Origin of the sequence: Paenibacillus tundrae, from assembly GCF_030812775.1 — a bacterium.
GTDB lineage: Bacteria > Bacillota > Bacilli > Paenibacillales > Paenibacillaceae > Paenibacillus > Paenibacillus tundrae_A.
Genome location: NZ_JAUSTI010000008.1, coordinates 230,686 through 288,356 on the forward strand (window position 1 = coordinate 230,686; position 57,671 = coordinate 288,356).

The following is a 57,671-nucleotide window of genomic DNA, read 5'->3' on the forward strand; positions in this document are numbered from 1 at the left end:
TCCACCACGCGCCTCTGCTTTATCTGCCCGCAGCTTGTCCAGTTGTGCGATATTCGCCCCATGCACTTCAGCCAATGCGCGGATCACTTCCAGCATGTCAGCCAGCTCTTCCAGTGCTTCCTGATCGCTTGCTGCACTCATGTATTCTTCCGATTCTTCGCTAAGCTTCGTTCTTAATTCTTGCTTATATTCCTCCGGGTCCAGAATACGTGTGCGGCATTCCTTCCCACTGGATGTGATAATATGCGGAATCTTGTCTCGCACCAATTTGTTGTATGTAGGCATGTGGTATAACATCCTTTCTGCTGTGAGAGCCTTCAAGCCTCGCGCCAGAATCTCCCTTTTTGCCATTATACCATTTGCCTTGGAGAGGAATGGAGTGATTTTTGTAAAGTGGTGGATTAAAGTAGACATAAAGAAGAACCTATTTCCTTCTCACTGGACTTAAATAGGCTCTTATTTCTTAAGTTGATGTTGTTAGATTAATCTTGTAGTACCTCGATAATTTTTAATATTTCGCCCTTTAATGATTCATCACTTTGTTTATAAGCCTCATCTAACAACCCTATAAAAAGTTCTTTACGACTTGCAACTGTCAACCATTTGTCCAACTCAACATCTTTTAGCCCTGGCGGCATATCTTCAAAGTCACTCCACCATTCGCTTATTGCTTTTAATAACCACTCACTTTCGGTGGAAAGTTTAGTTGTATTTTGATCTATAATTTTGAAAAGACTCTGTATTACCATACCTAATTGAGCATCCTGTATATAACGTGTACGCTGAGCATAACGAATCGCACTTTGTGCCAAGAAAATCCCTCCTACTCCAAAAAAATAATCTTAATTTTAGAATCGCAAGAATTAATGGTTTTTGTTTGGAATCAAGAAAAGAGTCATTTAACGATATACCCAATCCCCTGTCTTACACCCGATTACAATAAAAGATGTCATAATTAAATCCCGGACGCATGCTGCATCCGGGCAATATGTTTATCTGCCAAGTTATCCGTGATGAATATTGTTTTTATTCATTCCTGAATCGATTGAATCGCATATTCAATATCCTGCTCCATATCCAAGTTAGGGTACTTCTCTTGCAGTTGAAGGAGACAATCTATAAATGCTCGACTTTGTAACTCAGAAGATACATCCTCAAAAATCTCACTAAGCCAATATAAATCTTTTTCTTCACATTGATTGAAAAATGCAATCGTCCTTTGCTCATGTACCTTCAAAATATCTACCATCTCTTTCCAAATTATCTGAATCTCAGGATCATCGGGATGTAGTTTTGTTCTCTTTTCTACTAATAAAATCAACTTTTCACTATAGTCTACCATGTTTTAATCTCCTCACGGTTGTCTTGAGTTATCTGGAGTAATCGTCCCGATCTGACAATGAGCCCAATTCGTGCAGTTAGGTCATTCCGAATACTTTCCAACTACTGCCTGCCCTGCTCAATCTGTTTAGAAACATGCAGTAATTGCTCTGGTGCTACTTTAATTGTACTCATATCATTTCCCGTCATCAAAAATAGGATTTTACTATGTTAGCAGAAGTTTTTGCTATATACATCCGCCCATGTCCCTGGATTTCTTTTCCTGCAAAAAACTTTTATTACATCACATATAATCCTCTGGTCTCGTCCATTATTCAGATAAGCGAAACATTATATATCAAGCCTACATTACTTCAATCGGTTGTTTAGCTCCTCCACTATTTCTTCCGTTCGTCGTAGAAGCTTCTCAATGTTTTTTATATTCAATGACTGATTCTGCGGGCACTCCTCTAATGTGGACATATGTTGCATCGTACCGATGAATAATGCGATATCTAGTCCTGATTCTGTGTCCGTATGCACTAAAGGTAAAATTTCATTCATCGTAAGTTCCTTAAGTAGATGCACGGTTTGATACTTATGGATATATAATGCCTTAACCATTGAAATCAGCGCCCAATCACAGAGAATTAGACAGGTCGTGAACTGATTGTGATTACGCATGATAACAGCAAGCCTCAGGTGATGCTGAGCAAGTTGGTGATAATCCACAGTGGTAGTATGTAACGTATGATACTCCGGGATACCTTGTGATTTCGACAGGATGAAGCTATCACTGTCTTGAGAACGTGCAGTAAAATCTACTTGGTGATTACAATGTGCTTCGGTGGTGAACCAATTTCTTGCCATTGTCATCCCTCCAAAGAGTTAATACCAGTATTATACAATAAAATGATACTTATAGTAATCAAATAAATTATTTGTATTCTTTGTTTGGTGTTTACCTTGAGAAAACTTGTCTACACTTTTGAACATAGAGAGGTGAATACCATGAACGAAGACAGAGAAGTTTTGAAGTTGGTTGGAGCCAGAATTCGCGCATTACGCAAAGAAAGAGGGTATTCACAAGAATCCCTCGGAGAAAAAGGCGGATTTCATTTTTCATACATAGGACAGATCGAACGTGGAGAAAAGAATGTTTCTTTGGTGAACTTAGCAAAGATCGCTGAGTCACTAGATGTTAATTTGATTCAATTATTTGCTTATGTAGAAGAAGAGTTTGAAGTAACTGAAGATGAGAAACAAATCAAAGAAATTGTACAACTGCTAAGAGATTCTTCTCCTGATAATATTCGTGTTGCCAAAAATGTTATTAAAGGAATATTGATGTGAAAACGGAAAACCCTACCCTTCTATTTTATGGAAGGATAGGGTTTCTCTCTACTTTGCATAGTCCCTGGTGGACATCATCTTGAATTTGCTCTGCTACATAAATAATTCATCAATTCTTTATCCCGACAGTAAACATAACAACCTTTCATCCCCCGAGACATCAAGATTTTATAAATATTTTTGATAAGTTTTGTTAGTTCCTCATTCTTAAATTTAAGCCCTCGTTTTCCCATTCTATCTTTGTACTCATCATAATCTGAATAAAGTTCCATTTTCTCCGAATCGAATTTAAGATCATTCCCTATGATAACGCCAACATAATCAAACTCAAGACCTTGAGACGTATGAACGCACCCAACCTGATCTATACCACTCTCATGAATGGCCCAGGTGCTTGATATAGAACGTGCATTCCAAGGCATAGCAAAACGATGTTCTTCAATAGTTACATCCGGAATTTCCCCATTGCGATTACCTTCTTTATCAGCTGTCCAATTCCAAGCAAAACCTGCCAACATCCTCGCCTTATACCCCTGATCGCTTTTACCTTTTATTAGATCGTATACTTCGTTAGGCGTGTCTACTAATTTGAATTCAAAAGAATCTTGATCCCAACCATCAAAATTAGCGGTGGGACGAATCTGTAAAGCATCATCAACCCAATTCAAAAATCCTTCTGCTCCAGAACAACGGAACTGTGCTGCTAGTGAATATTCATGCACTTCCGAATTATATAGGGCAGCTAAACGTTTAATCTCGTCTATAGAACCTATATCTTCAGGACGAATACGCTGAAAATCATCTATGAAAAACACATTCACTTTAGATGCTTTTATGATATCCTCGATCTGATTCTCCCCAAGATATTGATATGCTCCTTTACCTTTTAAGCGATGCGCCTCATCCACAACAAGTACGTCGTACATATCAGCTGGCTCTTTGTAAAACTGACTTGATCCCGTAAACAACATCTTTGTCCTAGTTTTGTTTCTAGCTTGTCGCTGAGTCAAGGTCTCTACCATAACCGTCCGGAATGAAGCATTCGGGGCAATGAATTTAACATTCAACTTATTTTTAAGTAATCCACCAAGGGCATTCATAGATATTACTGATTTACCTGTTCCAGGCCCACCTTGCACAATGATTGTGCGTTTTACATCTGTTTGCTTGGCAAGGCTCATAATGGCCTCGTATGCAACCTTCTGCTCATCAAGTAAAACAAAATCAGAGTTCCCTTGAAATAATCCATCAATATGATCAATTAGCTTCTTGGAAGGACGAATTTTACCATTCTCAATTAAATAAAGTAAATTAACTCCATTCCCTTGACCTACATGCCTTTTTAGGAAATCTTGAAGTTTAGATGCATCATCGGCTAGAAACAAAGGAGCTTCACGGATGATATCCTGATATTGATTATATTGAAGGGGATCCGGCTGTACTGTCCTGTAGTTATGTAGATATGCACATGTGTATCCGTTAATATCTTTGGAATATATGGCCTCATTCATATCACTCAAATACTGTTTGTATGACCATGCTTGATATGAAGGATGCGGTGTCTCTCTTGTTCTACCTCCAATAAAGGCCCTTACAACATCCTCGCGATCCATAGCCTCTACTGCATCCCATTGTTTTAACTCAACGATTACAAAGTTATCATTCTTTTGTTCATCCTGACCTGCAATGATAAAATCTATACGTTTACTTGTAGAAGGAATGTTGTACTCAATTAATATCCCGCAGTCATCTGCTACCTTCGAATTACGGATAATTTTCTCCATAAACTGCATAGAGTTGTTCCAAGCACGTACTTCCCCTTGATTAGGTCTTTTCCCCATCCCTTTAATAAAAGCTTCTTCAATCTGAACTGTGATCTGGTTGTTATCCACAGATTCTCTAAAAGCTAATGCGTTGCTGCTGTAGATGATCATGATGCACCGCCTGAATTAAATTAGTTTTTCAGTATCTCTTTTAAATATAGTACTCTATTGAGTCTTCTTTGTTTTTTAGTATTTTTAAAAGATGTATTTTTTCAGAGAGTATCTGTGAACGTTCTTCTGTACGAAAGATTGTTGCATCATGTATATACTCACTATTCCCAAGTAAAAAATGCTCTTTATCAATAAGATGATAAATAAACCATTTCATGTCTTCATATTCTTGATCTAAAACGTAAAAACACTCATAATCGTACTTACTAAATTTTTCACGGAGTTGAGAGAATGTCATTATTATCAGTAATACAAACATTGAACTCGCAAATAATAATGACAGTAGACACAGAGTTATATTAATTAATAATTCTCCTGGCTTGTCTGTAGCTAACACTAAACTACCTTCTGACACACTACTGGCTATAAAGCTTGGCATCACAGAGAAAAAACATAATGTTTGTAGCAAAAGTAGACTAACTGTAAAATTAAGATTTTTGGATCTTGAAAACCTTTTATCAAAAACACTCTTTTTGGTTAAGGTAATATATAAAACAACTAAATATAAAAAAGTTCCAATGACTGAGATAACAAATACGAGATATCCTTTCAAATCAATAACCATGTATATAAGAGTAAGAAAAGTAGAAGCAATTAAACCTAGTATCACATATACAATGTAATTAGATATTTTTATCAAAGTCCTCTTTTCTTTTGAAGAAATTAACCTTTCGATCTTGGATGAAGTTAACGATGTTATTATGTGATTTTTCTTAAAGAAAGTTAACATAAAGCTAAAAAGAGTAACAATCCCGCCCACTCCGCCTAATTTAGATAAAAATTGTCCATCCAAAATTCTATCCCACATGATCTTGCCTCCATACATAATCTAATACTGCTAGTTTTCAAACAATACACTTATTCGCCACCACCACCATCTTCGCAGGCATCTCTTCCCGCAGTCGCCATACATACGCCAGTGGCGGCGACGATCAGGTTGCGCGTTCATCCGTACAGCGTACAGCTACTCCAGCACTTCTTTTTTGATAATCATAAGGCTGAATGTCGAGGTGAAAGAGTTTGGATTGATCTTTTTTTTATTCAGAGCCGCATGTCGGCTCTTCCAACCTATTCAACCCGGTGCTGACCAGTGGTATAGAGTGGAACCTCAAGGTGACGGAGAAGGATTCACTCGACGTGCTGCGCAAGATTGAAGCGACCTTCGAGAGTTACTGGAATGACCGCGAATTCACGCGATTTGTGACTAAGGATGAAGGCCATGAAGCACAGTTGAAGCTTTGTACTGAACGGGTGTCATGTAACTTAGTTAACCATGAACCCGGTGTTTGTTGAACTAGTTCACATAATCATATCATTCGAGCTTTAGATGGTGAAGACTTTAGAACGTCATTTGGTTAATAAATTCAGTTTTCATCTCTTGTCATACTCTCTTAATTCTCTTATTACTGTATCTGCAAGAGCTGTTTCTAAATGAAAGCATGCCTTTCTATCTATTTCATAGGCGTCTCTTTCGCACTGGGTAAGTTTTCCTAAAAAAAGAAACCTTGAACAGCCGAAGCTGATCAAGGTACGGAAAACAAAAATCTTCCTATTTTTAAAGAGGAAGCTTCTCAGCTATCCTTTTCATTAGATCACATAGAACATAGAAACTCCATTCATAAGTAACATGTTTATTATTAACTTTTGAGAGACTACAAACTTCTGTAACGTTGATACCAAGAGATTTTCATGTGAATCTTCTTGGATCGAATTAATTCTTAAGATATACTGACCCCAAATTATTATTTTCCTTTATAATATTCCAAATGAACCACTACTTCAGTGTTGTTTTTGGGGATTAATATAACTCCAGTCATTTTAATAATGATCTCTAGTATTTTTAAGATCTTCTAAGGTATAGAACCAATCATCTTCAATCCACACCTTCGCAGTCATGTACTCCTCTAAGAAAGCTAAGAGAAAAGTAAATAATATATCTTCATTTTCTTTAAAATCATTTATAACTATTGTTTTGAAGTATTCTTTTTCGGGATCCTCCCAATCAAAATTTATAAGTTTAAACGGGTAAGGTTCATCTGCTACCCCTAAACAGATTTGTCTCTCATAACTTTCTTCCAATGGGATATCACTAATACAAAACTCACAATATTTTACGTTTCCAGTTTCATCGACCTTATTTAATTCTCTACTATAGAATAGATCTTCCTTCTCAAATAACTTCTCTAAGCGTGGGATTAACTCATTAATTTTTTGGAGTTTCTCCACTATTGAATAGAATAACAGCCGAAGTTCCCATTATTTCAATATTCCTCCTAGTTCATCTAACGAATTGACTACGGTAACTCCTGAATCTTTAAGATGATTTATGTTCTCTGAAACATATTTATTTTTCATATCAATGGGCTTTTCAAAATACACGACTATCTCTTTCATATCATATTAAAAAATTTAGGGTATTTCCAAACATCCATTCTCCATCACCTTTAACTCTGTTGTTGGGAAGATTTGCTACATACTCACCTGACTTTTTAATATCTTCTGCTGACCAATCCTTGGGAAACCAAGCTAGCCCCCCTAATTCTGTGTCCGTATAGACAGAACATAAACTAATTGTGATTACGCATGATAATTGCGCTTCAATTGATGCTGAGCAAATTAGTGATCAACACCATATTTTGCAGTTATTGCTTATTCCTAGAATTCGGAGTCATTGGCGACAGTTGGTATGAATGGCGACAAGAATGGGTCACTTTTCTCTTCAACATTCCCTCTCGCAAGAACGTATACATTAAATGCATTAAAGTGCTTTGGGTGCTCATCATTGAAAACATAGAGCATCCCATATGAGCCGGGTGCCATAACTCCTATAGTCTTCATTATTTCCACTGGGCTAAATTTAGATGAAGGCTCACGATTCCACAATCCTGTCATCCAAAGATGAAATTGTCCATTTATCGCCTTTATATCTAGCACATCTACATTCGGTTGCAACTCTTCAATGTACTTTTTAAGTTTATGAAGAGTATCCATTTCTCTTTCATGACTTATATTATCACCAGTACTTGCTAAGATTACCGCCCAACCATGGTATTGATACATACTCTCTCTCACTCCTCAATATATTAACTAAAAAGGCGATAATCAATAATAACCTCAACATTGTATCTCTTCTTATATTCTATGTTTTCATAGGTGTCTCTTTCCCCAAAAGTTTTCAGGAGCCTACTCTGTAGAATAGAATGAAGCAATTCGCGATTCAAGCTGGGAGAGAATTTCACCTATTGAAATCCCACAAAATCCGCATAAAGAACCTAAAGGCCGAGATGTTCAAAGTATAAATATTACCCATCCAGAATAATATTCTTCAATACTATAAAGCAAAAGGTCAAATTATCCTTAGATAAGGACAATTTGACCTTGGTAAATAACAAACCCTTCTTCAACATGTACTTTGAGAACGCCTGACTTTACTTGATCGAGATGCCACCACCAGCTGTTTATAGGATAATCTCTATTCTGATCCCCAGCAGAAATCAACAATTTCTCATCATCTATATCCAATAATCTTAAAATCAACTTATCTATATCAATTATTTTTGCATTGAACAATGCTGTGTTATTTATAGATTTTACTAATACTTGTAATTGCTCTCTCATCTTAAAAAGATTTCTAAACAAATCAATATACTGTAGCTCCTCTCCATCCCATCCTCCCTCTTCCTCAACACATTCAATTCCCCCAGTAACCTCATTATTTAAACACTCAATGATACTTTCAACTATTGCATTATTAGCAAACCTGGAATCATAAAATTGCTGAGTGTTCATGAATTGAAGATTTGCAATCTCTTCATTTGCAAAGAAGCCACTAGCTCCATGATATAAAAACACATTTTTATTGGTATCAAGGATAGTGTATATTTCTTTACAAAAAGATAATGCGAAGAAGACAGCATTCCGATCCCTACTGGGTTGTATAAAAAATGCCGTTTTTACATTAGTAGTTTGCTCTACATCTTTTACCATATCCTTAGAAATATCACACCAAATATCCCTTATCTCATCATGATGTTTAAGAATATAATATTTCACCCATATCCAACTATTGGATCGTTCCATGGCCCAAGAAGATATTTGATTTTTGGCATTAAACTCTAATAATATATTCTCCAGCTTTTCAGTACTTAGTTCTTCTTCCATGTACATTACAATATTTGTTTGCGACATTGTTATTTTTCTCCTTTTAGTGTGGTAATTAGTTCCTCTGGAGATGTTATAACTCGAACACCAATTGAACTTATATTGTCTGCTTTTATAGCATCTATACCGTTAGGAGCATAAAGGATTATTTCCTTACGTTCAGGATTTATAAATGGTTGTCTTACATCACCTTCAAAGTACTTGTTAAAATCACTTACTGATTTTGATTTACCGCCAGTAGCATTAAAACATTCAATAATATACCTTGATGTTCCCAGATCAATTTCGCCTATTCTACCACCTAATTCTTTTACATTATAAGCTTTACCAGCTTCAGAGATTTTTATTTTATTTTCAAGTAATAACTTAGCAGTATCAGCTTCTAATTTAAAACCTTCCTTACCAGGTTTTGATCCTTCTTTTAAATTTTTCAGAATTTTTTTCAGAGTTTCCTCATTTGCAAGTCCAGAACTTATAAGTTCATCTGAATTCACTCCAATATACTCAGAAATCTTTTTCTGCTGAATTTCAGTGAGACCTAGCTGTTTGCTAGACTTAAGGTTACCTCCTAACTCTGCCTTCCCTCCACCAGATCCGCCCAGATCGCTATGCTTACTCTCAGCTTTACGAAGGGCTTTACCAAATATAAAATAAGCTACAACCTGGCCTGTCATTGATCCACTATAGTAACGTACACCTTCCTCGTCCATCTGTTTCTTCTGTTCAGCCACAATTTGCTCCACTTCAGATCTTGCTGTTCCATTTCCCCAAGCGGCATCCCATGCAAACTTGATACCTCGGCCAGCATCAACAACCTTACCAATTGTCATGGCATAGGCTATATCGGACACTGTACCCGAAGGATTATTAATAAATGCCTTAGTCGTATGACCTAAACCGATTAATTGTTCTCCAAAGAACTTATCTAGGAAACCTTTACGAAAATTATGCTCTAGCCCTGGAAGACGCACAAAAGAATTACCGCTCTCGTCGGTTGTTCTGAATAACATTGATGTAGAGGTAAGATCCTTCTGCATTTCTTCCAAGTGCTTTAAAGTCGCAGGAAAAACTTCCTTCATTTGAATGAACTCCGCAAAGAAATTCTCCCTTGTCACCCCAGACCATTCCATCTGCAAATAGTAGATGGACTTCTCAAGCTCCCTTACCATGCGTTCTAATTCCTGCCTTTTCTGCTGAACGAGTTGGGCTTTCTTATCCAGCAGATCTGGATGAACTTCAATTAGTTGCATCGATACTCTCACCACCAGCCCGAATATAGTACACCCTAAATTTTAACAATTCAGAAAAAGGATTAGAATCAAACAGAAGATTCATATTCTAGGTCGTAATGTAAAAGAATAAACAACTTATTTCCCACTAATCTATTTGCGTAATTATGCATCATTTATAGTCACACTTAATAAAATCATTTACTCCCAGCCTAAACGATCTCATCCGATAGTGTGCCATTAGCTATTATCCTGTCAAAATCAGCTCATTGTTCGTAATAGAATCTTCAAAACGGCCAGATCTTGTCTTACATTAGAGATGAGGTACTCTTCGTACATTCTTTGTCTTGATAGAGACAGTAGAATAGCAAAACAAGCAATGCAGAGACGAAGCATTGAACGAATATCAATATTTTATTATGTATTCTATATATCTTCTTTTCATATTTAGAGTCGACCTACCAAGGCCAATAATTCTTAGAGTAAATAGTTTCACTTCAATACAGAAAAGGAGGTCTACTTATGCTAATCAGATTATTTTACTTTCTCATGATATCCTCTGCCCTTTTAAGTATCACCGGCTGTACATCAGAGACGAGCGCTACTCAAGAAATGGCTCGAACGATAATGAAAGAGGATCAGAGCAGCGACATATTCATAATTGATTCGATCCTGTATAGGAAAGTCGAGATAGTTAATGAAGAACAATTTAACTCTGTAAATACCGCACCCTATGGAAGTATTACTTCCAGTTATGAGAAGAACAAAACCTTCCAGTCAGGAACAGCGTCTGTATTGCCCACAGGTACCCAAATATATCGTTCTATCGAACAACCCGCGTATGTCTATTCAAATGATAGAGGCACGTATACGTTGTACAAGTCTGTTCCTGAGGGTTGATCCATGCATCTCCACCACATGCTCGTCCAATGGCTTATCACTGACGCATGTCACTGACAAAATAGAATTATTAATTCTCTAGTTCATATGTATTATTTTAACAAAATATAATGATAACGGTAGTTTCTCCGTGCTTCATATGTTACCCTGATTGAAATCCATTGGATACGATAGACAGCTTAACATCATAAATTATGCAGAGGTACATACCTATGAAAAATGATTGGCTTTTCGTTAAAATTATTGTCATGATCTTGGTGGTTAGTAGAGGATATAACGACCTAATGCATTTAATTAAAGATGATTATTTCTCCTTCTACAATCAGCAATTAAGCACATTATGGTACCTTCCTTCAGTCATTCTTGCCGCAGCAGCAGTGTTAACTGGGGCTCTGTTCATTTTGGGAAAATGTGCTCAAGTGGGTCTAGCTTTTGGCATCTGTCTCATAGCCGATAGTCTCTTTGTTGTCATACAATCCTTACTAGCATTCATCCCAGATCTCTCTAAAACATGGTACTTCTTAATTGTGTTCTTGTTGATCGGCCTACTCGAGTTCGCCACAGGTAAGAAAATCATATCCGAAAATAAAACAACCTTTAATAAGAGAGTACACTGATAGATACATTGCCCTGTTGCTCTCTTACAAGCCCCTCCTCTACTCCCAACCCCAGTTCAACTTACAAATCTGTTCAACACCTAACATTTACACATTAACGGAGAGGACAGAAATAACCGGAGGAAGCGAAGCGGTCGCCTGAAAGCTTTCTGAAAGAAAGCTACATCGGAAGCTTATGCTTATCCCCGGATTTCACCCTTTGTAAAAGGAAATCAAAGAAATCTGGGGATAACAGCGATCTGTAGGTTGTTCTGTCATCGGAGTGACCCGTGTAAACCTCCCCTGTTGACCTTAGTTTTTCAGTTGAACCACCAAACGAATGTTCTACCATTTCATTGACTATCCCGATTCGCTCCAATATAATAACCCTATTAAAGTTAAATATTTTTTTAACTCTATTGGAGGGTTATCGATTGTATACACTCAGCAAAGAAAAAGTAAGACAACATATGAATAAACACGGCATTAGCACGCAGAAGGAATTAGCCGACCAATTAGGCATCAGCAAGAATCAGCTTTCGATGCTGCTTTCGCCGAACTTTAACCCGATCAAAACGAACGCGATGCGTTTATGTGAAGTATTGGATGTGGAACTCGAAGAGATTCTAATGTCCGAACAGATTGAATTCCCCTTTGAAGCGGATACGCTAGTAGAACAATCCCATGATGAGGATTTAGAAGTGAATGTGGATGACTTTGAAGGTCAAGATTTCATTGATATCCATAACATTACTGCTAATCGAAAATACTCTGCCATCGAACTATTCGCAGGTGCCGGCGGGCTGGCACTGGGGCTGGAACAGGCGGGTTTTGAGTCCAAAGGGCTCGTGGAGTTTGATAAATACGCTTGTAAGACGCTGAGAAAGAATCGACCCGACTGGAATGTCATTGAAAAGGATATCATCGAGGTTACAGAGCAAGGGATTAAGAACTTTGTAAAAGACATTGGGATCGGAGAACTCGATCTTTTATCTGGAGGCTACCCTTGTCAGGCGTTCAGTTATGCAGGTAAGAAAATGGGCTTATCCGATGCGCGCGGTACGATGTTCTATTATTATGCGCAGCTCCTCAAGCAGCTTCTGCCCAAGACCTTCTTAGCGGAAAACGTACGTGGACTCATTAGTCATGATGAAGGTAGAACGTTCGCACTGATGCTCAAAGTATTCTCCGAGATCGGCTACACGGTAACATGGAAAGTCTTACGTGCGCTAGATTATGATGTCGCTCAGAAAAGAGAACGCATTGTCATGATCGGCATTCGGAATGATCTCGTTGAACAATATGATCTGAAATATGAACTTCCTCAGCCTTACGGTTACCAGTTGACCTTGAAAGATGTGCTGCAGAACGTCCCTGAATCTGAAGGTGCAAAGTACCCTGAATCCAAACGCACCGTGCTTGATCTCGTGCCTCCTGGTGGATACTGGAGAGATCTACCTGACAACATTGCGATGCAGTATATGGGCAAAAGCTATTATTCCGGCGGAGGCAGAACGGGCATGGCTCGCAGATTATCTTGGGATGAGCCTTCACTGACGCTAACGTGTTCTCCAGCTCAGAAGCAGACCGAGCGCTGTCATCCTGACGAAACTAGACCGTTCAACGTTAGAGAATATGCTAGAATCCAGAGCTTCCCTGATGACTGGGTATTCGATTGCTCCATGAACAATGCCTATAAACAGATCGGTAACGCTGTTCCTGTTAACATGGCGAAGGCAGTAGGCTTGTCCATTGTTAATGTATTGAATCAGATGCAATAATATAATAGAGAAGAGGATGCGACTAGTATCCTCTTCCTATAAATTCACTATAGAAATACTACCTTTAAGATCTCACAATAAACAGATATTTATTTAAGTAATATATAAAAACCTCCATAATTTCTATTAAATTTACAAAATATCTCAAATATGCAATACTATATTTTGTAATCTAATTACATAATTTAGTTTTTTATCCAAGGAGGAAGAATGATGAAGAAAAAGTTAACTGTCTTGGCTTCAGCTGTTCTACTTGCAGCAGTCGCAGTACAAGGAGCATCTGCACAATCTGAAGAAGTTACAACACCTCCAGCCATTGAGATCGAACAAACGGGGGATATCAATCTTGGGGGTGTGAAAGAAGTCACTCCATTCAAAATCGGAAACAACTGGAGCGGAAACGTAAATGGTAGTAAAATTACCTCTACTCAATTTTATGTGCCTGGTGGTTTCGGGCATGTAAAACTGTATTTTAATAATAAAGGAACTAGCGATACTATAATCTCTGTAACTCATTCTAGTGGTAAGGTATATTTTACTGAGACTGTTAAAGCAGGTAAGTCGTTTACTTGGAGAAGTATTTATGATTATTCCCAAGGCGTACGAGGCGGTGACTTTATTGTTAGTTACCGCTCCTCTTCCAGTAATGTAAATGTTGACTTTGCTGGATTCGCTTCTGACAATGAGGAAGAAGTTAAAGGATAAAAAAATAAACCACAATATACGACCTTAACTTATGGACGTCGTATATTGTGGTTTTTAATAAATTAGAACAACTATATAGTATATGTTTTGCGATATTAAAGTTATTTATACGAACCAGTTTAATGAAATTTTAGTTATATTAATAACACATGTATAGATCATTACCATTAAATCTGTATATACCTATTTACATATACTACCTCTAACAAGTTATATCCTTGATTGATTCCCATACCTTATTTATTATCAATATGGAGTTTATATCTCAGTTAAAACCTTCTTCGGTTTCAATGTCTCTTCAATCTCCTTCGCCAAGGAGCGAATCACATCTTCTATTAATTCAGAGCTATCGACTTCAGAAGCTACATCCCCTATGGCATCGGTAATTCTCTGGTAGAAGTCTACTTCACCCGTTAACCGATACCAGAATTCCTCCCCAATAATGACCGGGTACTCAGCATCAATAACTTTGTAATGATTACTTAGATCCTCTCGAGTACCGTAGAATACACCAACGATTAAATCCTCTGTACCTACACTCAATTTATTGGTTCGAGCAAGGTTCTTAACAGCTTTGAAATGACCTTTGATCGTCTCGATATCATCTTTATTGATCGTATTGGGTCCGGCTTTGATCTGGCAGTATTTCTTCCGTCCATCCACCTTATCTATGAATTCAATATCGATGCCCGATGTCGTCGATGCGAATCCTTCCAACACCTCACTACAGAACTTCTGAAGCCGATCTCCAAAGATGGTATTAATGGATGTCCCCAACACACGAGGATATACTAAGGCTCTGGCGATACTCTCCGGATCATCCTTCCCTGTTAGAAAGCTCGCTTTATACTTATCTAGAAAAGGATTCAGATTGAATTCTTTTAATCTCCGAAGTTTCTCCGTATTCTTTTGATGACTAGGTACAATCTCTGCTTTGAAAAAGTCCTTCGCCTTCGTAATAATCTCCCTCAACGTGTCATCGTGTAGTTTCAGTTCACTCATCTGCTAGATTGCCTCCCTGATCTCCGAAGTTCATATAGCATCATCCTACCATTTCCTTCCGTACCGGTCACTATGCATTTTATGCATTACTTACTCCACTTACGTTAGGATCCACGATAACATCTGTCTGATTGCCTTTGTGAACTAATTGCTGGTACAACCCTCCAGCCGCCAGAAGCTGCTCATGACTTCCACGATCCACAATTCTTCCCTGATCTAATACGATAATTTCATCTGCATTCTGAATCGTGGACAACCGATGAGCAATGATGATTGTCGTGCGCCCTACCATTAATCTCTCCAACGCCTCCTGTACTAAGCTTTCCGACTTCCGATCTAGAGCAGCCGTTGCTTCATCTAATAGAAGGATTGGAGCGTTCCGGAGAAGTGCTCTGGCGATGGCAATTCTCTGCTTCTGTCCTCCTGATAAAAAGGTTCCCCCCTCACCGATGTCTGTCTCGAATCCATCTGGTAGTTCCAATATAAAATCAAGCGCATTGGCATCCTGTGCCGCCGACCTGATCTCGTCCTCCGTGGCATTCAGATTGCCATTTGCAATATTCTCGCGGACCGTGCCACTGTATAGGACGTTATCCTGAGGAACAAGAGCAAAGTAACTTCGCAATTCCTCCAGTTTCATTGACTGCGTATCCGTATGATTGATTCGAATCTGTCCTTCATTCTGCTGGAATAGCCCTAATAACAACTTAAAGATCGTCGACTTTCCTCCGCCACTAGAGCCTACAATTGCAATCACCTGTCCTGGCCGTACCGCGAATGAAATCTGATGTAATACGGGATGACTCGGGTTATAGGCAAATGTGATATGATCTACCTCCAAATACGCAGGCTGCTGATTAATCGTCTGCTCAGGCAACTCTGTATACTCATGCTTCTGATCCATTAATTTGAAAATACGATCTGCCGCTCCAAGGGCTTGTTGTAAATCTCCCCAGAGTGAAGCCATACCTGTGAATGGCCAAGTCAGGTGATTCAGGAGCTGGATAAATGCGATTAATCCGCCAATCGTCATTGAGCCATTCGACACAAAGAGAGCACCCAGAACGAATGTAATGATAAAAGAAAAATGTCCTACCGCGATAGCTGTAGCGGATAACGAAGCATGAATACGCCCGCCTTCAACCTCCAAGCGACTGATGTCCTCACTGCTCGTATGGAATCTGCCGAACAGTTTTTTCTCTAAGCCGAAGGTTTTGAATACAATACTTGAGCCAAAGATCTCCTGCAGAAGAGATGTCATTTTCCCGACACCGGTCTGGAGTTCCTGTGAATTTCTCCTGAGGGATTTCCCATATAATGCACCGATTAGTACGGTCATGGGCCCGATGATTACACAGATTAAGGCTAGTTGCCACTGGATCGTTAACAGATAGACAAAGGCTAAGATGGCAAGTAACGGACTGCGAATCAGATCAATAATCGTGTCTGTGCATGCACGGCCAATGGCTTGGTTATCACTGGTCATACGGCTCAGCAGCTCACCTGAATGATTCTCGTTATAGTGTGATTCAGGCAAACGGAGTAGTTTTTTCAATGTATCCAGACGAATACGGTTACGGATCTTGGAGGATACTCTGGTCTTGAAGTATGTATCGACATAGCTGTTAATCACATTGAGCAGAAGAATAATGACCCCGGTTAAGGCCAGAGACTTCCATAAAACTTGACCATCCGCAATGGCTGCATTCGTCACTTGATTGAGATACCAAGCCATACCTAGATCCAATCCTATACCCAAAATCATCGTGAAAAATAAAATAACGTAGCTACTCTTGTACTGTAGAGAATAACTCATCAAACGCCAAATCGTGTGTTTTGGTTTCATATGATCCACCTTTCTCATTTTGGTTTATAACCAGTTGAGAATCCATATAGATTCCAATTGGAATCCGTGGGGAATCTCAATGGAGTATATCTTATTACACAATTCCAAATATTTCAATATGCATTATTTCACGTTTCCTTGACAACATAGCTAAATTGAATGAATATGAAGATAACGACACCTTGATTAATACACATAAAATGTACATGCACACATAACGAAGAGAGCCGACAAATATTGGAGAATCAAATGTTCTCTTAATGGAGATGATAGAATGGCAGATTTAGAGAAAGTCAGCATTAACCTCGGGCCTGTTGACTTGGGGCAGATCGACCTTCTGGTAGATCAAGGGTATTATACGAATCGTACCGATCTGATTCGCATCGCAATTCGTAACCAATTAGATAGTCATGCAGCAGATCTGAAGCAGTTCAGAGAAGAGTATTATTACGTGATGGGAATTATGGATTTTGATCGCGAACGGTTGGAAGATGTTTTGCGGAATGGTGCCAAGCTTAGTATCAAAGTCATTGGAGGTCTGATTGTTTCGAAGGACGTATCGCTAGAATTAGCCCAAGCTGCATTTGGTAAAGTGAAAATCTACGGGATCATCCGCGCTCCCGAGAACATCAAGAAATTTTTGCGCCAGTTGCATGAGGAAGGTAAGGCATAATAACAAAAAAAGAGCCGTTAACGCACCAGCTATCATCTAGCAAGTGGTTATACGGCTTATCGGCTTTACAGCTTCTTATTTTCCCTCAAAGTACTGAACAATTTCATCAGAAGTTTTTGCTTTCAGCACGATTTCATTTTTCTCAAATACTAGTATGGCTGGATAGGTGTCGAGATCAAATGTTTTCGCATAATCAAACTTCTGCTCCCCACTGACATCATAGAAGTTAATATGTTGTATTGGTTTGTCTGCTCTTACGTTTGTATTAATATGTTGTATTTTCTTCAGTAGATCCTCGACAAACTCGCGGTCTGAATCTTGGTTAGAGAACACGATGATGGAGATATCATTCGTTTGACCAGTTACCAAATAATCGATAGCCTTCTCTTTGTTATTCTGACCACAACCGGAAACTAGAAGCATTAGCGCCACAACAAGTACAATCCATTTTTTCATATTACATGTCCTCTCTCGGAAAGCAATGAAACCCCCGCCTGATTAACGAGGGACTGCATTTTCTTTCTTTCATTTGTCTTTTTCGTTTTGAACATATTCAAGAATTTCTTTCGGTTCATGGAATTGAGCCAGAAGCTCTTCATTCTGAAAAAGAATGATACTAGGGTATGTTTTCAGATCAAAAATGTTCTCATATTTGTATGGGTTGTATTCCTTAACATTAATCAAATTCACATTCATAATTGGATCTTTTATTCGTATATGGTTATTAATGTAGTCTATATTGGTCTGTAAATCTCTAACGAATGAATCTTCCAATTTTTGATCATTGAATACAACAATGGAAATCTCATCGCTCTCTCTCGGAGTGCCCAACAAATATGCAATGGCCTTCTCCCTATTATTCTCACCACAACCGGAGATTAGAGTAATTAACACGCCGAGTACGATTAAGCTCCCGAGCTTTCTCATTCCATCTTCCCCCTTCAACAGATGGAATATCCTTCCTGATTATAATATATGTTACTATTACACTATTATGGAATAAATCACTTTACAGGAGAATCCATTATGCTAAATAAAAAAAGTATACTTATCGCCTTAATTTTAGGCCTCATCATCCTGATCCTACCTATCGTTTTATACATTTTCTTCACTTCATCGAGTTCATAAATGCACGAAGCGCAGAGACTAATCGCCGCCTCCACCCGAATCACTACCTCCACTGTCACTCCCAGAGCTATCGTTATCATATGAAGATGTATAGGTACCACTGCTGCTTGAACCACTCGTTTTGTGATAGTTAGCTTTTCTATTTCTTTTTTGAGTACCATGTTCGATTAAACCAACATTGTAGTTCAGACGTTCGTATGGATATTCGGCAGCAAACAATGGGCGATATTCGCCCCGAAGAGATAGAACCAGCAGGAGCAACGGCGTTGCCGATATGGTCTTAGATACCGCTGGTTTAGCTGATTTCTTCTGCTCCTTCTGTAGCATCTGTCTAATCTCCGGTTCGAATTGATTCTGGAGATGAGTCCAATCCGTTTTTCGACTACACCGTGAGCCGATTCGAAGGACAAGAGCCGTCTGCAACACTCGTTCCAGCGACTCGGCTTCTTCTCCTAACCGTTCTGTCGGTATGCCTTTTTTATACTTCCTACGCCAGCGGTGCAGTGACCTTGACCATTCACGACCCATAGGGGCAATCTCCCGTCCGGGGAGGAACAAACGAACGAATAACATGACTATGATTGCGGTCAGCACGTCAGATCGAAATGCAAATTCAACGCCCTCCATCAACACAGTCGTCATGAATAAACTAAATACCGCAAGCTGGAACACCCAACGTACATATACACGCCGCCAACTCAACAGCCATAACAGCAGTGCTAGGCTTAATCCAATAATATCAATTATACCTAACCCATCCATTTGACCTAATGCAACGACGAGTATAAAGAGAACCGGGTAAAGAAGCCCTACCAGTAATCGAAGTAATAATGGCGTTCGAACGATGCCTTCCCATCCTCTTGATTCACGAATCTGTGCCACCCACTGCCGTAGCCTTTTGCTGTCCAGCTTCTCTCTCTCACGGTAATAATACAAGTTTTCGGCATTTTTACTTTCCTGTGAGCTGGGACCGGCTAACGCATCTAGACGGAACTTCTGTGCTCCATAACCGTGCTCTCCAATAAACCATTGAATTAATTCACTTTCGTCCGGCATGATCTGACCGATCTGCCTCGTCTTTTGAAATTCCAACGTCATATTAGGCGCATATTGGTCATCTTGATATCTTCCTTTGGTTGGTATAACCCGGAGAGATAATATCCCTGAACGAGTCAGAGCAAATAATGAAGCAAGGGTGTCCCGTAGCCGCATTTTACCTTTATTGAATACATAAGCAAGAAAAAGCGGGTCTGCCTGTTCGATTTCTTCATCTGTATAACTGCCCTTTGACATACGATTTCGAATGGAGAGCAGTATTTGCAATACCAACACAGCTAGAATCACCCATATGAGCTGTGCCCCACTACGTTGAATCCAACCGACTTCAAATATTCTTTCCACCGCATATACCTCCTTCTAGCCTCCATACCACTTAACACGCTATACTCCGGTGAATGTGACTCATTAAACCTCAATCATTGCTGACTTCAAATTCATATAAAATTGCTGGGCATCTGCATAATCCGGTAAACCAGCCACTTGCCCATCCCCAAGCTCAAGAATAATCCATGAACCGTCCGTGAGTTTGGCGAAATCCATTGTAAAAAAACGACTTTGAATCGTGCTCGCTATGCCCATGAACGACTCTAATTGAGCGACAAAGTCCTGATCCTCTCCTTCATCCCAATAGTTCGATACATACAGTGGCTTACCATCTAGTACAAAGACTCGCATTTCTTGAGACAAGGGCATACCACTTTGTGGATGATTCGATAGAAATGCCAGCTGGGCGTATTCTCTGAACACGAGCCCTTCATTTAAGTCCGAGCCTTGTCGTTCAAGGAAGGTCTGAACCACTTTCTGCACGTGTGCCTGATCGGATGCATCTGGGATATAACACGCTTCATGCCATTCATGCTTTCTCGATTTCACATAATCCTTGACCATAATAGGTGCTGCGCCAAACGTCTTGACTGCGTCCCTAAGCCAGTCTGCCGACTTGTGCATCTCAGACTGATGAATCCAAACGGAACGTGGGGTGTATGGCTTAATCAGATCGTAAGAATCAGGCAGATAATGACCATGCTGATATTGCTCAGGTGTATTAATGAGATACAGATTGATTGAGGTAAGCGCATTGTACAGCGTCTCATATTCACTTGGCTTCATCATCCATCCACGGTATACCGTCAGGGTTGGCTCTATCGCGGCGGCAAGATGCTGAATTGCACGTCTTGGTTTGCCATCAATGAGCAATGACTCTAGGTGAATTAACCCTACATCCAGACCTAGTTGCTTCGCATATGTATACTCTTCCTCATAACTCTCATCCACTTTCCGCTCATCTAGCGGAGAACTGCAATATATTATTTTCACCTCAGCTGATCTCCTTTCAAACATGTAACGCCAATATATTCCTATTATTTTAACATATCTGTTTCTGCTGCAAACAGCTTCGGTAAAACAGCCCCATCAACAAAGTAACCCAGCATCATGATCGATACTAGGCTAATTGCTATTTATATTTATCTAATCATTTAATCCTTTACCTTCAAGGATTGGCTTCACATACTTCTCAACTCTTGAAGCTCTCGTCTTCGATTGTTTGGCGTCCGAGAAATAAAAGAGGTAGGCTCTTTGCCTTCCGGGCGTCAGAGCTTCGAACGCAGTTCTGAGCTCAGGCATTTCATCGAACTTTTGTGCCAGTTCCTCTGGAAGAGTATACTCTGTAGTCTGCTTCATTTCCACCTTCTGGCCAGACTTTTCAATCTCAACGGCTTCAAGAATATATGCTTTGATCTGCTGTTCCATCTCATTAATTTGCTCAACATTGGTAAATCGAATCTGGCGGGCAGCCTGTACATTATTCGTCTGTTGCACTAAGATTCCATCTGTATCCTTCAACAGGGCTCCCTTATGGAACAAAAGCGCACAATATTCCTTGAAACCATGGATCAATACCACGTTTTTGTTCTGAACCGTGTAGCATGGATGCATCCATTTATAGTCCTCGGTCAACCCACAGTCCAAAATTATCTCCCGAAGCCGCACCGATTCTTCCTTCCACGTCTTGGCTTTACTTAAATACTCATCAACCTTCGGATTAAGTCTGTTGTCAGTCATCAGGACTACCCCTCTTCATCATCATAAGGTACGTTTTCCTTACTTTATCATGAGTTCAAAAAAACACAAAGAATCCCCTTCAAGCGATTGTCCTATACTTAAAGGAGGCCGTTTAAAGGGGATTACTCTATTACTTTACTTTCGAAGGACGTTAACCAAAGTCACAATGGTTACCGGGTTCTTCATCACTCAAAACGGAACCAGCCAAAGTCAAACTGACTGCCCGGCAGGAAGATAAAGGTCACCTTTTGCACACCTGTCACCTGTTCAAGTTCAAATACCCGTTCCTCGTATCCTTCTGACTGTGTGAACTCGACAAGTTGATTGCTCTGTCCATCTGCTCCTGAGAAACGAATATGAATCGTGTTTTTGTCGATAGGTGAACGACCGCAGATTACAAGTTTGGATGTACCTGCTGCCGTAAAATCCATATGATCGAACTCCAACGAGACATTGTTTCCGATTCCTTCAACCGATTCACCTTGAATGGTAAACGTATCTCCATACAGATGGTCACACGATGCAGCCGCATTCTGCTCAAAGGCTCGGCTTTGGCGTTCAAAGGAAAAGCCCTTGATGTGAATTTTCTGCTTCAGTACAAAACAAATGGATGTAATTCCACGCAACCGCTTGGACAACGTATACGTGTCTTCCTGATACACATTCCATCGGGATTCCTTCTGATATACCACATCGGCAATCAATGTGCTTCCCTCTTCACCAGGCATACCTTCCCAGATCTGCATGGGATACTCTTCATTCGATAGAGCAAAGATCGGAATCGTAATGGTATCCGAACCATATGCACCGAAGTCGATATTGCGGAAGCCCACATGTGTCTCCCCATCTCGGCTCGTCGCTACACCACGTTCGTTCCCATTGCCCACGTCGCCCTTCGAATAGTCATAGAGCCCACCGGAGATAAAGGCATATGGGTCATGATATGCCGTTCCCAGTCCGGTGGCTGTGAATTCAAGCTGGGAGATCAGTTTAATCTTGTCCGTGCCGTTCTTACTCGTGGCGCGAAGGCGGAATGCACCATCTCCCATTGCAGTAACCTTCACTTGACCTGCTTCAGCCGAATTCTCAGCCAAGTCCGAATCGAGCAACTCTACTTTGGAAATGTTCGACTCAATGCCCGCATCATTCACCACAGACCATTCGATATCTCGGTACGATGTATTCTCTGGGTACAGCTTCGCATGAACCACCATCTCTGGGGTAGAAGGGTTTAACAGCTGTCCTGCCGGGCTAATGATCTCGATTTTGCGCAAAGGAATCTCGTGTACCTGTCCGGTATGAATAGCCCGTTCCTCATTACGATCGAATACAGCTTGTACTTTCGTATCTTGAGCATTGCTTTCCGGAACACTATTCTCAGAAGCATCGGTACCTTCATCCACTTCTATAGCTTGGAATTCTGCCGTTGCGCCTGCTAAGCCTTCCGAGGACACCTCGATCTTCACTGTTCCCGGTTCATTCGTTGCGCCAATGATTGCCATTAGTTTGCCACTGAACAACCTGCGGCTTGTCCCCTTGTAAGGATCATAATCCGTACTATCTCCGTTATCCAGCCCTAACAGACGTCCTGCACCCGTCACACTCACCTGCACACGATTGTTGGCATTCTGCACCAGGTTGCCATCCTCATCCTCTACATTGATCTCGACAAAAATAAGATCCTTCCCATTCGCAGTTAATTGCTCACGGTCTGCATGAAGACGAACAGCCTGTGCATCCTTGTAAGATCGCTGAACATCGGTTGCAATCACATTGCCGACTTCATCGTACGCAATCGCCTTCAGCTCACCAGCGACATAAGGCACTTTCCACCAGCCAACAAGCTGTTTTCCATGAGCATGGTCAATGTTATACGTGCCGATCGTATCACCATTCAGCTGCAGTTCAATCTTTGGCGCGTTACTGCACACGCGTACATCAATGACCTGACCAGGGCTGAAATCCCAATAAGGGAACAGGTGAACCATTGGAGCCTTTTTGTAATCCGTCCAAGCGGATTGGTAGATATAATAGGAGTCTTTCGGGAATGTTGCCGTATCAATCTGTCCAAAATAAGAATTCTTCGTATGATACGGTGTTGGCTCACCGATATAATCGAATCCTGTCCATAGGAACTGTCCAAGCGAATAAGGGGTATCCCGTTCTGCCAAAATACACGCCTCTGCCGACTTCGCTCCCCAGCTTGTTGTACTGTTTCCCAGCGCGGAGCACTGCTCATCATCATCAGCCAGAATGGATTGCTCGAATGGGAAATGATAGATTCCCCGGCTCTGCACCACAGATGCCGTTTCACTACCATAGATAATCCAGTCCGGGTGCTCTTCATGGTGCTTATCATAATATTTTTCCGCGTAATTATATCCCGCAAGCTTCACGATATCCGCACATTTCTGTGCATTTTCCCAAGGCATATAGTTCGAACCAATCGTAACACGCGCATTATGCTTTGGATCGAATTCCAGCACATAATCCATCAGCATCCGGGTGACTTCCTGTCCCCGTTCATCTGCATGCGTATCATAGATCTCATTACCAATACTCCACATCATCAAGCTTGGATGGTTGCGGTCACGCATAACCCAGCTCTTCACGTCGGTATGCGCCCACTCCGGGAAGAATCTCGCATAATCGTAAGGGGTCTTGGAACGCTCCCACATGTCAAAAGCTTCTGAAACAACCAGCATGCCCATCTCATCGGCAAGCTCCATGAACTCTTTGGCAGGCATATTATGAGCGGTTCGAATGGCATTAACGCCCATACCCTGCAATAACTCGAACCTTCTACGCAGAGCGACCAGATTGAATGCTGCACCCAAAGCTCCCAGATCATGGTGTTCACAGACACCGTTCATTTTCATCTTGACCCCATTCAGTAAGAAGCCTTCCTGCGGATCGAACCTAACTTCTCGGAAACCAACGTTCTGGGTGAGACGCTCTATCGTCTCATAACCTCCGTTACCCTGATTCTGAGCCTGAGCATCATTCTGATTTTCAGTCTGAGCTTGAGTCTGTGTATGAGTGTGATCCTCGTTGTGCTCCACTGACGCCACCTGTAAATCGGTCACCAATTGATAGAGATGCGGTTCTTCCGTGCCCCACAGATTCGGGTTCTCTACTACAAATTGCTGGCGGTTCGTAACAATACTAGCTTTACTAGAATGACGATCGTTGCTAGCGTTGGCAATATGTCCAACCTCAGCTTGCTGAGCATCCAGCGTTACTGCCTTCGTTGTGGTTGCTACAACCCTACCATCATAGAGCAGTGTGTGCACAAGCTGTGCGTCCCGATCAATAACGACATCCGTATCCACCTCAACCTGCCAGCCATCAGACTGCTTCTGCATGGATACATAGGTACCATTGGTGACGATATGATTGTGATCCCTCGTTTTCAGCCATACATTACGATAGATTCCTGCGCCGGAGTACCACCTGCTGTTAGGGCTTTGATGCACCACCTTGACGATGATTTCATTATTCCCCTCGACCAAGGCCTCTGTGATCTCGTGTTCAAACGCAGAATATCCATACTTCCATTCCCCAACTAACTGCCCATTCACATACACGGATGAATCCATATACACCCCGTCAAAACACAACAGTCTTTGCTTATGATCCTTCGTAACCTGGAACGACTTGCGATACCAGCCAATACTATCCTCATACAGATCCAATGTGTTATAAATTAACCAATCATGCGGAAGCTCCACAGGTTCGAACGTTAATCCCCCAGGCTCCGTAACATCCAGTCCAGTTTTGGCAAATACCCATCCATCATTAAACAGTTTCCTCTGATTCATCGCTCTTTCACTTCCTGTCTCAATATGATTGCGTTTACATAAAAGAATGGAGCCGCACCGATAACCTTTTCGATTATCGTTACATCAACCTATCTACTCTACCCGATTATACCATCTGATCCATCTAGTGACTGCATCGGATTGAATATAAAACGAACAATTTATACACACCCGCATAACCGCAAAAAAAAAGGCAACCTGGCATAGCCAGATCACCCCAACACCCTTACCTCATCCAATGTAAAAAGGATTATGCCCCGCGCCTTTGCCCGATGGCATTGCCCCAGGCACCCCATCCGCTTCTAACAGCGGACGGACAACTAACTTCGCGGGCCATTCCTGCCTTTGGAATATCAGGCGGAATAGCTCGGCCCGGTCAGCCTCCGGAAGCTGCACACGGTGCAACGCTTCCTTCCACATCTGCTCCGTAATGTCCCATAACTTCGCTTCAGGCAGATCATAGACAGCAACGAGTGCCTCAATAATGGCCGCCAGATTGACCTGTGTGCCTAAAGATTGCACATAAAAGATAAGCTTCTCAAGCGTCTCATTATACAGACTATTAGAGTATCCCGGTCTAATCCAATACGCTGGATCAGCAATGCCATGCTTGTCCAAGTAAGGCTGGTGCAATCGCACGGAATCGTGGTCGCGGAACAACAGCCCCTTCACCTGCTGATGACGCAAGACCACACAGCAGTTCTGTCCATGAATTTCAGGGACAACACCTACCTTGAACAAACGCATGACTACATCGTAAAATAATCCAGCCAGTTTGGTGTAAAATGAGATTACATCATCCTTCGATAACTCCTCACCTAATAGCTCGGATAGCAGATGTCGACCATTCAATTCCACCCCAAGGGCAGCCATCGGGATGACTTTCACCCCTTCCTGTAGAAGCTCTGGCGGATAGATCCGTATTTGAGCCGCAAGATGGCGAGGATGATCATCGAATAAGCCCATCGTTTCGGGCATGTAGCCCCACCAATTCTGTTCTTGGCATAAGAACACTTTCCCGGCAAGGGAATCATCACAAGCGACCGCCTGCCGAAGCATCCGTTCTCCAGCTAAACCATTCAATAGCTTAACGACCGGAAGATAACGTGCCGCACCAAGAGACAAAACGCTGACAGGAAGCTTCAACATATAAGTTGACGGTGTCACAGAAGACATCGAGCGGAGAGAAGATGTCGCCTGAACCTCACCCACTTCTACATCAAGCACTAGGATCGTACGATCCTTGAATTCCGCTGCATAACGCGTAAGAATGATATGTTCCAATTGCCAAGGGTGAACCGGCATAGGCATATAGGTTTTCAGATTAATTCCATTACGCCGGAATGCTTCCTCCACCATCTTTCGCTGGGGCTTATCCAATATATCTAGTGTTGAAAGTCCCTTGTTATCTTCACATCCTTGTTGCACGACATCCTTACGCACTGCAACCCAGCGCAGAGGTATCTTCTCTCCGAATTCTGCTGCATAACGACGAACATCCTTTTCCGTGAAACCAATCTTGGCTTTGGATGTTGGATGGAAAGGCCGATCCCGTAATGCCGCAATTCGTTCTCCCTTAATGAACCACTCGTAGGCATTGGAAGGCTTCACGTTATTCAGTTGTTCCACTTGTTCTAGTCCCAAGGCCAACTGCTCGGTCGCCGTCTCGATGCTATCCACAAATTCGGCTACACCCGGATGCGCATAAGCTTCGTCTGAAAGTGCGAGCCGCAGTACGGCATGTCCAATGGCTACCGGTGTAGAGAGCGTGATCCATTCACCTTCTGCATTTTGGGCATATACAGGGGAACCTTGCACCCATTGTCTTCCCTGCCTAATACTGGACTGAACCATGAACACGATTCCTTCCAGATGAACTAGAAACTTAGGAACTTGACCAGCTCCTGTACTTCTAGCATCCTCCGACTGTAATCCAGCATGAGACAATTTTCCCGTTTCTCGAAGTGGCTGTTCATCATTCAAAGCCCGTCGCTCTTCGAACGTTTGCTGTCTTTCCAATGCCCCTTCTTGTGCAAACATACGCTTGTTTTCCAATGTGCATTCTTGTCTGCCCACCGTTTGATCCTTCTGCCAGCCTGCCCGCTGCCCGTACTGATACGGTTCCATCATTCGGCGGATTTTCTCCGGGGCAGCAGACAATTCAATCAAGGTATTACCGGGAAGCGGCAGTAACCCCTCTGCCAGAAATGTATTGATCAGATCCTCCATGATCTGGTGCTCAGCGGCTTGCAGACTGGAAAGCTTCATCACTGTTGACATGGTCGTTTCCCTCCGTCAAATAATGGAATGCCGGGTGCGGATGCCCCAGAAAATCATGGTGCGAGATCGTCCAGCAATATGCTCCAGATTTCTCAAAAACAACGATATCTCCGACGCGGAGCAGCTCAACCTCAGCATTCGAATGCATCCGGTCTTTCGGTGTGCACAGCTCGCCTACAATATGCACCTCACTCTGCTTCACTTCTGGTCTTGCGTATGAATGCGCCCAGTGCTCTGTAGCCATAACGTGAAAAGGATGATTATGCCCCCATGAGGCAGGCAGCCGATTATGGTGTGTTCCCCCTCTAATCACGGCAAACTGCTCTCCATGAGAAACTTTAATGTCCGTAACCTCGGTTGCATAATAACCATGATCTGCGACGAGAATCCGTCCCGGTTCGAAGTATAGCTGGACACCGTCAAGTTGTTTCCTTGCCTCGCTCTGTTTCAGTAGAGAAGTGAATAACGGCCAGTCAAACCCCGGGCTTCCGTCATACGTCACACCGAATCCGCCGCCTGCGTTAACGACGTCAACCTGTATACCGTAAGCGTCTTGCCATGCCTTGACTTTGTTTAAATACAGATCGATCATCTCGGCATGTAATCTCGCATCGGTATTGTTGGATAACGAGTGAAAGTGAAACCCGCGCAGGTGTACGGCTCCCGCACCTTCCTCACGTATGATCTGTATCGCTTGCTCAACCCACTCCTCATCTAATCCAAACGGGCTTGGCCCACCGCCCATCACAATCTTAGTTCTTGGCAGTGTGCTACTTCTCAGGTTGATTCGCAGCAGAATACTGGCGACCTGCTTTTTTCGCTTGGCGATAGCAATCAGTCTTCGCAGCTCTAGCAAACTCTCCACATGTAACAAGGTGACCCGATGTTCCAGCGCTTGTTCTAACTCAGCTTCTTTTTTGCCTGGTCCGCCAAAAAGAATGGGAACCTGGACGCTAATACGTCTTACCTTGAGCAATTCACCAATCGACGCAACCTCAAATCCCTTAACCCATGGTAGAAGCGCTTCAATGATTCGGGGATCAGGGTTCGCTTTGATCGCGTAGAACAAAGAGGTATGTTGTGGCATGTGCTGTAACATCTGGCGTACCTGTTCTTGGATTCCCGCGAGGTCGTAGAGATACGCGCATACAGGCTCTTCACTGCCCTCTTGGATCTGACGGATCACGGTTTCTACCTTGGATATCATACCTGTGCACCTACACTTCCATAGTCATTCCTTTTCCGCACATATGCACGAAAAGCTGTATTCCGGTCATCCCCTAACACAAAAATATGTACCCCTCGCTCTGTCCATAGCGTCATATCCTTGATACCTCTCGTCACGGTTGCATACGGGACATTGTACTGCCGCGCCTGATCATGTAAGGTCGTCAGTGCAGAACGAACATCTGCATGATCCGTCTGCCAAGGTACACCAAGAGATTGTGATAGATCTGCGGCTCCCTCTAGCACAAAACTGACCTGTGGGTGAGACAAAATGTTATCGCTCTGCTGTATACCCTGCACACTCTCAATCATCGGAATCACCATGATCTGCTCATTCGCCTGTTTAATATAGTCAGTAAGTGGATATTTACCGAATACACCAGCGCGACCACTATTCAGACTGCGCATCCCCAGTGGATGATAGTAGGTGTGATGAACCGCTTCTTCCACCTGATCCCGTCCTTCCACGTGAGGGATCACAATGCCTTGTGCCCCGCAGTCCAGCACTTTCAAAATCTCTGCCCGCTCTACCTTCGAGATACGTACGAGCGGTGTCATGCCACATAGATCAGCAGCCCGAATCATCTCTTCCAACGATTCCATATTCGTGGTTGCATGCTCTAGATCAATGATCACAAAATCATATTCTGCATGTCCGATCATCTCGATGATGACCGGATGTGGAATCGATACAAACAAGCCGAACACAGGGCGCCCTCGAGATATTTTTTCCTTCAGCGTATTCGTTCTCATGCCAATGTATCCTTCGCCCGTTTCAACGGATTGCTGACCTTGCGGAAATACAGTTCTCCATCACCATAGAGACGCCGCTTTGTCATCTCTTCGATTAACGCATCCTCGCCAAATAGGTCAAACCACGCAAAGCGCTCGCTATATTCCGGATGCTGCTGCTGATAATCCACAATGATACCCGCACTCAGTTGCCAGAAATCTTCCTCGGATAATCCGAAGCGCTCCAGTGCCAGAGCAATATCGGTCATACAGATAAAGAAGAAGGCATCATACGTATAATCACGAACCTCGGATACATCCTCAGTATAGATGAAGGAATACCGATTGAACTTACGGTGAGTCTCGGGTACAGGATGCAGCTCTGGTGCACGCTCCGGGTGGAGCAATTTATCGGGTACATAACGAACCCCATCATGCAGATCCTTCACAATCATTCGTTTCGGTAGGTCATTCTCCAGCACCAAAATAATATTCTGGGCATGTGACTCCAGTGCAATGCCATGAGCATAAAGCAAATGTATGATCGGCAGTGTAATCGTGCGAACAAGTGCCTCGCTCCACTTTGCAATACCATGACGTTCAATTGCAGCCTGAATGAAAGGTACACTGTTTGGTTGTACCAGCATTAATGCATTTAGTGGCCAAGCCGTCTCACCTGGCTGTAGATGAGTGGTTACATTCTCCCGCCAGATTGCACCGAATGTTCCGTACGCACGGCGATATTGGATGACAGATAGTTGCTCATATCTGAAGGACAATCCCATGACCTCTTTCAGTATGGCAAACTGCTCCTGCTGCAGCAGCTCATCCTCCTGAATGAGTTGTTCCAACCAATCGCTGATCAGCGGGGCATTCTGGGTGGTATGCTGAGCCAAAATACGTGTACTCGATGTATTCGTAATACTAAGTGCTAGTTTGATATAAGGAGCACTAGCATTAACCCGATTGGAGAGAGAACGGATCGACTGCTGGGCGCGATATGAAGATGAAGATGTCCCGAGGAAAATAATGTCCTTCTCCATTAATTGAACAGCGAATACTGACTGTAATTGGTGCTCCCATTGCCAAGGATGAACCGGGATGAACACATAAGGGTTACCATAAGCGTCAACGTGGGCAACGCCAGCTCCATCATTGTTACTGTTACTGTTACTGCCATTACCATTACCATTAACATTGCCACTGTCACCGCCACTACTGCTACTGCTATTATCACTGTCTCCACTACTACTATTGGTATTGTCACTATTACTGGTATTGTCAGCGATACCATCCTCAGCATCCACATCGCTAAGCTCTAGGCCAGCTTCTCCCTGCAAAATGCGGCTGAACCGACGTCTATCCGCTTTCGTCAAATGTTGTCCCACAAGATCATCTGATGTACAACCTTTGGAGAGAGCCGTCTGCACCAACGTCTGTTTAACCGCGAGCCAATAGAGCGGCACATCCATGTTGAATTCGGGGCCAAAGGCCAGGTTGTCTTTTAGCGTGAATCCTAACCTCGACTTATAGCTCGGATGATATAGATGACCGTCAGTCATATGGCTTTCGAGTGCATCATAATGATGATCCGCGATTGGAATCGACTCTGCCAATACAGCTCGGCACTGACTATCCTTCGCCAGCGTCTCCAGCAGTTCTTGAATGAAGGAATCGACATGAGCTCCTGTAAGTTTGTTCAACACCATTTCTTCCAGAAATCGATTCAGATCAGTCATAGGTACGCCTTCTCTTTGGATCGACCCTTTAACTACCTTCACTCTACCGAACGAGTACTTCTGTTGTGCTTCACAGGTGTATTGAACAGGTTTCCCTTGTCCGTCGATTCCGGTAGTTCCCCACTCTCTTCCTTGCTTCCTACAATCAATAATATCTTCGAACCATAAAGCCTCCAGTGCCTGACGCATAATGCGTTCCTGCACATCCTTGTGTACTTCCGTTTTGTCCTTGAGTTCAGTCTCGAATCGTATGGCTCCCACTTACTTCACTCCTATTCGGTTCATTACATTCTGAACGGCCACATAATCCGGTGTTTGACTGATTCCTCGAAGACAGCTCACCAGATTCTGCTTCGCCATAAATACATCTGCCTTGAGCAAATGCCGAACATAGGCATTCCTTGTATTCTTCAGTTCCTGCTCAAGCAGCTCACGCACCATCTCCCAGAAATGCTCTTCCTGTACACTCACATCCCTAGCAAGTGCATGTATAAGTGAACCCAGATGATTGATCATAAAATAATAAGATGTCCTTGCCCACGCCTTCTCCCGTGGATAAAAAAGCAGCTCAGAACGGTCACGTTCAGCCGAATTCACATGCTCGATATCCACGCTAACCCCTTCCAGATCACGCACAATAAAGGCAACAGGCCAACCGTCCTTTAGGGTTACCAGCGTATTTTGTAAATGGGCTTCAAAATGAATGCCTCGCTCCCCACCTGCACGCACCAGTGGCAACAAGGATAAACGCAAGTAACGGGATAACCACTGCTCCGCCTCAGTACGTCCACCGCCGAGCATACGCATCAACCGCGATGGCATTCCTGGCAGAGGAGCTTCTACTAGACTAGAAACAACGAACGTACACGAAGGATCGAATTCAATCGGGCGATAAGCTACCGTAAACAAACTGGTCAACCCTTCGTCCTCGAAGTGACACGTCGTTACTCCCGTTTCATATGCAATGTGCGTGTTCTTGTCCTTCTGGAAACAATCATGTTGTACCAAATAACGTGAAGCATCCAACGTTCTACGCATCTGCTCCGCACTGTTCGTACGAATCATGTTCGTAATCTGCATATGCAGCGACAGCTTGATATTACAGTTCATATCAGGCACATATACGGTGCGTACTGAGGATGTTGGATAGGCGAGCGAGCCGAAGCTGCCAAGCAGTACGATTTTTCGTTCCCGGATGTAAGATTGCACTTCGGCAATACCCAAGATGTGCTTATATTGCCAAGGGTGAACGGGCAGTACGCCATATTGCTCAGATGAATTCTCCACGACTTGTGCCAACTGTTGCCTAACACTGTCATGCCATTCAATCTGATGATGGTCGTCCATCCATTCTTCTCGATATACATCCTTCCTCACGGCAATGTAGCAAAGCGGAAAGGCATTACGTAGCTCCGGGCTATACCTCAGCACATCCTGTTCAGTGAACCCACGTGAATTTTTGGGAAACGGGTGAAACGGATGTCCATATATTAGAGACTGTTCCGATGTACAGTAATCATGCATTTCGAAGGCGGCAGCCTTTTCAATGAACAGCGTCAAGTTTGCGAGGCTATTATCTACCTTTTCGGCAAAATCACGGATGAGATCGTCCTGAAACCCTTCTCCCTCTTCTCGTTTCTGTCCTTGCAAAATTACTCCTTCACTTCCCTCGACACTCAGCTCTCGGGTAATCCAGCAAACCAGATCATTCACCCACACCGACTTCCCACTGAAATCTTGTATGCGATCGTACTCATGCTCACCCATGGCGGAGTAGTACGATAAACGTCCAGTAACGATGACATCACTCACCGGAAACGACACTCGGAACGTCTTGGTCATCGCATTGATCTGTATATCATCTTGCTTCTTGTATGCAAGCTCACGAATGTACGTGTTGAGAAGCAGCTTGCATGAGTGCATATTCGCCTGCTGCTTCGCCTCAGACTGGAGCTTGTTTTCCATCTCGAACAATGAGGCCAACCCTCTTTCGTGTTATAAGTAAAACAAGGGGCAGTGTCAGCAGAATCGCGCTTCCTAGCACGATACATATTTCTCGTAGCGCACCCCACTTTGCCATCTCTACTGATGCCCCTGTCTGAGCAAGCCACTGCCATCGCATATCGTAGAACAACGTGAGTCCCATGATCGCAAACGATGAAGCTAAACGGATAATGCCGATCCCTCATGCATATCCTCTTCCGATAACGCCTGTAATCCTAGAGCCGAGATGCTCATACCTGACAGTCCAACTCCCATTCCTCTGCAGGCCATAAGCATGACCAGAATAATAAGCGAGGTATTCAGCGGCAGGAATGCAAATGATACAATCGAGAACGCCACAAGGGCGGTGCCCCATGCGATAAATTGCAACGACCGACCACGATCCATCAGACTGCCTCCAATCCACATGAACAGACTTGTGCAGATCGATAGCGGAATGAACAGCGCACCCGATAAAGCTGGTGACATGTGAAAGACATCTTGGAATAACAGCGGTAAAGCGAATATCACCCCAAACATCACGCAATCTTGAATAGTCGAGATGAGCACAGTTAATGGAAACACCCTATTCCGGCGTAATAGCTGATAGCGAATTAACGGCTCCTTCCGTCGATTTTCCGTTTGGATAAAACGGATGAGCAGTGCAATCCCCACGGCCATAAGGCTCCAAGGTACTCCGCTACCCACAATAGGACTAGCATATAGTTGAAGTCCCAGACTAAGAGCGCCTATTCCTCCGATTAACAAGACCATGCTGGATAGATGCCACCGCTTACGTCGGGCTGGCAGGTACACCTGGATGTATGAGCCACATAAGATTAAGGAGAATACAGCGAACGGAACGTTCAACCAGAATAGATATTCCAGTCTTCCATACTCAATGATGAATCCACCTAAGGTTGGTCCAGCCGTTGGAGCAAGCATTAGGAGCATTCCCCACGCTCCTGTGATCCTGCCTCGCACCTCCATGCCATAATAGTCAAATAACAAGACAAGAGATAACGGAATCATCAAACCTGCCGCCACGCCATGCATGAATCGTACGATCAACAGCACCTCGAAATAGGCATGGAACAGTGCACCAATGATGGAGAATATGCCATATAAACATATGCCTAGCATATAGGTCTGTTTTCTGCCCAAACGATCCACGATCAGAGAGGCCATCGGCATCGTCAGCGTCATCGCAAGCATGTACAAAACAATGATCCATCCGCCTGCTGTCGTCGAGATATCATAGTGTTGGACAAAGTAGGGTAACAGCAGATTGAATGCACTATTTGTCAGCACCAGAGCAAAGGCTCCCGTAAGAATAGCCCACAGAACGGCATGACCCTTGAGTATCGATAACTTCATGCTGTAGCTGTCGTTAAAGCAATAGCTGCTTGCACGGATTTCTCAAAAATCCCCAGTACTGCTGCCGTCTCCTGCTCTGTAATATTGAGTGGTGGCAGGAACCGGATCACAGCCGAATGACGACCACCGACTTCCACGATTAAGCCATTGTTGAAGCATTCACGCTGGATGGACGCAGCTAACGGTCCATTCTGTAGATAATGTCCTAAACGATCCTTCGAGCCAGCAGGATTAACGATCTCTACCCCAATCATCAGTCCTCTGCCCCGAACATCTCCAATCTCTGCATACTGACCTTTCAATTTCTCCAATCGATGCATAAACTGCTCACTTCGCAATTGCACGTTCTGAAGAATGTTCTGCTCGTGCATGTGGCGAAGGGTCGCAAGCCCTGCGGCCATCCCTAGCTGGTTACCCCGGAAGGTTCCCGTATGCGCGCCGGGTTGCCATTGATCCAGTTCTTCTTTATAGATCACAACGGCCATGGGTAAGCTGCCACCTACCGCTTTGGAGCAGATGATCACATCAGGTACAATCCCCGCATGTTCAAATGAAAACATCCGCCCCGTGCGGCCAATACCTGTCTGAACCTCATCAATAATCAGTGGAATGCCCCGTTCAGACGTAATACGGCGTAATTGCCGCAGCCATTCGAGATCCGCAGGAATTACTCCGCCTTCACCCTGCACAGTTTCCAGAATAATGCCACACGGCCGCGCAATACCGCTCTCGCAATCATCCAGCAGGTTCTCAATGTACTGTGCGCTAAGCTTGGCTGTCATGCCTTCTCCCATCCCAAAAGGGCAACGATATTCATAGGGAAACGGCAGGAAATGCACATCAGGTAAAAGGCTCTGTAGATGTTGCTTTTTGCTTAGATTGCCGCTCATCGCCATAGTCGCCTGGGTTGAACCATGGTAGCTTCCTTGGAAGGCAAGGATGGACTTGCCACCCGTCGCGTTTTTGACGAGTTTAATCGCAGCCTCTACCGCATCGGCTCCAGTTGGCCCACAGAACTGGATTTTGGCTGTATCCTTTAATTCATTCGGAAGAATGGAGAGTAGTTCTTGCATAAATGCAATCTTCAATGGTGTTGCTAAATCCAAGGTATGTAACGGGATCTGTTGATCAAGCACACCACGAATCGCATCCGTAACAGTCTCATGGTTATGTCCTAAAGCAAGCGTTCCTGCACCTGCAAGACAATCATAGTAATTACGACCTTCAGTATCGGTAACCGTAATTCCTTTAGCCTTACTGATCACAAGTGGAAAGTGTCTAGGGTACGAGCGCGCATTCGATTCCTTTTCATTTTGAAGCTTCAGATCGTCGGACTGAACTTCTACTGACATTGCATATTACGCTCCTTATGATCAATTTGAGATGAATTGTACTTATCATTACGGTGTCAGGACTGGTTCATGCTGAACAAGATACTCTAAGTACATGCGCACAACATCACGTGTAGTGCCTTCATGAGGAAAGACGTGATGTGTCATATCTGGAAGTGCATTCACCTCCAAAATACCTCCGTTCTCTTTGGTAATCGGAACCCGAATATCGGAGCAGCGGATATCAATCCCGGCTACATCGATCTGTAATGCATTCGCGGCTTGGATCGCCATGAGAGCGTTAGCCTCATGCATACCTTCTGTACAATCCATATAGAACTCGCTGATGTTCCCAGCGGCTGAATTACGTAGATGGTATAGCTCAATCTGTCTGCCTAAGGAAGGCACATCCTCAGAATTAACTCTCTGTGCACGCAAGGCTTGATGCAGTTGTGCGGAATCCTCTTCAAGCTTCGGGAATGCTTCATATTCCCCGATATGGGTCAATTGAAGTCTTTCCTGATTCAGCCTTTGGATTAACTCCTTAATCGTTGAGATGCCGTCGCCTTCTACGAAGACAGGACGATATTTATTGACAGCGGCAATAGCCCCGTTGATGACCAGCACCCTATAATCTATCCCTCGCACAAAGCGCTGGAGCATAATGCTTGTACTATGGGCTAACGCTCGTTCAATCGCAGTTTCCATCTCATGAACAGTTTGTACATCAAGTGTTACGCCAGCACTGCCACTTGCATCAAGAGGTTTGACAACAATCGACTGATTCACTTCTAGAAAATGAACAGCCTCATCTCCCATTCCACTCAGGACAACGTAGGAAGGCACAGGCATTCCTTGCTGCTCTAACAGCATGTTACACACCTGCTTGTTCTTCGCCAGTAATCCGGCAATTAGCGGGAGACGATGAGACCTCGTCTTGTTGATGATGATTCTTCTATCCTCAAATGAGAGTTCCAGAAAATCCTCACACCCTGCAAGGAGTGGCTTGCAGTCAATTCCCATCTCCAGGGCTTTACTTAGAATGAGTCGGTTTTGCAGATTCTGAATCCCTTTCGGAAACACTGAAAGTCCTCCCCGATCCAATGAAGACGCCTCTAACCTCTACTTCATCCGATTTTTAGTTAGGTTTATTTTGATAATGATTATCAATATCACCTGAATCTATTTTATGGTAAATATAGTATTTATGTCAATTGAAAACTTTAAAGGGATTTTAAGTATATTTAGGAGGGTGTTTGATATACAGATGGTTATGAGTCTGTATGTTGATTGATTCGGTGATTGGTTCGGTGCTTGAGTTGTGATATTGCAAAGGATATAGCTGTAGGGTGGTTAGATCACGATTATGATGTAGCTAGGTAAAGTTGATTGGCTTAGGCTAAGATGCGGTTGGGGATAGGTAGGTAGGTAGGTAGGTAGGTAGGTAGGTAGGTAGGTAGGTAGGTAGGTAGGTAGGTATAGACGTATGTAATAGAGCCACATGGGAGAAAAGAGACAAACGCCCCATGAAACATAGAGACGTTTGCCAGTTTGAAAGAAACAAATCAATCAGCTGCCTTATGCTTCAACTTGGGACATGTCGGTTCATAGCATCGAGGATGCCTGATTGGGTCAATGGTTCCTAGGTCAGACGATACCAGGATATCGACACTTGCAGTTCTTCATCCTTAAGCCAGTTGGGTGTAACGCTTCTCGCGTTCTAACTTTCTTCCTCTTCCATGTGGAATGCAGGTGGGCGTACCAAACAACGGATCAACAGCAATCTCACATTCCATCTGAAACACAGTACGAATCATGTCCTGCGTAACGATCTGCTCCGGTTTCCCTTCTGCATAAATGGATTTGTTATGCACGGCTACGATGTGATGTGCATATCGGCAAGCCAAATTGATATCATGTAGCACCATCACAATGGTACGCCCCTCTTGCTCATTTAATTCAAATAATAAGTCCAGTATTTCAATCTGATGGGTCATATCCAGATACGTCGTTGGCTCATCCAGCAGCAACGTCTCTGTGCCTTGAGCCAGTGTCATCGCAATCCAGGCACGCTGGCGCTGACCACCAGACAATGCATCGACCGGCCGATCCGCTAGCTCCGTTAGATGTGTTGATTCAAGTGCTAGCTTAACCATGCGTTCATCTTCCCGAGACCATTGCTTAAGCCAGCTCTGATGCGGATATCTCCCCTGTCTGACTAATTGATTGACTGTAAGACCTTCCGGTGCAGAGGGGCCTTGTGGCAGGATTGACATGCGTCTTGAAATCTCTTTGGTAGGTAGCTTGGCAATCTCATCACCATCTAACAGCACGGAGCCTGAGCTGGATTTTAACAATCGGGCCATCGTGCGTAGCAACGTCGACTTGCCACATCCGTTACTACCGATGAGCACCGTAATCTGTCCTTTTGGAATCGTTAGATTCAAATTATCTATGATCGGATCTGCTCCATAAGAGATAGTAAGGTTCTTTGCTTCCAGAATACTCACGATGCTCTCCTCCTCAAAACTGGTTTCGATTCTTAAACAATAAATATAGGAAAAACGGAGCGCCTATCCCCGCAGTAAATACCCCTGCTGGAACATCAAGTGGAAGGAAGGCTGTACGTGCAATCAGATCGGCACTTAGTACAAGCAATGCACCAACGAAACCTGATACGACAAGCAAGCTTCCGAACATTCTCCCTACTAACTTTCGTGCAATATGTGGTGCTATTAGACCCACAAAGCCGATAGTTCCAGCAACAGCGACGGCGATGCCTGCGAGTAGCACACTACATAGAAGCAGTAATGAGCGATGCCATTGCACGGTTACACCGAGTCCAGTTGCCACATCATCACCGAACTCCTGTGCATTTAGACTTCTGGCAAACCATATCGCGAGAGGTACAACAATGAAAATTACCGGTAGAATCGTTTGGATATCAAGCCATGATGCTCCATAGATGCTGCCTGTCAGCCAGATATAGGCTTGCCCAGCCGTATAGAAAGGACTCAGAATCAGCATAAAGGTAGTCCCTGCTCCCATAATTGCCGAGATTCCAATCCCAATCAATACAAGACGGATGGGGGTTACTCCTTTTTTCCAAGCCAGCACATAGATCACTAGCGCCGTAACTAGCGCTCCTATAATGGCAAACAACGGTAGTAACTTAATACTGATCGTTCCACCCAGAATGGATACGAAACCAACAGCGGCAACAGCTGCGCCACCTGTGATCCCAATGACATCCGGTGAAGCCAGCGGGTTACGGATAATCCCCTGAAGGATTGCACCAGACATCCCCAGTGCTGCACCGACGAGCAGGGATAACAGCACACGTGGCAACCTTAAGGTGAGCACCACAAAATCGTAGTCTCCCGCACCCAGTTTAAAAATCGCTTGCAGCACATGGAGGGGAGAAATATAATCACTGCCTATACTTGTGCCAACGATCGCTGCAACTAAAGATAGTACAACTAAACTAACGATGACGAGTAATGATTTTCGCTCCATTTGCAGTGAGATAGCCTCTTTCTTGGAGCGAAAGGTCAACATCTTTTTCATATTTTTGTCCCCCCCTTACGGGCGATGTAGACGAAGAAGGGGCCGCCGATGATGGCCGTCATGACACCAAGCGGAATTTCCTGTGGCATGATGACCAGTCTTGCGATAACATCGGCAGATAATAGTAGGATGGCTCCCCCTAAAATGGAATAGGGTACTAGCCAGCGATAATCATTTCCGACCAACGCACGCATGATATGCGGAACAACAAGACCGACCAGGCCAACCGAGCCGGCAACCGCAACTGAACCACCAGCTAGAAGTACGGTAACAATACCCATGAGCAACTTCACTAACAGCACATTCTGTCCCATGCCTTTGGCAATATCATCCCCCGTCAACAGTAGGTTGACTGCCCTTCCCATGAAGAGCGCTACAATTGCTGCAACCGTCATATAAGGAAGAACAGGGTATAACATGTCCAGCGTTCGTCCACTTACCGAACCAGCCAGCCAGAACAATACATCCTGAAGACCCGTTCCATCTAATATAAGCACCGCTTGAGTGAAGGACGAAAACAGTGCTGTAATTGCAGTACCTGCCAGTACAATTTTGATTGGAGTAAGACCATCTCGCCCGAGCGACCCCAGCCCGTATACAATAGCAGCGGCAATTGCTGCACCTGCAAAACCAAACCACATCATTGTAGTTAAGGATGAAACGGAGAGAACAACGATGGCAATCACAATGAAGAAAATGGCTCCAGCGTTGATTCCGAATACGCTCGGTGAAGCAAGCGGGTTACGAGTCAACGCCTGCATAAGTGCCCCTGCCACAGCCAGGCTCGCCCCGACAACCGCTGCAATGACCGTACGTGGCAGACGTTCTGTTAACAGAACGATATGTTCGATCGATTCTTCATCATAGTGCCGGAGTGCATCCATCCCATCCTGTAACGTAATCGCTGTACGTCCAAAGATCATACTGGACACACAGACCAACATCAGCAAAATAAATAAACCTATGATTCCATAAATCTTTCCGCTTGTCTTCGTAAAAAGGGGAAACATATTCTCACTCTTTCATCCATGAAATGCAAAAAGACCTGCCAGCCCATACACTTTGCTTCAAATGTTGGTGCATGGCAGGTCTCGCTCCCGTTAATTCAACTTGAAATATTCATACAGATCATCCAGCATCATATTAGCAGATGTATATCCTCCGGCCATGTTCCAAGCCACTTCATCAACTTGAACTAACTGGTTGTTCTTCACAGCATCGAGATTCTTCCACAATGGACTGCTTGTCCAATCCTCATAGTTCTTCTGAATGGCTTCCGTCTCAGTACCTGAATTAAAGTTGAAGATCAAGTCAGCATTCATATCTGGAATGCTCTCTTTGGAAGTCAATTCAACACCCCATGTATCTTCATCATGACCGGCTGGTCTTGTGAAACCGAGCTCTTTCAGAATTTTGCCCGCATAACCCATGTAGAAAATACGAACTTGATCGGCTCTGAAGTTAGTAATGGTTGCTTCGATCGGGAGGCGATCACCCATTTTTTCCTTGAAGTCAGCTACACGCGTATCCCAATCTGCCAACAGCTTGTCCGATTGCTCCACCTTATTCATTGCTTCGCCAGCCAGTTTCACGGTTTCTTTCCAATCAAACAACGTCTCTGTGACAACTGTTGGAGCGATCTGTGACAATTGAGCATAGATGTCCTCATGTCTGATCTTCGTTGCAATAATGAGATCCGGCTTCAATTTGTTGATCTCTTCCATATTGGGCTGAGGCTCTTGACCCACTTGTGGTACGCCATCCAGATCAGCTCTCAGATATTCGTATATGGGTTGTTGAACCCATGATTCTACAACACCTGTGGGCTTAACACCCAGAGCAATGACAACGTCATTCGCACCTTGGAACAGTGTTACAATCTTCTGCGGTGTACCTGTAATGGTGGTTTCACCCATAGCATGCTTGATCACTCTAGTCTGATCATCTGTGGTATTGCTCGTTGTATCGCTTTCATTACTGCTCGTGTTCCCGCTCGTAGCTTGGCTTGCCGTATTTGTTGTCTCTGCACTCCCCCCCGATGCACACCCTGCCAGCAGTGAAATCATCAATAGAAGTGTAGCGTACATAAATAGCTTTTTCTTGAATCTGAACATGCTAACCCGACTCCCCTTTACCTTCTAAATGATATTGAATCTCATTATCATTCGTATTGTAATTCAGTTATGTGCTTTGTTCAAGCATTTATTTGGAAATATTTGCTGAGCTGTGCGGATGTCACTCAGACTCCTATTACTTATTAATATAGGGATTGTGAGAGATCCAACTATATACCTTATATAATCCCACTTTTATCAAACACACATTTATGTAATTATTTACCTTCTACTTTAATATGAAGATATGAAGTTTATGAGGAACACACTCTCGTTTTCACATATGAACATGCTAATACCTCTTTATACCTATCTCTCAGACCCCCTACGAAACGTTGCATAGGTACTATTTCGTAATTATCGCTTAGAACGTTTTTATGTAAATCTATTCCTGTAATTTACTGTCGCACTATGTTAGATTATCCATTGGAATAATCTACATAAATTAGGGATTGTCTTAGAATGCCGATGAGTGAGATTTAAGACATGACCAAGATGGGGGCTATGAAACATGAAGAAATCTTGGATATTATCATTGATTATGAGTTTTGCTTTGCTTGGAGGCATATTCCTACCTGCTGGTTCTTATGCGTCTGCAGCTGAGGATACAACATCTACCTACTCAGAAGATAGTGAATATGGTTACGATACATCCCAAGACGAACCGTTACCGTCAGACGAAGAGATTGATTTTCTGGACTACATTGATAAATTGACAGAAGCGGCAGTATATGAAGAAAAAGCGTTCAACGCTGTAAGTGGCGGTACTATTATCACATCTGCTAATCGCAAATCTGTGTTCCTGAAATTAACCAATACCGCAATTCCTAACTACACCAAATATGTATCTAAGCTAAAACTAGTAAAACCACAAAATGCTGAATTGCAAAAAATTCATGCCAAACTGGTCAAAGGAAGCTACACACAGCTTGAAGCGTACCAGTTGTTCAAAAAATCAGTATCCAAAACTAAAGTGAATAGCACTTTGCTGAAACAAGGTAATGCTAAACTTGCTCAAGGTGCTAAACTGATCGAGCAATCCAATAATGAGCTAGTTAAATATGCAGCTAAACTTGGTTATGATCTGTAAACTGTAATGCTCATTATGGCGAGATCAAAAAAGTGAGATAAAAGTAAAAAAAAGTGTTTTCTTTTGCGGATTTAGTTCGTATAATAACGCTATAATCAAAAGGCTATGCTGCCGAAAGGTACAACCTCGTGAACATTGGGGGTTGTGCCTTTTTTGCGTTTATAGCCGGGTTCTATAACTTTTATCCATAAGGAGTGACTTGAATGCTACTCGAAGCTATTTACCATCGTCCCAAATTAAATTGGTCGTACGCTTATGACCGCTCTACGATGCATCTTCGCCTGCGATCCAAGCGTGGAGATGTTGACGCCGCCTATGCCATCATTGGAGATAAGTATGCCTGGGATCGAACCATGGAAACTCGCCCTATGCATTTGTTCACCAGCGATGCCCTGTTCGATTACTGGGAGGTTGAGGTACAGCCACCGTATCGCCGGTTACGTTACGGTTTTCGATTAGAGAAGGATGATCAATGTGTGTGGATGACTGAACGCAGATTCGAGACAGCAATGCCGGAAAATTCACTGGAGTTTTTCGATTTTCCATTCATGAATCCGGCAGATATTTTTGAAGCTCCTGCTTGGGTAAAAGAAGCTGTCTTTTATCAAATATTCCCTGAACGTTATGCTAATGGCGATCCTTCCATCAGTCCGGCAAACGCAGAGCCTTGGGGCGGCGAGCCTACGCCCGTTAATTTCTTCGGAGGTGACTTGCAGGGCATTATCAACCACCTCGACCATCTGGTTAACCTGGGCATTAACGCGATCTACTTCTGTCCATTGTTCCAGGCAACGACGAACCATAAGTACAACACGGGCAACTATCTCAAGGTAGATCCTCATTTCGGCACGAATGAGAAACTGAAAGAGCTTGTGGATGCCTGTCATGAACGTGGGATACGAGTGATTCTTGATGCGGTGTTTAACCACTCAGGCCGAGAGTTTTTCCCTTTTGCCGATATCCTTGAAAATGGTGCATTATCCCCCTATGCCGATTGGTTCCACGTTCGGGATTGGCCGGCACGGATCGAGGATGGCATACCGACATATGATACTTTTGCCTTCGAACCCCTAATGCCTAAGTTAAATACAGAACATCCTGAAGTGAAATCCTACCTGCTGGAAGTGGCACGTTACTGGATTCAGGACATTGGTATAGATGGCTGGCGACTTGATGTCGCAAATGAGGTGGATCATCAATTCTGGCGTGAGTTCCGACAAACCGTCAAAAGCATTAACCCCGATGCCTACCTATTGGGTGAAATCTGGCATGATTCCATCATGTGGCTTCAGGGTGACCAGTTTGATGCGGTGATGAACTATCCGTTTACCAACTCTGTGCTCGATTTTGCTGTACACGGTAAACTGGATGGCCTAGGATTTGCTGACGAGATCGGGAAGCTGCTCATCGCTTATCCTCAATCCGTGACTGAGGTTTCATTCAACCTCTTAGATAGCCATGATACGCCGCGACTACTGACCGAATGTCAGGGGGATGTCCGCAAAATGAAACTCGCCCTTCTCCTGCTCTTCACCTATCCAGGTGTGCCCTGCATCTACTATGGAGATGAGATTGGGCTGGAAGGTGGCTACGATCCTGGCTGCCGCAAATGCATGGAATGGGACGAGGACAAACAAAACAAAGATCTTCTCCGTTTCTTCAAGACGATCATTCAATTACGTAAGCAACACCCTGCACTTCGCAGCGCTAATCTCAATATGCTCCATGCCAGAGCTGGCGATGCTTGCCTTGTGATCGAACGACATGATCCACACACAGGGGAATATTTCGTGCTCATACTCAATGCCGATGATCAATCACGCTCGCTCGATCTCACCCTTTCTGTAGCTGGAACCTGGCATGATGTATTCAACAATGATTCATTTCAGGCGGATCAGAAAAGTCAGCTCCAGATTGAAGCATACGGATCCCGCTTACTCCAGTTGAAGAATAAGAAACAGTGAATAAATAGGAAATAAATGCTTTTAAAATATATATTGACAACTATACCATTATTTAATTATTATAACGTTGTGAAGATAACTCGAGGGCTATGCTTTTGAACCGATATGGTTTAGAACAACCCCGGTAACTCCAGCAGGAGATGCCGGGGTTGTTGGCATGCCATAAGGGAGGCGATGCGTTCAAAGGAAATGCGAAATTCGTTATTTGTAAGCGCTATTACAAGCATTCAGAACATATCCAAACCAATTGATGAAGGGTGGATTACCATGTTCAAATTAACTAAGCGCGTCCTTCTCAGCGCCACGCTGACACTAGGCTTGATGGCGGGAAGCGCCTTCCCTTTTCTAACCACAGCGTCTGTATTCGCAGATCCTGATACTGCGGTAACGAATAAGCAGAATTTCAGTACAGATGTCATCTACCAGGTGTTCACAGATCGCTTCGCTGATGGCAATCCTGCCAACAATCCAGCCGGAGGAGCCTATGACGCGAGTTGCAGCAATCTTAAACTATACTGTGGTGGCGATTGGCAAGGCTTAATAGACAAAATCAATGATAACTACTTCACTGACTTAGGTGTAACCGCACTCTGGATCTCACAACCTGTCGAGAATATCTACTCTCTCATTAACTACTCGGGTGTCAACAACACAGCCTACCATGGCTATTGGGCACGCGACTTCAAGAAAACGAACCCAGCCTTTGGCACGATGACTGATTTCAAAAACCTGGTCGACACAGCTCATGCTAAAGACATTAAAATCATCATTGACTTCGCTCCTAACCATACCTCCCCCGCCATGGAAACCGATACTTCATTTGCTGAGAATGGCCGATTATACGACAATGGCACTCTTGTAGGCGGGTATACCAATGATAGCAACCAGTATTTCCATCATAATGGCGGCTCTGACTTCTCCACACTGGAGAACGGCATTTATAAAAACCTCTACGACCTAGCTGACCTGAACCACAATAACGGTACAATCGATACGTATTTCAAGGATGCAATCAAGCAGTGGCTGGATATGGGCATTGACGGAATTCGTGTAGATGCCGTGAAGCACATGCCTATGGGCTGGCAAAAGAATTGGATGTCTTCGATCTATACACATCAGCCTGTGTTTACGTTTGGCGAGTGGTTCCTGGGATCATCTGCTTCAGATGCAGATAATAATGATTTTGCGAATAAATCCGGTATGAGTCTGCTCGATTTCCGGTTCAATCAAGAAGTTCGGAATGTGTTCCGCGACAACACAGCCACGATGTACGCACTAGATTCCATGATCAGCAGTACCGGAGCGGATTACGATCACATCCATGATCAGGTTACTTTTATTGATAATCACGACATGGATCGTTTCAAAACCAATGCGGTTAACAATCGCCGTCTGGAGCAAGCTTTGGCATTTACGTTGACCTCACGCGGTGTGCCTGCCATCTACTATGGTACAGAACAATACATGACAGGGAACGGTGACCCAGATAACCGTGGTAAGATGCCTTCCTTCTCCAAAACAACCACGGCGTTCAATGTGATCAGCAAGCTTGCTCCATTACGTAAGTCCAATCCGGCAATTGCCTATGGTTCGACGCAGCAACGCTGGATCAACAACGACGTGTACATCTATGAGCGCAAATTCGGCAACAGTGTAGCCGTCGTTGCAATCAACCTCAATACCTCTACCCCTACATCCATCTCTGGTCTAACGACCTCACTTCCTACGGGTACATATACGGATGTGCTTGGCGGTGCACTTAACGGTAACCAGATTTCCTCTAATGGAGGAAACATCTCTTCCTTCAATCTTGCAGCAGGCGCAACAGCCGTTTGGCAGTATACAGCGAATGAGACCACCCCAACCATCGGTAATGTTGGACCTAAGATGGGTAAAGCGGGAAATGAAGTTACCATTGATGGCCGAGGATTCGGTGCTTCCAAAGGCACGGTGCACTTCGGTACTACAGCGGTAACCGGTTCAGCCATCACCTCTTGGGAAGATACACAGATCAAGGTGAAGATTCCTGCCGTTGCGGCAGGCAACTATGCGGTTAAAGTAACGGCTGGTGGAGTTAGCAGCAACGCGTATAATGATTTTACGATTCTTAGCGGAGATCAGGTTTCTGTCCGTTTTGTCATCAATAACGCTACCACTTCACTCGGCGAGAACATCTATCTGACTGGCAACGTAGCTGAGTTAGGAAGTTGGTCAACAGGCTCCAATGCAATTGGCCCAGCTTTTAACCAAGTCATTCATGCCTATCCAACCTGGTACTATGACGTAAGTGTTCCTGCGGGCACACCGCTCGAGTTCAAATTCTTCAAAAAGAATGGCTCCACGGTCACGTGGGAAAGTGGTTCTAACCACACCTTCACCACTCCGACGAGTGGAACAGCTACAGTTACAGTGAACTGGCAATAACACATGTAGAAGAAGGATAAACTGATCACGAAACCCGGAGTGCGCTGAGACAGCGTATACTCCGGGTTTAAACATAGGTACGGGTTGATTGGATTGAGGTTAGGGTCTCGTAAACTCATATTGAAGCAGAAGGCACTTCCGTAACGATGTCAGTCCACTTAAGACATAACATCATGGGAAGTGCCTGCTTGGCGTATTGCTTGATCTTTTACTTGATGTGCGACTTGTTTTATCACTTCATATATTTAATCTACGACAAGATCGCGGACGAAATGATGTACCAGCACAGTTAACCTTTTGACGCCCCTGATGTGAGTCCTTGAACTAGGAAGCGCTGTAGGAAAACAAACAACAGCGTAATCGGAATCGCAATCAGTACCGCCCCTGCGGCGAACATCGTAAAATTACTGTCCTGATAACGGTTGACCAGATCCCACATCCCTACCGCAAGTGTCCAATTCTCCTTCGTACGCAGTACCAGACGGGCAAAAATAAAGTCCATCCACGCCCCTGTGAAGCTAGTTAACGCTACATAGGTCAGCATGGGTTTGGATAAGGGCAAAATAATGCTGGTGAATACCCGCAAGTGACTTGCACCATCGATACGAGCCGCTTCATCCAGACTGCGCGGTATGGTGTCGAAGAATCCTTTGACGATGAATCCCCCAAGTACTGCTCCTGAAGAATAAACCAGAATAAGCGCAGTATGGGTGTCGAGCAGTTTAATTTGCAGCAAAATGATGTAGATTGCAATCATGCTCATGAAACTTGGGAACATGCCAAGAATCAGCATGGTAGAAAGAATCGTTTTGCGACCACGGAAACGGAAACGAGACAAGGCATACATCCCCAGTGTCACCATGAGTGTGGAGAAGATCATGGTGAAAAAGGCAATTTTCAGCGTATTCATATACCATCGTCCATACATAAAGGATGGATTGTTGAACAGTTCACCATAATGGGACAGCGTGAAGGCTTCTGGCCATAAACGCTCACTAAACAATGCCGCACCCGGTCTTAGGGAGGAGAGAAAGATCCAGAGCACCGGATAGATGGAGACGACGGCAATGATCAGTAATAGCAGGTAACTCACAGCCAGGCGCACCGGATTATTGCGTGTCTTCATTGAATCATGTCCTCCTCCTTGAATGATTTGGAGCGGCGGAAATTCCAGATGGAGAATGAAGCGATAATCAGGAAGATAATAATACCTACCGCAGAAGCCATGTTGAATTTATTGTTATCGAGCGTGAGCTTATAGAGCCAGGTCACTAGCAGATCCGTTGCCCCAGCATACTGATAATCCCCACGTAGCGGATTGCCGTTGGTCAGCAGGAAGATCACATTGAAATTATTGAAGTTACCAGCGAACTGCATAATGAGCACCGGCGTAGTCGCAAACAAAATGAATGGCATCGTAATGATCCGGAATTTCTGGAATGCGGAAGCACCGTCCACTTCGGCAGCCTCATATAGATCACGTGGAATGGCTGTCAATACACCCAGAATCAGCACCATGCTGACTGGGATACCGATCCACATGTTGACGACAATGACTGTAACCTTTGCCCAGAACGGATCGGTCAACCAAGGTAATCCCTCTAGTCCAAAAGCTCTCATATACGTATTGATCGGCCCAAACTGACCGTTAAACAGATTACGCATCAACAACAAGGAAATAATCTGCGGAATGGCATAAGGCAGGATGAAAATCGTACGCCACAACTTCTTGAAGCGTATACCCCGCTGTTCAATTAATAATGCCACGAGTACACCACCGAAATAGGTAGTAACTGTAGCCAAAATGGCCCAGATCACCGTCCAGGTGAGGACACCATAGAACGTCTGACTCCATGACTTGAGCTGAATGAGATCCGTAAATGTCTTGAAGCCAACCCAGTCTACCAGTTTAGCCGGCGGAATATGATCCGGTGCCGAATAGTTCGTAAACGCGATGGTGACCGTGAACAAGATTGGCATAATGGTGAAAAAAAGTATCCCGAGTGCCGGAATGGACAGAAACAGATATGGGAAGTTTCGATCCATCATGTTCCGGATCGTGGCTCCTGCACTTCGTATCTGCTTGCCTTCTTCTCTAGCAAGACCGGTCATGTACGCATCCCGGATATTCAAAATGTAGATCAGGATAAATACAAAAAATACTAGCAATACGATAATCCCATCCAGCAATAAAAAGATGGAATGGTCTCCTTTTTGAAGTACGGTGGAACCATTCACTTTGACAAAACGCTGTGTATTCTCGCCCAGTGTCCATACTCCCCATACTGCCTGAGACAGGCGAGGAAGCAGGTACGCAAGCCCTACTCCCTCCAGCAACAGTAGTATAATTCCTTTGATCCATTGCCGATTATATAACTGCCCCAGACCTTGCAATATTGTGGAACATATGGCCGCTGTCATCCGGTGATGCCTCTCCCTTCCGGAGCCGACAGGCACCGGGACATGCTGCTGTTGCATTCGCTCTCTCCTCTCCTACCCTTGCTAATCTGCATAAATTGAACGAAGGATTACAGACATTGACCACTCCGATAACAGAACAAGCTTCCGATCGCTGTTATCCCCAGATTCTATGGTCGTTCGTTCTTACTGCACGGTTGCAAGGCTCTCCTGGATTTGCTTCACGGCATTATCCAGCGATGCTTTGACATCCTTGCCCGTATCCCAGATATCCGTAATGGCCGATGTAATTGGCCCCCAGACACTGTCCATTGCAGGAAGCGAAGGCATTGGGGTGGAGTTATTGAATTGCTCCAGGAAGGCATTGTTGATCGGATCTTCCTGCACCTTCGGATCGGCTGCGACGTTCTTGCTTGCCGGAAGTGTGCCATTTAGTTCAAAGTTCTCCATCTGGGCCTCTTCATTGGAGAGGAACGCAGCCAGTAACTTCGAGGCATTCGGATATTGCGTGAATGCATTTACGTAATAAGCTTTAACTCCTGAGAAGGAGGTCATCGGTTTGCCATCGATTGCTGGGAGCGGTGCCACACCGAAGTCGATTCCCGCATTGCGATAATCCGCAATGGTCCATGGACCGTTAATATCCATCGCCAGCTTGCCGCTGGAGAACAATCCTTTTTTGATATCGTAGTTCACGTCACCCATCTTCAGCGGCAATACTTCAGACTTTAGTGTCTGTAGGAACTGCCCACCCTTCTGAGCCCCTTCATTATTCAAACCAAGATCTCCGCTGTCCATCCCATTATCACCGAAGATATATCCGCCCTGCGATGCCAGAAACGCATAATTGTAATAGAACTGCTGCAATTCCCACATCAGCGCATATTGATTGGACTTCGTATCATTGAATGTTTGGGCAAAGCTGATAATTTCGTCGAAGTTTTGTGGAGCTTCCGGGTATAATGCTTTGTTGTAAAAGAGGGCATATGTCTCAACACTGTACGGATATCCGTACAAGATATCCTTGAACGTCACCGCCTTGAGTGCATTCTCACTTGTATTCGCTGCAGTTTCCGCTTCAAAAATGTCATTTGGCAAGATCAGCCCTGCTTCTGAAGCGCTACCAATTTTGTCATGTGGGAACACAACCACATCTGCTGCCAGGCCTGCCGGTCCATCTGTCGTTAGCTTCGTCACCTGATCCGTTGGAGGCAATTCCTCCATTTTGACGGTTACACCATACTTCTCTTCGAACTTTTGCACTCTTTGCTCAATAAAGCTGCTTTGATTCTTATCCTCCCAGATGACCAAAGTTGCCCCTTCCTCTGGCTGAAGATTTTCGGCTGTTAGTTGTACAGCTTCCTCGGGATTCTCGCCTGCTGTCGTCGGAGATGCAGTTCCCCCTCCTGCCGAGCATGCAACCAGTGTAAAAGCCATGACGATAGACCATGTTGCCCCTTGCCATTTTCTCATGTAAAATGTCCCCTTCCCTCTGTTTGGTTCAACGAAATTGCGCTCTCTCACCCTTTGATCTGCGTAGAATGTCAGGCGTTGTGATCCTTGTTCTTTTTTGTACAAACGTTTGCTCAAACAAAAGACAGAATCACATTTTTATTCAATATGTAGGGGGAAATTTACTAAGAGGTATGTAAAACCAATGATGTAAGCGCTACAATAACACTCACATCATACAATACGTTACTTTCTTTGTACAAACGTTTGCACAAGCCATATTGCTTCAATTTTAACCATTTTCTTTCATTTTGCCGAAGTAATCCTCTATACCCTTCTTCTAACTCATTCTTCCTTAATTTTACTACCTTCGGTTTCTGTATCGTATAGGTACTAATTGATTTCTCGCATCCTTTGCATTACCATAGTGGAAAGTTGAAATGATTGTTCAGAGGGGATTTTTAGATGATTACGATCAAGGATATAGCCAAATTGGCGGGTGTCTCCCCTTCTACAGTGTCACGGGTGATTTCCAACCATCCCAGAATTAGCACCGAGACGTCTCTCAAAGTAAAGCAAATTATGAAAGAACTCAACTATCATCCCAACATTATGGCGAAGAGCCTTGTGTCCAAAACGACGCAAACTCTTGGGATTATGCTTCCTCGCCCTGCGGAGGAGTTGTTCCAGAACTACTTTTTTGGGGAATTGTTACGAGGTATTATTACACTCGCCACACGCAACAATTATGAATTGCTACTAACAACTGAAACATCATCCGATGATGAATTGCATGCCATATCCCGGCTTGTGCATGGCCGAAGAGTCGATGGCATTCTGCTGCTAGGTTCGAAGCGAGATGATCCGATCATTTCATTTCTGGAAGAGGAAGCGTTTCCTTTTGTACTGATCGGTCGCAGTGAAGCTCACCCGAATGCACCCATGGTGGATAATGACAATGTGCAGACTGCTTATGATGCAACGCAGCATCTGATTGCACAAGGACATACACGGATCGGATTCGTGAGTGGCCCACCGGAAATTACGTTATCCCATGATCGTATGCGAGGATATCAGAAGGCTCTTGCCGAAGCAGAGCTACATGCCAATCGGGACTGGATTGTGGAGGGTGAATTCCTACAAGAGAGCGGATTCCGAGCGATGTCTCTATTCATGTCTTTGCCTGATAGACCGACAGCTATTGTTGTTATTGATGATAATGTCGCTTTTGGAGTATTGAGAGCTCTTGCCGAGCTGGGATATCAGGTACCTGAGGATATTAGCGTGGTCAGTTTTAACAATATAGCCTTATCCGAACTGGCTTCACCGCCACTCAGTTCCATCGATATCGGAACCTATCAGCTTGGCTATACAGCAGTTCAAGTGTTACTCAAAATTATAAGCGGGGAACCTCAAACGCATAACCCTGTCATTATTCCACATCGACTGATTGTTCGAGAATCCTCACTGTACTCCAAAGCGAAGTCATCTCTGAGCTGACGTAGACAGGTCTAAGTGTGGCAGTGCAAACGTTTGTCCAAATCCCAATGGAATTGAACACGATTCACAAGGTTGCCTCGTTTGTAGAGTCACCATGAAGAAGCCGCATCATGAGATGCGGCTCTTAGTTCATTCCACAGAATTATATGCACGGTCGTGCATGTTCTCTTTGAGCACTTGAAGTGCTGTAATTGCATCGATTTTTACATGCTCCGTCCGATCATTCTGTTATTAGCAATTCTCCCACTACGCACTCGAATTAGTATGAACTCCAGCCTGCATCAGCTGTAATGACGGTTCCGTTAACGAAGCTAGATTCATCCGAGCCGAGGAACAAAGCCACTTTGGCAATCTCTTCACTCGTACCTACACGTGGGTTGATCGCCATACCTAGTTGTTGGCGTCCAGCTCCAAATGGGCTGATTCCCGTCATTGATGAGCTAATGTTGGTTGCCACAGCTCCTGGAGCGATAGCATTACAACGAATGCCTTGCTCGGCATACATGTACCCCGTATTTTTGGTGAATCCAATCACCGCGTGTTTGGAAGCTGTATAAGCGGCTCCCGCACGTCCACCATGCAATCCGCCTGCTGAAGCAATGTTCACGATAACTCCTTTTTGTTTCTCTTGGAAGATTGGCAATACTTTACGCGTAGTCCGCATCACGCTGGTTGTATTTACGGCGAACAATCTCTCCCACTTCTCATCCGTGATATCCGCTGCAGGCTCCATGCCATCCATAATACCTGCATTGTTCACCAGAATGTCCACAGTACCGTATGTGCTTACCGTCACATCAATCAGATTTTGCACATCTTCTTCTTTGGCTACATTAGCCAAAACCACGATGGCTTCTCCGCCTGATTCCTTGATCTCACTAGCAACTGTCTGAGCGGACTGTTCGTTAATATCTGACACAACGACTTTGGCACCTTCTCTAGCATATAGTGTGGCAATCGCTTTCCCCATGCCTGAACCTGCACCTGTCACAACAGCAACTTTATCTTGAAGTTTCATATCTTAATTCCTCCTTTTTGTATTCGTTTACAATAAATTAACAAACAAATGTTCATTAACTCGTATCCTTAGTATAATAAGTCATAGCTTTTGGGATCAATCAGTAAAAGCTTGCCCTATTGTACGTTAACGAACACTTCAGACGCCTATTGTACATTTATTAATCAAGTCCATAAATGCGTGTTCAAAAAGAGCGGTTTTCAGTACCAAGAAGATGGGATAAAGATAGAAATGGAGTAGCGAAGCGTAGGCAGAACTACGTGAGCAACGGACATTTCGGCTGAATCCCATATTCGACGCTGAGATGCCGACAGGCATCCTTCGTCATCAAAAGCGTAATTTTTGAACAACTATACAAAGGGAGGAAATTCGATGTCAGACCCTACTGAATCCACCGATCGAAGAATTAAGAAATCCAAAGCTGCGCTGAAACATGCGCTCATTAAGCTTATGCAAAAGCACCCTTTTAGAGAAATATCCATCACCGATATTGTGAAGTTGGCGGATCTGAATCGGGGAACATTCTATAAGCACTATCATTACAAAGAAGACCTGTTTAACGAGATCATAGACGATGTCATCCAAGACCTGGTGACCTCTTACCGAGAGCCTTACCAAGGCAAAGAAATATTTGAAGTGAGTCATATGCCATCATCAGCCATCCGCATCTTTGAGCATGTCTATCAGCACGCTGCATTCTATACTCTTGCCGTCAAATCCGAGGCATCTTCCAGCTTCCAACAGATGATCTGTAATGTTCTACGCGACCTCGCCTTACAGGATCTAAACGAAATATTCCCAACGCATATCAACCGCGAGCTGCTCGCAAGTTATCAATCTCATGCTATCTTCGGCATGATTATCGAGTGGATTCATCAGGATTTCAGACACAGCCCCGGTTATATGGCCGAGGAATTGTTCAAAATTATTAATTATAAACCCGCTAATGTGGTCTATCATTCGACTCACAGCGAACCTGCAACACAATATGTACAAAAAAATGGAATGACCCTCGAATGAATAATTCCCATTTGCCTCATATTAATTAAGGTATAGCTGAATAGATTCGTAGGATATGGTTAAAAGAACATATACGGCATATTCAACTTTTTACATGTAAACCTAATTTGATATGAGGAGGAATCATGATGACATCTTTTAAGTATCGGCTAGAACAAAAGGAACCTCGGACAGGCTCTGGCGGAATTACCCGCGGCGCTTCAGTTAAAGATTTCCCTGCTTCAATCGGCATTGCTGGCGTATCCATGCGATTAGAGCCGGGAGGCATGCGTGAACTGCATTGGCATGCTAACGCAGCAGAATGGGCTTACGTCATCAGCGGTTCCTGTCGTACAACTGTGATCCATCCGGATGGACATGCCTATACGGATACGTTCGAGCCAGGCGATGTTTGGTATTTCCCTCGCGGATACGGGCATTCCATTCAGGGACTCGGCCCGGACGAATGTCATTTTATTTTGATTTTTGATAACGGTGATTTCTCGGAGGATCATACTTTTAGTATTACCGATTTTTTTACTCAGACCCCGAACAACATCGTCGCTCAGAATCTTGGCATCACCGAAGAGCAGGCTGCCAAGCTGAATCAGGGTGAAGCCTACTTTGCCAAAGGACCCGTACCCAACGATAGTTCATCTTCCGGTACATACCGACGTAATTCGGAGCTGACCACCATTCACCGATATCCACTCCTTGCCAAACAGCCTAGACGAGCACCAGGAGGTGGTACGCAACGTACCGTGACTGTTGAGGACTTCCCCATCTCCACCACGATGGCTGGGTCTCTCATTGAATTGCAGCCAGGTGCGCTACGGGAGATGCATTGGCATCCTAATGCAGACGAGTGGCAGTACTACATTAGTGGTCAGGCTGAAATGACAGTATTCCTCGCAGAGGGTCATGCGGTAACAGAGCATTTCGAAGCAGGCGATGTTGGCTATGCACCTATGGGAGCTGGGCATTATATCAAAAATACCGGAGACGACGTCTGCCGTGTATTAATCGGCTTCAACAGCGGGCACTACGAAGCCATTGATTTGAGTGAATGGATTGCAGGTAACCCAGACGACCTGTTATCCACAAATTTGGGTATGACCAAAGAAGAAGCAGCCAAGCTTCCGAATGACACCCTCTTCATCGCACCAGATAAGCAAAAGAATAGCTCTCAATCCTAACGTGCCTACGTCTAGCTCTAGCACTAGGACTAGGCGTCCATGCTAAACCAAGACATATATAGGTTATCAACTTGTTGTCGGATAAGAATTCAGAGGTTCGTGTCAACATACTTGGTTGAATCCGATCGTATCGCTCGCATACACTAGACTGATCTGCATCACTGCTTTCACGAACCAGAAGAGAGGCTATGTCTATGACCATAACGCCTGATTCGACCAATAACCATCAAGACACAACTAAACGTATTGGACATACTGTAGAACGCTTAGAGCCGGGACTATCCCGGCTTTTATTATCATCAGCTCTAGTGCTGATTGCCGGATTTATTGATGCCATTGGCTATCTAGGATTAGGCAAGGTTTATTTGTCTTTTATGAGCGGTAATAGCACCAAGCTAGGCATTTCACTCTTTAAAGGTGACTACTCCGTATGGGCAACGACGGGGGTTGTCGTGCTGTTATTTATTGTCGGGGCATTTATCGGTACGTTGATAACGGAACTATCCAGACAATATCATTTGACGTTAATTTTAAGCGCGGAATCTATCTTATTCGTTATTGCAATCACCTGGGTTATATTGCTCCACAACGACAGCATTCTCTTTCCACTCGCAGTAGCGATGGGCATGCAAAATACGATGCACCAGATGGTCGCTCATGCTGACGTAGGCAAAGGCTTCGTGTCAGGAACCTTGTTCGGGATTGGACAAGCCATCGCTAAAGCTGTACGCGGCAAAGCTCCTGTATCCGAATGGGCTGTTCTGGCACTATCTTGGATTACGTTTGTCCTCGGGGCCGCTCTGGGAGCACTCCTGTTCACTCAAGCCAGTCTATTCATTTCCTTAATCGTGGCTCTGTCAGCCCTTGTGCTGCTGATTCCATATACACTCTACATGCAACGACAAAGAACGGTTGACCCTGGATAATTCGGGGTCAACCGTTCTATTTATAACTCGGCTATGCGATCATGCTACAATCCCAGCTTCTGCCCTTTCTCCAGTCGCTGAATCTGCTGCTCTCCCGTATCCGCGAGTTCACGGAACTGTGTAATTGTCTCCCGCATCCGCGGTAATGCTTCCTGCTTATATACACTGATTGAATCCAGTGCAGACAGGACATCCGTGAACGCTTGCTTCATCGTATCGACCGAAATGCTTGCATCATACGCCTGCTTTTGAATGGCGATGCCTTGATCCTTGAGCATTTTGGATGTGCCTGCGATGAGGTCATTCGTCGTCTGGTTCAGTAGTTCAATTTTCTGCAAAACAATCTTCTGATTATAAAGCGCACTTGCTACGGTTACGGCAATTTTCAGTGCCGATATGGTTACATTCTTCGCCCGATCTACCCCGCGAATTAGTTCCTTATTGTTACGGATGACCACTTCAATTGCCATGATTCCTTGTTGGTTAACCACCAACATCTGCTGCAGATCCATCACCCGTTGCCGAAGCGGGAACAACACTTCTTCTGTAATGAAACGAACCTTCTCCGGATCTTCATTGCGTACCTTCGCCGCCTCAATCTGTCCATCAATAGATTCGTCCATCAGCACACCTAACTGAATTTCCTTCTGTAATCGCTTGGTTAATTCGCGTAAGTTCTGCTGTTCAATTTCTAGAGTCGTA

At 43.9% G+C, this 57,671-nt stretch carries 48 protein-coding genes (2 of these 48 only partly in view); 13 read left to right on the forward strand and 35 right to left on the reverse strand.

The annotated features are described in order from the left end of the window. The 4 genes from J2T19_RS16190 to J2T19_RS16205 all read right to left on the reverse strand — a co-directional run. On the reverse strand, nucleotides 1–285 hold the 5' portion of the coding sequence (locus J2T19_RS16190) for a nucleoside triphosphate pyrophosphohydrolase (RefSeq protein WP_307217479.1). 42 nt of this gene lie to the left of the window's left edge; the window shows 285 of its 327 coding nt (coding positions 1–285); its start codon is at nucleotides 283–285; its stop codon lies off the left edge, out of view. Between the two features lie 197 nt (nucleotides 286–482). Beyond that, a complete protein-coding gene (locus tag J2T19_RS16195) occupies nucleotides 483–812 on the reverse strand; it encodes a hypothetical protein (RefSeq protein WP_307217481.1) in 330 nt (109 codons plus the stop codon). 218 nt (nucleotides 813–1,030) lie between these two features. Next, nucleotides 1,031–1,342 carry a hypothetical protein gene (locus tag J2T19_RS16200; protein ID WP_307217483.1) on the reverse strand — a complete coding sequence of 104 codons (312 nt, stop codon included), beginning with the start codon at nucleotides 1,340–1,342 and terminating at the stop codon, nucleotides 1,031–1,033. A gap of 347 nt (nucleotides 1,343–1,689) precedes the next feature. Next, nucleotides 1,690–2,190 (reverse strand): hypothetical protein, encoded by a 501-nt coding sequence (locus tag J2T19_RS16205; RefSeq protein ID WP_307217485.1) that lies wholly within the window; start codon nucleotides 2,188–2,190, stop codon nucleotides 1,690–1,692. Nucleotides 2,191–2,331: 141 nt separating this feature from the next. Between J2T19_RS16205 and J2T19_RS16210 the strand changes: the two genes are divergently transcribed. After that, the gene (locus J2T19_RS16210) at nucleotides 2,332–2,673 is read left to right on the forward strand and encodes a helix-turn-helix domain-containing protein (RefSeq protein WP_307217487.1); all 342 of its coding nucleotides are present in this window, start codon (nucleotides 2,332–2,334) and stop codon (nucleotides 2,671–2,673) included. Nucleotides 2,674–2,747: 74 nt separating this feature from the next. On the opposite strand, the gene J2T19_RS16215 is transcribed toward J2T19_RS16210, so the two are convergent. From J2T19_RS16215 to J2T19_RS16240, 6 genes are all read right to left on the reverse strand, one after another. Next, nucleotides 2,748–4,607: a DUF2075 domain-containing protein gene (locus tag J2T19_RS16215; RefSeq protein WP_307217489.1), complete on the reverse strand. Its 1,860-nt coding sequence runs from the start codon at nucleotides 4,605–4,607 to the stop codon at nucleotides 2,748–2,750. A gap of 40 nt (nucleotides 4,608–4,647) precedes the next feature. Beyond that, the gene (locus J2T19_RS16220) at nucleotides 4,648–5,475 is read right to left on the reverse strand and encodes a hypothetical protein (RefSeq protein ID WP_307217490.1); all 828 of its coding nucleotides are present in this window, start codon (nucleotides 5,473–5,475) and stop codon (nucleotides 4,648–4,650) included. A gap of 1,010 nt (nucleotides 5,476–6,485) precedes the next feature. Continuing rightward, nucleotides 6,486–6,893, reverse strand: coding sequence for a hypothetical protein (locus J2T19_RS16225; protein WP_307217492.1), 408 nt, complete (start codon nucleotides 6,891–6,893; stop codon nucleotides 6,486–6,488). Between the two features lie 429 nt (nucleotides 6,894–7,322). Beyond that, entirely contained in the window at nucleotides 7,323–7,727 is a 405-nt protein-coding gene (locus J2T19_RS16230; protein ID WP_307217494.1) for an Imm7 family immunity protein, read from the reverse strand. A 297-nt stretch (nucleotides 7,728–8,024) separates the two neighbouring features. Beyond that, nucleotides 8,025–8,855 carry a hypothetical protein gene (locus tag J2T19_RS16235; protein ID WP_307217496.1) on the reverse strand — a complete coding sequence of 277 codons (831 nt, stop codon included), beginning with the start codon at nucleotides 8,853–8,855 and terminating at the stop codon, nucleotides 8,025–8,027. A gap of 2 nt (nucleotides 8,856–8,857) precedes the next feature. Continuing rightward, nucleotides 8,858–10,078 carry a WXG100 family type VII secretion target gene (locus J2T19_RS16240; protein ID WP_307217498.1) on the reverse strand — a complete coding sequence of 407 codons (1,221 nt, stop codon included), beginning with the start codon at nucleotides 10,076–10,078 and terminating at the stop codon, nucleotides 8,858–8,860. 501 nt (nucleotides 10,079–10,579) lie between these two features. Between J2T19_RS16240 and J2T19_RS16245 the strand changes: the two genes are divergently transcribed. The 4 genes from J2T19_RS16245 to J2T19_RS16260 all read left to right on the forward strand — a co-directional run bounded on the left by J2T19_RS16245 (nucleotide 10,580) and on the right by J2T19_RS16260 (nucleotide 14,039). After that, nucleotides 10,580–10,957: a hypothetical protein gene (locus J2T19_RS16245; RefSeq protein ID WP_307217500.1), complete on the forward strand. Its 378-nt coding sequence runs from the start codon at nucleotides 10,580–10,582 to the stop codon at nucleotides 10,955–10,957. 284 nt (nucleotides 10,958–11,241) lie between these two features. Continuing rightward, complete coding sequence (locus tag J2T19_RS16250) at nucleotides 11,242–11,574, forward strand: hypothetical protein (protein ID WP_307217502.1); 333 nt, start codon at nucleotides 11,242–11,244, stop codon at nucleotides 11,572–11,574. A 413-nt stretch (nucleotides 11,575–11,987) separates the two neighbouring features. Beyond that, a complete protein-coding gene (locus tag J2T19_RS16255; protein ID WP_307217504.1) occupies nucleotides 11,988–13,334 on the forward strand; it encodes a DNA cytosine methyltransferase in 1,347 nt (448 codons plus the stop codon). Nucleotides 13,335–13,547: 213 nt separating this feature from the next. Continuing rightward, nucleotides 13,548–14,039 (forward strand): hypothetical protein, encoded by a 492-nt coding sequence (locus J2T19_RS16260; RefSeq protein WP_307217506.1) that lies wholly within the window; start codon nucleotides 13,548–13,550, stop codon nucleotides 14,037–14,039. A 258-nt stretch (nucleotides 14,040–14,297) separates the two neighbouring features. On the opposite strand, the gene J2T19_RS16265 is transcribed toward J2T19_RS16260, so the two are convergent. Together J2T19_RS16265 and J2T19_RS16270 are read right to left on the reverse strand one after the other, a co-directional pair. Further along, complete coding sequence (locus tag J2T19_RS16265) at nucleotides 14,298–15,041, reverse strand: PmeII family type II restriction endonuclease (RefSeq protein WP_307217507.1); 744 nt, start codon at nucleotides 15,039–15,041, stop codon at nucleotides 14,298–14,300. A 79-nt stretch (nucleotides 15,042–15,120) separates the two neighbouring features. Further along, nucleotides 15,121–16,887, reverse strand: coding sequence for an ABC transporter ATP-binding protein (locus J2T19_RS16270; RefSeq protein WP_307217509.1), 1,767 nt, complete (start codon nucleotides 16,885–16,887; stop codon nucleotides 15,121–15,123). Between the two features lie 274 nt (nucleotides 16,888–17,161). On the opposite strand from J2T19_RS16270, the gene J2T19_RS16275 reads away from it, so the two are divergent. Beyond that, nucleotides 17,162–17,560: a ribbon-helix-helix domain-containing protein gene (locus J2T19_RS16275; protein ID WP_128100465.1), complete on the forward strand. Its 399-nt coding sequence runs from the start codon at nucleotides 17,162–17,164 to the stop codon at nucleotides 17,558–17,560. A 75-nt stretch (nucleotides 17,561–17,635) separates the two neighbouring features. Here J2T19_RS16275 and J2T19_RS16280 read toward each other — a convergent pair whose 3' ends face one another. From J2T19_RS16280 to J2T19_RS16365, 18 genes are all read right to left on the reverse strand, one after another. Continuing rightward, a complete protein-coding gene (locus J2T19_RS16280; RefSeq protein WP_307217512.1) occupies nucleotides 17,636–18,016 on the reverse strand; it encodes a hypothetical protein in 381 nt (126 codons plus the stop codon). A 69-nt stretch (nucleotides 18,017–18,085) separates the two neighbouring features. Continuing rightward, entirely contained in the window at nucleotides 18,086–18,487 is a 402-nt protein-coding gene (locus tag J2T19_RS16285) for a hypothetical protein (protein ID WP_307217514.1), read from the reverse strand. A gap of 219 nt (nucleotides 18,488–18,706) precedes the next feature. Next, entirely contained in the window at nucleotides 18,707–20,089 is a 1,383-nt protein-coding gene (locus J2T19_RS16290; protein ID WP_307217516.1) for a hypothetical protein, read from the reverse strand. Nucleotides 20,090–20,152: 63 nt separating this feature from the next. Continuing rightward, nucleotides 20,153–21,064 (reverse strand): ATP-grasp domain-containing protein, encoded by a 912-nt coding sequence (locus tag J2T19_RS16295; protein ID WP_307217518.1) that lies wholly within the window; start codon nucleotides 21,062–21,064, stop codon nucleotides 20,153–20,155. A 153-nt stretch (nucleotides 21,065–21,217) separates the two neighbouring features. Then, a complete protein-coding gene (locus J2T19_RS16300) occupies nucleotides 21,218–21,811 on the reverse strand; it encodes a YdeI/OmpD-associated family protein (RefSeq protein ID WP_307217520.1) in 594 nt (197 codons plus the stop codon). A gap of 185 nt (nucleotides 21,812–21,996) precedes the next feature. Further along, nucleotides 21,997–25,632, reverse strand: coding sequence for a glycoside hydrolase family 2 TIM barrel-domain containing protein (locus tag J2T19_RS16305; protein ID WP_307217522.1), 3,636 nt, complete (start codon nucleotides 25,630–25,632; stop codon nucleotides 21,997–21,999). Nucleotides 25,633–25,863: 231 nt separating this feature from the next. Further along, nucleotides 25,864–27,912: an IucA/IucC family protein gene (locus tag J2T19_RS16310; protein WP_307217524.1), complete on the reverse strand. Its 2,049-nt coding sequence runs from the start codon at nucleotides 27,910–27,912 to the stop codon at nucleotides 25,864–25,866. Continuing rightward, entirely contained in the window at nucleotides 27,872–29,119 is a 1,248-nt protein-coding gene (locus J2T19_RS16315; RefSeq protein WP_307217526.1) for a type III PLP-dependent enzyme, read from the reverse strand. Before J2T19_RS16315 ends, J2T19_RS16310 begins: the two co-directional genes overlap by 41 nt. Then, a complete protein-coding gene (locus tag J2T19_RS16320) occupies nucleotides 29,116–29,892 on the reverse strand; it encodes an HpcH/HpaI aldolase family protein (protein WP_307217528.1) in 777 nt (258 codons plus the stop codon). The genes J2T19_RS16315 and J2T19_RS16320 overlap by 4 nt, the downstream gene beginning before the upstream one ends. After that, nucleotides 29,889–31,799: an IucA/IucC family protein gene (locus J2T19_RS16325; RefSeq protein WP_370874893.1), complete on the reverse strand. Its 1,911-nt coding sequence runs from the start codon at nucleotides 31,797–31,799 to the stop codon at nucleotides 29,889–29,891. Before J2T19_RS16325 ends, J2T19_RS16320 begins: the two co-directional genes overlap by 4 nt. 72 nt (nucleotides 31,800–31,871) lie before the next feature. Next, a complete protein-coding gene (locus J2T19_RS16330) occupies nucleotides 31,872–33,575 on the reverse strand; it encodes an IucA/IucC family protein (protein ID WP_307217532.1) in 1,704 nt (567 codons plus the stop codon). 198 nt (nucleotides 33,576–33,773) lie between these two features. Beyond that, entirely contained in the window at nucleotides 33,774–34,970 is a 1,197-nt protein-coding gene (locus J2T19_RS16335) for an MFS transporter (protein WP_307217534.1), read from the reverse strand. Further along, nucleotides 34,967–36,322, reverse strand: coding sequence for a diaminobutyrate--2-oxoglutarate transaminase (locus J2T19_RS16340; protein ID WP_307217537.1), 1,356 nt, complete (start codon nucleotides 36,320–36,322; stop codon nucleotides 34,967–34,969). The genes J2T19_RS16335 and J2T19_RS16340 overlap by 4 nt, the downstream gene beginning before the upstream one ends. Nucleotides 36,323–36,370: 48 nt before the next feature. Further along, nucleotides 36,371–37,384 (reverse strand): ATP-grasp domain-containing protein, encoded by a 1,014-nt coding sequence (locus tag J2T19_RS16345; protein WP_307217539.1) that lies wholly within the window; start codon nucleotides 37,382–37,384, stop codon nucleotides 36,371–36,373. 605 nt (nucleotides 37,385–37,989) lie between these two features. Next, a complete protein-coding gene (locus J2T19_RS16350; protein WP_307217540.1) occupies nucleotides 37,990–38,811 on the reverse strand; it encodes an ABC transporter ATP-binding protein in 822 nt (273 codons plus the stop codon). Nucleotides 38,812–38,824: 13 nt separating this feature from the next. Further along, nucleotides 38,825–39,868: a FecCD family ABC transporter permease gene (locus J2T19_RS16355; protein ID WP_307217542.1), complete on the reverse strand. Its 1,044-nt coding sequence runs from the start codon at nucleotides 39,866–39,868 to the stop codon at nucleotides 38,825–38,827. Then, complete coding sequence (locus J2T19_RS16360; RefSeq protein ID WP_307217544.1) at nucleotides 39,865–40,878, reverse strand: FecCD family ABC transporter permease; 1,014 nt, start codon at nucleotides 40,876–40,878, stop codon at nucleotides 39,865–39,867. The genes J2T19_RS16355 and J2T19_RS16360 overlap by 4 nt, the downstream gene beginning before the upstream one ends. A gap of 90 nt (nucleotides 40,879–40,968) precedes the next feature. Then, nucleotides 40,969–41,982 carry an ABC transporter substrate-binding protein gene (locus J2T19_RS16365; protein ID WP_307217546.1) on the reverse strand — a complete coding sequence of 338 codons (1,014 nt, stop codon included), beginning with the start codon at nucleotides 41,980–41,982 and terminating at the stop codon, nucleotides 40,969–40,971. A gap of 511 nt (nucleotides 41,983–42,493) precedes the next feature. Between J2T19_RS16365 and J2T19_RS16370 the strand changes: the two genes are divergently transcribed. From J2T19_RS16370 to J2T19_RS16380, 3 genes are all read left to right on the forward strand, one after another. Further along, nucleotides 42,494–43,072 (forward strand): hypothetical protein, encoded by a 579-nt coding sequence (locus tag J2T19_RS16370; protein ID WP_307217548.1) that lies wholly within the window; start codon nucleotides 42,494–42,496, stop codon nucleotides 43,070–43,072. Between the two features lie 203 nt (nucleotides 43,073–43,275). Next, complete coding sequence (locus J2T19_RS16375; protein ID WP_307217551.1) at nucleotides 43,276–45,036, forward strand: glycoside hydrolase family 13 protein; 1,761 nt, start codon at nucleotides 43,276–43,278, stop codon at nucleotides 45,034–45,036. Between the two features lie 267 nt (nucleotides 45,037–45,303). Further along, the gene (locus tag J2T19_RS16380) at nucleotides 45,304–47,460 is read left to right on the forward strand and encodes an alpha-amylase family glycosyl hydrolase (RefSeq protein WP_307217673.1); all 2,157 of its coding nucleotides are present in this window, start codon (nucleotides 45,304–45,306) and stop codon (nucleotides 47,458–47,460) included. A 289-nt stretch (nucleotides 47,461–47,749) separates the two neighbouring features. Here J2T19_RS16380 and J2T19_RS16385 read toward each other — a convergent pair whose 3' ends face one another. The 3 genes from J2T19_RS16385 to J2T19_RS16395 form a co-directional block, all read right to left on the reverse strand. After that, complete coding sequence (locus J2T19_RS16385; protein ID WP_056695093.1) at nucleotides 47,750–48,586, reverse strand: sugar ABC transporter permease; 837 nt, start codon at nucleotides 48,584–48,586, stop codon at nucleotides 47,750–47,752. Beyond that, entirely contained in the window at nucleotides 48,583–49,938 is a 1,356-nt protein-coding gene (locus J2T19_RS16390; RefSeq protein WP_307217554.1) for a sugar ABC transporter permease, read from the reverse strand. Before J2T19_RS16390 ends, J2T19_RS16385 begins: the two co-directional genes overlap by 4 nt. 126 nt (nucleotides 49,939–50,064) lie before the next feature. Beyond that, nucleotides 50,065–51,351, reverse strand: a complete 1,287-nt coding sequence (locus J2T19_RS16395) for a sugar ABC transporter substrate-binding protein (protein ID WP_307217556.1) — start codon at nucleotides 51,349–51,351, stop codon at nucleotides 50,065–50,067. A 444-nt stretch (nucleotides 51,352–51,795) separates the two neighbouring features. Here J2T19_RS16395 and J2T19_RS16400 point away from each other — a divergent pair, with 444 nt between their 5' ends. Next, complete coding sequence (locus J2T19_RS16400) at nucleotides 51,796–52,830, forward strand: LacI family DNA-binding transcriptional regulator (RefSeq protein ID WP_307217558.1); 1,035 nt, start codon at nucleotides 51,796–51,798, stop codon at nucleotides 52,828–52,830. A gap of 259 nt (nucleotides 52,831–53,089) precedes the next feature. Here the strand turns inward: J2T19_RS16400 and J2T19_RS16405 are convergent, their stop codons facing one another. Continuing rightward, nucleotides 53,090–53,848, reverse strand: coding sequence for an SDR family oxidoreductase (locus tag J2T19_RS16405; RefSeq protein ID WP_056695098.1), 759 nt, complete (start codon nucleotides 53,846–53,848; stop codon nucleotides 53,090–53,092). Between the two features lie 372 nt (nucleotides 53,849–54,220). Here J2T19_RS16405 and J2T19_RS16410 point away from each other — a divergent pair, with 372 nt between their 5' ends. From J2T19_RS16410 to J2T19_RS16420, 3 genes are all read left to right on the forward strand, one after another. Beyond that, nucleotides 54,221–54,868 carry a TetR/AcrR family transcriptional regulator gene (locus tag J2T19_RS16410; protein ID WP_307217560.1) on the forward strand — a complete coding sequence of 216 codons (648 nt, stop codon included), beginning with the start codon at nucleotides 54,221–54,223 and terminating at the stop codon, nucleotides 54,866–54,868. A 128-nt stretch (nucleotides 54,869–54,996) separates the two neighbouring features. Further along, nucleotides 54,997–56,043, forward strand: a complete 1,047-nt coding sequence (locus J2T19_RS16415; RefSeq protein WP_307217562.1) for a cupin domain-containing protein — start codon at nucleotides 54,997–54,999, stop codon at nucleotides 56,041–56,043. A 194-nt stretch (nucleotides 56,044–56,237) separates the two neighbouring features. Further along, complete coding sequence (locus J2T19_RS16420; protein ID WP_307217564.1) at nucleotides 56,238–56,969, forward strand: YoaK family protein; 732 nt, start codon at nucleotides 56,238–56,240, stop codon at nucleotides 56,967–56,969. A gap of 44 nt (nucleotides 56,970–57,013) precedes the next feature. Here the strand turns inward: J2T19_RS16420 and J2T19_RS16425 are convergent, their stop codons facing one another. Further along, on the reverse strand, nucleotides 57,014–57,671 hold the 3' portion of the coding sequence (locus tag J2T19_RS16425) for a toxic anion resistance protein (protein WP_145049256.1). It continues 482 nt past the right edge of the window; the window shows 658 of its 1,140 coding nt (coding positions 483–1,140); its start codon lies beyond the right edge, outside the window; its stop codon occupies nucleotides 57,014–57,016.

Bases quoted from the DNA above. Each gene is read 5' to 3' on its own strand.
- J2T19_RS16305 (WP_307217522.1), bottom strand. From the start codon at position 25,632: ATGAATCAGAGGAAACTGTTTAATGATGGATGGGTATTTGCCAAAACT.
- J2T19_RS16330 (WP_307217532.1), bottom strand. From the start codon at position 33,575: ATGGAAAACAAGCTCCAGTCTGAGGCGAAGCAGCAGGCGAATATGCAC.
- J2T19_RS16370 (WP_307217548.1), top strand. From the start codon at position 42,494: ATGAAGAAATCTTGGATATTATCATTGATTATGAGTTTTGCTTTGCTT.
- J2T19_RS16395 (WP_307217556.1), bottom strand. From the start codon at position 51,351: ATGAGAAAATGGCAAGGGGCAACATGGTCTATCGTCATGGCTTTTACA.
- J2T19_RS16355 (WP_307217542.1), bottom strand. From the start codon at position 39,868: ATGAAAAAGATGTTGACCTTTCGCTCCAAGAAAGAGGCTATCTCACTG.
- J2T19_RS16230 (WP_307217494.1), bottom strand. From the start codon at position 7,727: ATGTATCAATACCATGGTTGGGCGGTAATCTTAGCAAGTACTGGTGAT.
- J2T19_RS16420 (WP_307217564.1), top strand. From the start codon at position 56,238: ATGACCATAACGCCTGATTCGACCAATAACCATCAAGACACAACTAAA.
- J2T19_RS16320 (WP_307217528.1), bottom strand. From the start codon at position 29,892: ATGAGAACGAATACGCTGAAGGAAAAAATATCTCGAGGGCGCCCTGTG.
- J2T19_RS16300 (WP_307217520.1), bottom strand. From the start codon at position 21,811: ATGACTGACAACAGACTTAATCCGAAGGTTGATGAGTATTTAAGTAAA.
- J2T19_RS16200 (WP_307217483.1), bottom strand. From the start codon at position 1,342: ATGGTAGACTATAGTGAAAAGTTGATTTTATTAGTAGAAAAGAGAACA.
- J2T19_RS16325 (WP_370874893.1), bottom strand. From the start codon at position 31,799: ATGCGTCAGGCACTGGAGGCTTTATGGTTCGAAGATATTATTGATTGT.
- J2T19_RS16220 (WP_307217490.1), bottom strand. From the start codon at position 5,475: ATGTGGGATAGAATTTTGGATGGACAATTTTTATCTAAATTAGGCGGA.
- J2T19_RS16375 (WP_307217551.1), top strand. From the start codon at position 43,276: ATGCTACTCGAAGCTATTTACCATCGTCCCAAATTAAATTGGTCGTAC.
- J2T19_RS16380 (WP_307217673.1), top strand. From the start codon at position 45,304: ATGTTCAAATTAACTAAGCGCGTCCTTCTCAGCGCCACGCTGACACTA.
- J2T19_RS16390 (WP_307217554.1), bottom strand. From the start codon at position 49,938: ATGCAACAGCAGCATGTCCCGGTGCCTGTCGGCTCCGGAAGGGAGAGG.
- J2T19_RS16215 (WP_307217489.1), bottom strand. From the start codon at position 4,607: ATGATCATCTACAGCAGCAACGCATTAGCTTTTAGAGAATCTGTGGAT.
- J2T19_RS16240 (WP_307217498.1), bottom strand. From the start codon at position 10,078: ATGCAACTAATTGAAGTTCATCCAGATCTGCTGGATAAGAAAGCCCAA.
- J2T19_RS16205 (WP_307217485.1), bottom strand. From the start codon at position 2,190: ATGGCAAGAAATTGGTTCACCACCGAAGCACATTGTAATCACCAAGTA.
- J2T19_RS16340 (WP_307217537.1), bottom strand. From the start codon at position 36,322: ATGTCAGTAGAAGTTCAGTCCGACGATCTGAAGCTTCAAAATGAAAAG.
- J2T19_RS16335 (WP_307217534.1), bottom strand. From the start codon at position 34,970: ATGAAGTTATCGATACTCAAGGGTCATGCCGTTCTGTGGGCTATTCTT.
- J2T19_RS16360 (WP_307217544.1), bottom strand. From the start codon at position 40,878: ATGTTTCCCCTTTTTACGAAGACAAGCGGAAAGATTTATGGAATCATA.
- J2T19_RS16260 (WP_307217506.1), top strand. From the start codon at position 13,548: ATGAAGAAAAAGTTAACTGTCTTGGCTTCAGCTGTTCTACTTGCAGCA.
- J2T19_RS16310 (WP_307217524.1), bottom strand. From the start codon at position 27,912: ATGTCAACAGTGATGAAGCTTTCCAGTCTGCAAGCCGCTGAGCACCAG.
- J2T19_RS16265 (WP_307217507.1), bottom strand. From the start codon at position 15,041: ATGAGTGAACTGAAACTACACGATGACACGTTGAGGGAGATTATTACG.
- J2T19_RS16315 (WP_307217526.1), bottom strand. From the start codon at position 29,119: ATGATATCCAAGGTAGAAACCGTGATCCGTCAGATCCAAGAGGGCAGT.
- J2T19_RS16280 (WP_307217512.1), bottom strand. From the start codon at position 18,016: ATGAAAAAATGGATTGTACTTGTTGTGGCGCTAATGCTTCTAGTTTCC.
- J2T19_RS16210 (WP_307217487.1), top strand. From the start codon at position 2,332: ATGAACGAAGACAGAGAAGTTTTGAAGTTGGTTGGAGCCAGAATTCGC.
- J2T19_RS16285 (WP_307217514.1), bottom strand. From the start codon at position 18,487: ATGAGAAAGCTCGGGAGCTTAATCGTACTCGGCGTGTTAATTACTCTA.
- J2T19_RS16250 (WP_307217502.1), top strand. From the start codon at position 11,242: ATGCATTTAATTAAAGATGATTATTTCTCCTTCTACAATCAGCAATTA.
- J2T19_RS16235 (WP_307217496.1), bottom strand. From the start codon at position 8,855: ATGTCGCAAACAAATATTGTAATGTACATGGAAGAAGAACTAAGTACT.
- J2T19_RS16415 (WP_307217562.1), top strand. From the start codon at position 54,997: ATGACATCTTTTAAGTATCGGCTAGAACAAAAGGAACCTCGGACAGGC.
- J2T19_RS16365 (WP_307217546.1), bottom strand. From the start codon at position 41,982: ATGTTCAGATTCAAGAAAAAGCTATTTATGTACGCTACACTTCTATTG.
- J2T19_RS16400 (WP_307217558.1), top strand. From the start codon at position 51,796: ATGATTACGATCAAGGATATAGCCAAATTGGCGGGTGTCTCCCCTTCT.
- J2T19_RS16245 (WP_307217500.1), top strand. From the start codon at position 10,580: ATGCTAATCAGATTATTTTACTTTCTCATGATATCCTCTGCCCTTTTA.
- J2T19_RS16405 (WP_056695098.1), bottom strand. From the start codon at position 53,848: ATGAAACTTCAAGATAAAGTTGCTGTTGTGACAGGTGCAGGTTCAGGC.
- J2T19_RS16270 (WP_307217509.1), bottom strand. From the start codon at position 16,887: ATGAAACCAAAACACACGATTTGGCGTTTGATGAGTTATTCTCTACAG.
- J2T19_RS16410 (WP_307217560.1), top strand. From the start codon at position 54,221: ATGTCAGACCCTACTGAATCCACCGATCGAAGAATTAAGAAATCCAAA.
- J2T19_RS16385 (WP_056695093.1), bottom strand. From the start codon at position 48,586: ATGAAGACACGCAATAATCCGGTGCGCCTGGCTGTGAGTTACCTGCTA.
- J2T19_RS16275 (WP_128100465.1), top strand. From the start codon at position 17,162: ATGGCAGATTTAGAGAAAGTCAGCATTAACCTCGGGCCTGTTGACTTG.